This is a genomic window from Halomonas sp. 3F2F (genome assembly GCF_014897805.1).
In the GTDB taxonomy this organism is placed as follows: domain Bacteria; phylum Pseudomonadota; class Gammaproteobacteria; order Pseudomonadales; family Halomonadaceae; genus Vreelandella.
Genome location: NZ_JABUZE010000004.1, coordinates 1 through 57,671 on the forward strand (window position 1 = coordinate 1; position 57,671 = coordinate 57,671).

Sequence of the window (57,671 nt, forward strand, 5' to 3'; positions counted from 1 at the left end):
CGACGATATTGGCTGGATGAAATCTTTCATGCGTTTGCCCTGCACCTGACGGCGAAGCTCGCCTTCTACGCGGTTATAGGTAAGGCCAGCACCAACAGACCACTGTTCGTTGAAGCGATAAGAGACCGTTGGCTGAGCCGTCATCACTTTTACTTCGGTGTAATTGCCCTGGTTACGCCCCTGAAAGTCATTTTCGTATTCGGTTTGAGAACCAAATGGCGCGTAGACGCCAAAACCGAATGCCAGCTGCTCGTTAACAGGGTGTGCATAAAAGGCGAAGGGAACTAATGTGCCTGGCACCATATCGCCATCGTTAGAGCCTGCCACTGGCAACGTATCTGTCGCGCCTCCTGTCGCCTGCAGGAAAGCGGGGCTACTCTGCGAGGCACGGACATTAGAAATGTCGCTATTCACGTTTAGGAACGTGCCACCTACTGTAATTTGGGCACGGTCAAGAAACGACATACCCGCTGGGTTGCCGTACACAATAGTTGCATCATGCACATTTGAGCTACGTCCTGCATGGCCATACCCCTGTCCGCTGACGCTCTGCTCATTGATTTGATAACCACCTGCTTGCGCCTGACTGGCAAAAGCGACTGATGCTACTGCGGCCGCCAAGGTGAGCTTTTTAAATTTATTATGCATAGTGGGCCTCTCTTCCCAATGATCCGATGGATACTCCCATCCACCTTCTTTGTTCTGACACCCCCAGTTTTCGCCCAATGACCGCTTGGGATCAAGGGCAAACGAGCGTTTTATTTCGGTTTTGGCTTATACATTAGTCGAACGGTTGTTTTAAATCAGTGTTTTAGTCATTTTGACTCAAGGCACCAATATCGCTTGACCTATGTGTTACCCATAGGTTTTACACTAAAAAACATCACAACTTCCACGCAGAGGGCGTTATGCAGCCTGGAACGATGAAGGTCAGCGAACTTGCCAAACGCGGTAGCGTTACCGCAGAAACAGTTCGTCATTACACCCGTGAGGGGTTGCTGGTACCAACACGCCACCCTGAGAACGGCTACCAGTTATTTTCAACCACTGACTTAGAGCGACTGCACTTTATTCAACGAGCACGCAAGCTCGGCTTTAGCGTGGCTGAGATTCGCGACATCCTGACTCAGGCCGATCAAGGCGACTCCCCATGTCCATTGGTGCGCGATCTGCTCACCCACCGGCTACCGCAAATCCGCGCACGCATTGCCGAGCTTGAAGCGCTCGCCCAACGCATGGAACAGGCACTAGAGAGCTGGCAGCACATGCCCAATGGCATACCAGACGGTCATAGCCTATGTCGTTTAATTGAGAGTTTTCCCGAGGAGGCACCATGCAGTCACACACCCTGCAGCCACAAACACTGAGTCGCAGCGTGCCGGGCATGACCTGCCAGGGCTGCGTTAAGCGCATGCGCGAGGCGGTTCAAGCCGTTGATCCTAACGCCTACGTAGAAGGCTTTCCCGCAGAAAAACGCTTGGAAGTTACCAGTACGTTAGAAAACGATGCGCTGGATAGCACGTTAAGTGAAGCGGGTTATCCGCCGAGTGCCCCTAGCGGCGAGACTCAACCACCGACAGAAAGTGATCCTGCGCCAACGGTCGATAAAGGTAACGACAAACAGGCGGCTGAAAATGAGACGCTCACCAGCGCGCCTCAGCAGAGGCTGTTGATTAGTGGCATGACCTGCGCAGGCTGTGTGAATAGCGTCGAAAAAGCGTTGGCCAACACCCCGGGCGTTACCGATGCCTCGGTGAACTTTGGCACCCATACCGCCCAAGTAACCGGCAAGGTTGAGCGCGAGGCTCTGATTAACGCTGTGGCGGCAGCAGGCTATAGCGCCGAGCCCATTGTCGACATGCGCGAGGCCGAACGCATTCGTGAGTCTCAAGAAGCAGCAACCTATCGCCAACGCCTGCGCGGCAGCATGCTGTCATTAGCGCTGGCTATTCCGCTCATGCTGAGCATGTTTGTTTACCACCCGCACCCCATGGGGATGGGCCGTCTTTATTGGCTGGTCATTGGCCTGCTTACCCTGGCTATTTTGGCATTTCCAGGGCGGCACTTTTTTACCAACGCTTGGAAACAGTTCAAGCTCCACCAGGCCAATATGGATACGCTCGTGGCCATGGGCACAGGTACCGCCTGGCTGTATTCGATGATGGTCGTGGCGTTTGCTCCTTGGCTACCCGAGGTCGCTCAAGGCATCTACTTTGAAGCATCGGCCATGGTGGTGGGGCTCATCCTGCTCGGCAATGCCATGGAGTTACGTGCCCGTGGACGCACCAGCAGTGTATTAAAACGCTTGCTAGACCTGCAGGAGAAAACAGCCCGCGTGATCCGTAATGGCCAAGAACAGGAGTTGCCTGTTGACGACGTAGCGATAGACGATCATATCCGCGTACGACCCGGCGAACGACTGCCAGTGGATGGCATCGTACTCGATGGTCAAAGCTATATTGATGAATCCATGCTGACCGGTGAACCGCTACCCGTTCATAAAAACGCGGATGACGATGTCAGCGCAGGGACTGTTAACGGCAATGGCAGCTTGGTCTATCGCGCCACTCGTGTGGGCAGCGACACCCGTTTGGGTCGTATAACCGAACAGGTCGCCAGCGCACAAAACTCCCGTCCGCCAATTGGCGAATTGGCCGATAAGGTATCGGGAATTTTTGTTCCCAGCGTGATGATCATCGCCGTACTAACCGCGCTAATCTGGTTTAACATCGGCCCCGCTCCCGTGATGATCCATATGCTGGTGACTGCCACCACGGTGCTGATTATCGCCTGTCCCTGCGCATTAGGGCTGGCAACACCGATTTCCACCATGATTGGGGTGGGTAAAGCCGCCGAGCACGGTGTATTGGTAAGAAGTGGTGAAGCGCTACAGACCGCCAGCCAAATCACCACCTTAGTGGTGGACAAAACCGGTACATTGACTGAGGGCAAGCCTCAAGTGACCGATGCGACTGTGCTACATAGTGATGCCTCGCAAGTGCTCGCTTGGGTAGCCGCTTTGGAAAGCCGTTCGGAGCATCCGTTAGCTAATGCCTTAACAGCTTATGCAGAAGCGCATAATGCCCCTGCTGAAACACTGGATACGTTTGATAGCGTCACCGGTGGCGGTGTGAAAGGTAGCACCCAAGCAGGCGACTCACTGCTGCTGGGCAATGCTCGCCTACTTGAAGAGGCTGGCGTGGACCTAACCCCTGCCGAAGAGAGCGTACGCCAGCTAGAGGCGAAAGCACGCTCATTGGTATACCTGGCAGCCAATGGCAAGCTAGCCGCTCTATTCGGCATCAGTGACCCGCTGCGTGCTGACGCGGCTGCCGCAGTGAAACGCTTACAAGAAGATGGCTTAACCGTCGTCATGCTTACTGGAGATAATCAACACACCGCGGCCGCCGTGGCAAGGGAAGTGGGCATTAGCGAGTTTAGAGCAGGCATGACGCCAGATGATAAACACGCAGAAATTGAGCGTCGCCAGCAGGCAGGAGAGGTCGTAGGCATGGTGGGGGATGGCATCAACGATGCCCCAGCACTGGCTCGTGCCAACGTTGGCTTTGCCATCGGCCAGGGCACCGACATCGCTATGGAGAGCGCCGGGATTACCTTGATGCGCGGTTCGCTGCATGGTGTGGCTACTGCTATCGAGTTAAGCCGGGCGACGCTCACCAACATCAAACAAAACCTAGTCGGAGCCTTTGGCTATAACGTACTGTGCATCCCGATTGCTGCGGGCGTGCTTTACCCCTTCACCGGCATGCTGCTGTCACCCATCATTGCCGGTGCGGCCATGTCGCTATCGTCAATCACCGTGGTGAGCAACGCCAACCGCTTACGGCTTTGGAAACCCGCCCAACAGGAGGCCTCATGAGCCTATTGATCAACCTGGCAGGAATCGGTCTTATCGCCGCTATCGTATGGTGGTTTTGGCTTAGCGCCTGATAAGTAATTTCAACGTGGCTGTAGCATCATTGGTAGGCCGCCTTGTGGGCGTAATGTCAGTCGACATTCAATGCTCACTTGGTGGCCTTTCACTAGTTTAGGCGTGAAATGTTGTGCCAATGTTGCCAAGCAGAGAACACCTTCATAAAGCCCAAAGCGCTTGCCGAGACAAACACGTGGCCCCACGCTAAAGGGTAGATAAGCAAATTTGTCTGGACGTGGAGCCTCTGGAAGAAAACGCTCAGGTACAAAATGATCGGGCGCTTCCCACAATTTACGGTGCCGGTGCAGCAGCCAAGGGGATACGAGCAAAACGGTTCCCTCGCGCACATCGCGATTGCGCACCTTATCCTCCCCACGCGCTTGTCGGCTCAGCATGGGTACCGGTGGATATAGCCGCATGGCTTCCTCAAATACCGCCATTGTATAAGGCAGCTTAGCGACATCTGCATAGCAGGGTGTTCTACCACCGAGCACGTCATCAAGTTCATGCTGCAGGCGCGCCATAGCCTGAGGGTCATAATCAAGCAGATACCAACACCACGCCAATGCGTTAGCCGTCGTTTCATGCCCTGCCATAAACATGACAATCGCTTCATTACGCACCGCTTTTCGGCCCATCGGACAGCCATTATCTCCGCCATCTTTCATAGACGTCATAAAGCTCTCAATCAGGCTATGCTGTCCTTGCCCTGATCTGTGCGTATGACGATCAATAATACGGTCAATAATTTCATGCACTTGTTTTGCTGAATAGCGCGTACGCGATCGTCGCAGTGGATTACCTAGCAAGCTTAAAAATGGCAATCCCAGCATATTGGCCATATCTAAATGCTCAGAATGACGCTGATATTCGGTAAAGCCAGCCACCACCTGCTCTGCTTCTTCGTCGGTGGTGTCATCCCCAAAAATCGTTCGGCCAATGATACGCGCGGTTAAATGCGCCATCTCAGTCAGCATATCAATAGGCGTATCCGATGGATGCTGGGCCCATCGCTTGGCAGTCTCCTCCGCCGAGGCGGTCATGGTGGTACAGAAACCGGGTAACAGAGCGTTGGTTAGCGATGGCGCGCACTGGCGTCGGCGCTGGCGCCACAAATCGCCATCGCTGACAAACAATCCATCATCAAGAAGCGGTTCCAGCGCACGGCGCATTTGCGGACTTTTACGATCATAGTTGTCGTGCTGCTCAAGGAAAACGCGACGAACCGTATCGGGGCTATTACACAGAACATAGTCTTGCTTCATCAGCGCCATGCGCGAGGTACGTATTGAGTAATCTTCCTCCCGCCAGACCGAAAGCAAATTGTGCTGCGCTAAACGCAAGCGATGCACGATGCCTTTACTGGCTGAAACAGGCGTTACCTTGACCGGAGGTTCCAACCCCTTAGCCCGGTTCAATGCCTCAGAAAGCCCCAGATGATCATTCGCACTTTGTGTTGTTACCGCTTTGCATAAAACACTATCGTGGTGCATTGTCCCCTGCCCTACTATTTATATGTTTGGAAGCCGACTCTTATTCGCGGGACATACTTTTTAACTAAATTTAACGACGTCTACCTTAACAGGAACAGCCGGCTTGGCGCATCGACGGTTAGTTACCCTGCTTGATAAGAAATCTCTAGCGACCTGTCTCGTTAGTTCTATTTAACTAACACCGATATACCGCCCTGGTTTGTGATTCAAGGCAATAATCAAATTCAGCGTCAGTGCCCCCAACACGGAGTAACCCACGCGGTCTAGCGGTAGCTGGGTCAGTGCCACCAGCAAAATTAGCCCATCGATACCCAACTGCACATAGCCTGCCCGCAGGCCGTGCTTTTCTTGCAGATAGAGCGCGAGAATATTAATTCCCCCAAGGCTGGTTCGATGCCGGAACAACATCAACATACCTATGCCCATTAAAGCGCCCCCCATCAACGCAGCGTACAGCGACGGAACATTGGCGAACTGTACCCAACCTTGGGTGAGTTCAGAGAACAACGACACGAGACCGATAGCAGCAAACGTGCGCAGCGTAAAACTCCACCCCATGCGCTTAATGGCCAAATAGTAAAAGGGTACATTGATGGCAAAAAACCAGAAGCCAAATCCCCACCCAGTCACGTAATTCAGCAGTAATGCCAGCCCAGCGGTGCTGCCAGTGATTAATACCGAGTGGGTATAAAATGCCACCCCTAAAGCAACAAACAGCGTGCCGAGTACCATGGCCATCATATCTTCATAGTATTTATGCGGATCTGTAGGCAGATCGTCCCGCATGAGTCTATCCTTTTGTAAAAGTATTCAAGCACTTATTCCAAGAGATTCTGCAACGTCAGTGGCCTAACAGAGAATCACCGGGCAGGGAAAACGTCGTTCTGGCGCTCAATAGCTCTGATTTCATCAACGCCCCAGAGCCCTCTCTAATATATCGGCAGCATTGGCTGCCCCGTTTGCTTTTTGCACGGCGCTTGAAAAACGCTGGGCAGATTGACGAAATACTGGCTCATGCATTAGTCGCTCTAGCTGTCGCACCAATTTATTGGGATTAATTCTACGCACTGACATCTGCAAGCCGAATTTTTGGCGCACGCCAATTTGAGCATTGAGACGCTGCTCATAGTGGGCAGGCAGCGCCAGCATTGGCACACCCGCCGCTAAAGACTGATACATACTGCCATTGCCACCGTGATATAGCATTGCTCGAGCATGAGCCAAGAGCTGCGAGCCAGGCGCATAGCGCGTAAAACGGAAATTACTCGGGGCAGCGTTCATCACCTCTTCGCTTACCTGACCACCGGTGGTCACCATAAAACGGTAAGGCAGCGCTCCCAAGGTGGGATACGTGCTGCGCAGGAAGTGCTCTAACAACCCGGTTGAGCCCATGGTGATATAAATATTGGGCGTGCCATCTTGGAGTTCATCAAACCAGTCAGGTAATGGGGCCGTTAGATCTGGGGAGATCGGCCCTACCATATGATAATCGCGAAACCGTTTAGGCAAGCTGTAGAGCCCTGGCAAATCAGGCGAAATCATTGGCATGTGATAGAGCATGTCAAAGGCATTTCGGTCTGGCCGCTGATACTTCTGGTAAAGTCGCCGCCGAATACCAGACAGTAAATAGCGGTCTAAGCCTTTAGCAGCGTAGTAGGTCGGTGTTGGCGGCGTTAACAGTCTCGCGGCATAGCCATTCATTATGCCAGCACACGGGACGCCGGCAATGTACGCAGCAGTACTGGCACTTACCGTGGCATCCCCCACCACTAAATCAGGTTTGACCTGTTCGATAGCCTGCAATTGGGACTCGATAATCTTGGTCAGAGGCGCCCAATAGCGTAGGTGCACCATATCCCAAAAGGAGGCTTTCCAGCCAAGGCGTTGAAAGCGTATCCATATATCGGGAAGATTCGGCTCCCGAGCATAGATAAGAGGGAACCCTGCTTCCTGAACAAGGCTCAAGCGAGAGCTGGGATGGTTAGGATCATCACCCGCGAAAATCACCTCGTGCCCACGTTGGCGCAGCACGTTGGCTATCTCGATGCAACGCACTGTATGCGCAAGCACCCACCCCAGCGGGAAAAACAGGATACGTGACGGTCTGGCAGCCACATGGCTACCACTAAGCGAGTCTGACATACCAAGTTTCCTGTCTTATTCAACCATCAAACGATGTTGTCCACTGACTAAAATCCGCGAATAGCAAAGAGGATTAGACAGGGCTGGCGTGTTCTACCATCAACTGCAATGACTCTCGACCTCGCCAGCGGTTGCGATTGAGCTTATAGGCGCAGTGCAGCGTGTCGCCCACGCTAAATGAGGGGAGCTCCCCTGGCGTTAACGCCCGGAACCAAATCGCTTTGCTGGTCACCGCGCCCATGGAAAGTTCCATCATCAGGTGAGAACCTTCAGCACCGACTGGGCGTAGTGCTTCAACAATAAAGCGCCCTTCAAATAGTGGCGGGTCAAACTCACGCCCGTAAGGGCCAAGCGCTTCAACTTCGCTTAGCGTTAACAGAGATAGCTGCGACGTAGAGAGCTCGCCATCTGTCCATAGCCGCGGGTAAAGCGGTGTATCGCCCAACTGCTCACCAACGGCCTGTAGAAATGCGGCTTTAAAGGCCGCTAACTGCTCTCTTGGTACGCCGACACCCGCCGCCCCACTGTGGCCACCAAAGCGCGGTAGCGACTCAGGGGCTAGCTCAAAGGTGCGTTGCAGCGCATTCCGTAGGTGCAGGCCATCAATCGAGCGACCAGAACCGGTCAACATATTGGGCGCCGCCGCGTGGGTCAGCACCAACGCGGGGCGGCCATAGGCCTGCACTAACCGCGAAGCGACAATACCTTGCACACCAGGGTGGCCATCTTCCAGCAGTACCACCACTGCAGGCTCATTAGCCTCCAGCGACGAAACGGCAAGCGCCCGCGCTTCTTCGGCCATGTCCGCTTCAATCGCCTTGCGGGACTGATTGTCTTGATCAAGCACTTCTAGCTGACGATTGGCGACACTATCGCTTTCCGCGAGCATAAAGTGTAACGCCGCATAGGGGTCATCCAGCCGTGAGCGAGCGTTAATTCGTGGCCCCATTTGGAACGCCAGCGTTTCAGCGTTAAACGGCACACTATCTGCCCCAAGCCGCGCCGCCATGGCGCGCCAACAGGCAGCGTCCATACGGTTGATCAGCGTTAATCCGTAGTTAACCACTGCGCGGTTGGCCGGACTACCGCCCAGCGAAACACAGTCCGCTACGGTGCCCAGCGCGACGTAAGAAAGCCACGGTGAGAGCTTAGGCGTTGCATCAGGCAATGCCCCCCATTCAATCAATACGCCACGGGCAAGTGACATCAAAAGCCATGCCACCATGCAACCGGCGATCGTTTTATCGGGATAGTCACAATCACTGCGTGTCGGGTTAACACAGGCATAGGCAGAAGGCGGTGGGCCTTCCAACGGCAGCGCGTGGTGGTCGCTGACCACCACATCAATACCAACGGCTTTCAAGCGTGCAATTCGCGGCTCATCTGAGCTGCCGCAGTCGGCGGTAATCACCAGCGAGGGCAGCGGTTTTAAACCAAGTGTGCGTTCCACCAGCGGCAGGCTAATGCCATAGCCATCGTGGATACGGTGGCCAATCAAACTATGTAACTTGTGTTCAGATACGCCAAACAGCTCCACCAACGTACGCCGAATCACCACATGGGAGGTGATGCCGTCCACATCGTAGTCGGTGAGAATGCCGATGGATTCCCCTTCTGCCACTGCCTGGGCAATACGTTCAGCGGCACGGCGGCCATCGGCTAGCTTTTCTGGATGCACCAAGTAGCGCAAGCTCGGCGCCACCAGTGGTGCGAGCTCGCCCTTATAGCCCGGCAATCGTGAGGCCAATAGCCGTGCTTGTAGCTCGCTTAAGCCTTCCGCTTGGGCACGCACATAGATAGCCTCGTCCAGTTGACGAGGCTCTAAGCGTGGCTGATTGGCGTTCTGCTGGGTGAGTGCTGGTTCGTCGGCCATGACGCCTCAGCGCCGATTGTCAGCGACAAACTGCTGCACGGCACTCAGCTCAGCAGGCAGCACCGTGTAACGCTCTTCGCGCTCAAGCAAATCATCCATATGAGTGGGTAACGGCACACCCTGGAAGCCTGCCTTAACCACGGCTTCAGCGAATTTTGCCGGATGCGCGGTAGCCAGTGTAATCACCGGCGTCGTGGTATCCACGCGTGCGCGCTCTGCAGCGCGATAGCCAGTGGCCGTATGGGGGTCAAGGATCTCCCCAGTACGGTGATGAGCTTCACGAATGACTTCCAGAATGGTCGCATCATCAACGCTATGGCTAGCGAATTTTTCGCGCAGCTTGGCCAGAGGTGCATCGGCAAGCGCCGTAGGCTCTTGCTGGAAGCGTTCTAGTAGCGCTGCCACAGCGGCACCATCGCGGTCGTAAGCATCAAACAGCAAACGCTCAAAGTTTGACGAAACAACGATGTCCATTGACGGCGCAAGGGTCGCTGCCAACTCTTTCTTGGAGAAATCATTGGCGGCAAGCGTGCGATGCAGAATGTCGTTGGCATTAGTGGCAATAATGAACTGCTTCACCGGCAGCCCCATCTTAAACGCCATGTAGCCTGCGAAGACGTTACCGAAGTTAGCCGACGGAACGCAGAAGCTCACTTCTCGCTGAGGCGCGCCCAATGCAACACCAGCGGCGATGTAGTAAACGATCTGCGCCATGATGCGCGCCCAGTTGATCGAGTTCACCGCCACTAAGCGCGTGCCATTCAGGAAATCCTGATTAGCAAAGCTCGCCTTCACCATTGCCTGGGCATCATCAAAATTGCCTTCGATAGCAATATTGAAGACGTTGTTGGCTAGCACCGACGTCATCTGGCGGCGCTGTACTTCAGACACGCGGTTATGCGGGTGGAGAATAAAAATATCGAGGTTATCGCAGTGGCGACAGCCTTCAATGGCCGCGGAGCCGGTATCCCCAGAGGTCGCGCCCATAATGACGGCACGTTCACCACGCTTTTTCAGGAAATGATCCAGCAGCCGCCCTAGCAGCTGCAGCGCGACATCTTTAAACGCCAGCGTTGGGCCGTGGAACTGCTCTAGCAGAAAGTGATTGGCATCCAACTGCTTTAACGGCACAACAGCGTCATGATTGAACGTGGCGTAAGCTTCTGTCACCAAGCGACGGAAGGTCTCGTCGTCAATTTCACCATTTACAAACGGCTTCATGACCCGAAAAGCAATCTCGGCGTAGGAAAGGCCAGCCATGCTGGCCAGCTCTTGCTTAGAAAACTCGGGCAGCGTTTCCGGCACATAAAGTCCGCCGTCGCTGGCCATTCCAGTTAACACGACCTCTTCAAAGGAGAGCGCGGGCGCTTGGCCACGCGTGCTGATATAACGCATGAGTTATTCCCCTTCGCTCAGACTTTCAACGCGAATACGGGTAACCGGCCCAGCAATATCCGCCATGGACTCGATTTCACGGATAGCATCGTTCATCTGTTTCTCTTTTGTGCGATGCGTCAGCAAAATGATCGGCACCAACTCACCTTCAGTAGCCTCTTTCTGGATCAGCGCTTCAATAGAGATGCCCTGCTCGGCCAGAATGGTGGCAACACGCGCCAACACACCCGGGCGATCCACCGCCAACAGACGCAGATAATACGCGGTGGTAATATCTTCCATCGGCATAATCGGCAGTTGACTGGCATCATCGTCGATGCCGCTAAACGCTAGGTAAGGCACCCGGTAGTGGTGGTCCGTGGCGATATCACGGGCAACATCCAGAAGGTCGGCTACGACGGCAGACGCTGTCGGCTCAGCACCGGCGCCAGCGCCGTAGTAAAGTGTTGGACCAACCGCATCACCCATCACCGCAATCGCATTTTTAACGCCGTGCACATTCGCCAGCAGGCGCTCTTTAGGAATCAACGTCGGGTGAACTCGGAGCTCTAGCCCTTGATCAGTCCGTTTAGAGATGCCCAGATGCTTAATCACGTAACCCAGGTTATCGGCCTGCTCGACGTCTTCTGCAGTAATGCGAGAAATACCTTCGGTGAAGGCTTTATCAAACTGCAGCGGCACGCCATAGGCAATTGACGCCAGTATGGTCAATTTATGGGCAGCGTCGATACCTTCCACGTCGAAAGTGGGGTCAGACTCCGCGTAACCTAGCGCTTGAGCTTCGGCCAACACGTCTTCAAACGCGCGACCTTCATCACGCATATGGGTGAGAATGTAGTTGCCGGTGCCGTTTATGATGCCCGCCACCCACTCGATACGGTTAGCACCAAGGCCTTCGCGTAGCGATTTGATGACCGGAATACCGCCCGCCACAGCCGCCTCAAAGGCAACAATGACGCCTTTTTTGTGCGCGGCGCGGAAAATTTCATTACCGTGAACAGCAATCAAGGCCTTGTTGGCAGTCACAACGTGCTTGCCGTTTTCAATCGCCGTTAGCACCAGCTCGCGGGCGAGATCGTAGCCACCAATCAGCTCTACCAGCACATCCACGTTAGGGTTATTAGCCACCTCAAACACGTCAGAGGTCGCATTAATGCCGGTAATATCGCAGTCAGGGTGAATACTGCGGTGGGCAACCTGCTCAATCACAATCGGGCGGCCAGCACGACGGCTAATGTCATCAGCGTTACGTGTTAAGACGTTAAATGTACCGCCACCGACCGTACCTAACCCACAAATGCCTACTCTTACCGGTTTCAAAATACTTCCCCTTTCGTGATGGGCACCCATAGGTGCCGCCTCTTAAATCAGTGTCTCAGCGCTATCGTTCGTCACTACTCGTGACGTTATTCGTCTTCCAAGCCTAACATGCTAACGAGCCGGTCGGGGGGTACAAACCCTGGCACCATTTTCCCGTCGGGCAACACAATCGCAGGCGTCCCCTGCACGCCCACAGCTTTACCTAATTCGTACTGATCGGCAACGGGGTTATCGCAGTTTGCCGATGCCGCAAGCGTTTGGCCTTGTTTAGCTTGAGTCATGGACTCGCTACGGTTATCCGAACACCACACTTGCTCAAGCGTCGTCGCAGCACCACTTCCCATGCCTGCGCGTGGAAAGGCCATATAGTGCACTGCAATGCCGCGCTCGTTAAGCTCAGGCACCGTTTCATGTAGGCGCTCGCAGTATGGGCAGGTAGGGTCCGTAAACACAATTACCGTGGCTTTCGGCTCACCCACACCTTGAAAAACGACTCGCTCGCTCGCTGGAATGGCAGCCAGCACTGTAGCCCTTTCCTGGTTACGCGCCTGCTCGGTTAAGTTAACCAAACCATTATCCGCGTTTTGATAGAGGTCCCCTACCAAAAAGTGGCTGCCATCGGCATTGGAGTAAAAAGACTCCCCACTTTCCAGGATTACGTGATACACCCCATCCATTGGCGTTTCGTTTACCTGCTCCACCGGCATTGACTGGCCATTAACTTGTAAATTCTCCATCAGCTGCTCGGACACGGCATCAGCACTGGCAACAGCAGGCAGTAAGCACCCCGCCAGCGCCAGCCAAGAAGCACAGGATTTAGCAACTAAAGACATACGTTGATGCATTGTATCTTCAACCTCGCGGATGGTGTTCGGCATGCAGTTGCTCCAGGCGCGCCTGGGCAACATGGGTATAAATTTGCGTTGTAGATAGATCGCTATGACCTAACAACAGCTGTACGACCCGCAAATTAGCACCATGATTCAATAAATGGGTCGCAAATGCGTGGCGTAACGTGTGAGGCGACAAGGGTCGAGTAATACCTGCAGTGATAGCGTGGGCTTTTATACGGTGCCAAAACGTTTGCCGGGTCATGGCTTTATCTGCCCGCCCTGGAAACAGCGCGGGCCGTGTAGGATCTTGCATCAACGCGGGCCGCGCCGTTTTTAGGTAACGCTCTACCCACTCGGCCGCTTCTTCACCCATTGGCACCAGTCGATCTTTATCGCCCTTGCCTCTGACACGAACAACCCCTTGGCGAAGATTGACCGCATCGCCAGTCAATCCAACCAGCTCCGACACGCGTAGCCCGCAGGCATACAGCAGCTCAAGCATGGTGCGGTCGCGAACGCCAAGCGAGGTGTTGATATCAGGGGCGAGCAACAGACGCTCAACCTCTTCCTCTTCCAGGGTATTCGGCAAGCTAGGGCGTACCCGCGGCAGCGCCACATTGGCCAATGGGTCGCTAGCGATATGCCCATAAAGCCGTGCCCAACGGTAAAAACTGCGCAGCGACGAGAGTAGCCGTGCATTACTGCGTAGTTGATAGCCCTGTTCTCGACGTACTTCCAACCACTCGCTAAAACGCTCTGATGAGGGAGTTAACAGTGTTTCTCCCGCACTTTCGAGCTGCTGCTGCCAAGCAGTTAAGTCATGCCGGTAGGCCGCTAACGTATGGTCGCTTGCCCCTTGCTCTAACCATAAGGCATCTAGATAGGCATCTATCACGCTCATAGGCTAACGGTCTCTTGACGGTGGTACCACACAAACAAAAACCCCGCCCCGCAAAGCGGTGACGGGGTCTTGGTATCCGAGCGCGACGCATGTCAAAACAGCGTGCGCCCGTGAAAAAGTGGCAGTTAAGCCAGCTTTTCCTTGATACGCGCCGACTTGCCGCTGCGCTCGCGCAGGTAGTACAGCTTGGCTTGACGAACGTCACCGCGACGCTTGACTTCAATAGAGTCAACCAGCGGGCTGTAGGTCTGGAAAGTACGCTCAACACCAACACCGTGAGAAATTTTACGTACGGTGAAAGCGGAGTTCAGGCCACGGTTACGCTTACCGATGACCACACCTTCAAACGCCTGCAGACGCTCACGAGTACCTTCCTTTACTTTAACCTGAACGACGATGGTGTCGCCCGGTGCAAAGGCCGGAATCTCTTTGCCCATTTGCTCAGATTCGATCGCCTGGATCACCTTGTTCTTGCTGCTCATTTTCATACTCCTAAATAACGTAATGGCTTGCCACGCAGTTGTGGAAGGGGCAAACCGTGATCCCGGCGCTCGAAACGAGCTACGCGGGAGTCGTTATGGGTGACGCAGGTGCGTCGGCTAACTGTCTCATCGACTAGCTGTCTTATGGACTATCTGCCTAATTTGCCCTGCACCGCCGCTCTGTTCTATGCAATTGAAAAACAATCACTTAGTTGACAGAGCGTGTTCCTCGATAAACTCGTCTAGAAGCCGCTGTTGCTCGGCGTCCAGTGTGCGTCCTGCCAATAGATCAGGACGGCGCTGCCATGTACGGCCTAACGACTGCTTTAACCGCCAGCGCTTGATGGCCGCATGATTACCACTTAACAGCACATCAGGCACTTGTCGCCCGTCGATCGTCTCAGGACGGGTATAGTGCGGACAGTCTAACAAGCCATCATTGAACGAGTCTTCGATAGCGGAATCCTGGTGGCCCAACACACCGGGTACCAGCCGTGCCGCCGCGTCAATTAGCACCATTGCTGGCAACTCACCACCGCTCAGCACATAGTCACCAATTGACCATTCTTCATCAATGTCACTTTCCACCACGCGCTCATCAATGCCTTCATAGCGCCCAGCGACCACTACGAGAGGGCCTGCTGAGGCGAGCGCTTGAACACCCTGCTGATCCAACTTACGCCCTTGGGGCGAGAGATAGATCACGGTAGGCGATTGTCCCGTTGCTTGCTCTGCTCGTTGCCGAGCATCAAAGATAGCAGCCCGCAGGGTGTCTACCTTCATCAGCATACCGGGGCCGCCGCCGTAAGGGCGATCGTCCACGCTGCGGTGGCGGTCGGTGGCGTAATCGCGCGGATTCCAAAACTCCAGGGCAATACGCTGTTTCTCTACCGCTCGACCGACCACACCTTGTTGGGTAATCGCATCGAACATTTCTGGAAACAGCGATACCACGCCAATCCACATCGCGGGAGCATCCGTTAAGCTGCTTTCTTCACCGTTTGCTGCAGTAACAGTTGAATCAGTTACTGTGAGCTCGCTCGACAACTGCTTACTCAAACTAGCTTTCAAAACTCAGGATCCCAATTCACGACCATACGGCCATCTTCGAGGCTGATTTCAACAATTACATCATCGGGTAAGAAAGGTAGCAGTCGCTCACGCTTATCAATTGCGTCGTTATCACCGCGCACCACCATGACATCGTTTGCGCCGGTTTCAAACAGGTAACTGACCTGCCCTAACCGCTCGCCTGACTGAGTGAAGACGGTTAAGCCTTCAAGCTCATGCCAGTAATACTCATCATCGGAAAGCGTAGGCAGTGCCTCTTTCGGCATCAGAATGTCCGTTTGCGCCAGCGCTTCGGCTGCCGTTCGGTCATCAACACCTTTTAGCTGCACCACAAGACCCTTGCCTTGCCGACGTCCCTGAATCACGGTCATGCGCGTGAGGGATTCCCCTTGGCGCACCCACCATTCTGGGTATTCCATGATGCTGTCTATGGGATTGGTATAGGAGTAGACCTTAAGCCAACCTTTAATCCCGTGAGGGCTAGTTAGCTTACCAAGCACCACATGTGCGTCGTCTGTATGGCTAGTTTCAAAACGCGTCATCGACGACCGCTCCAACAAATTACAACGACAACATCACCTACTATCACTTACTGACAGTCACGCATTAACCGGCTTAAGCCTGTTTACGCGCTTCTTTAACCAGCTCAGCAACACGACCAGACAACTGGGCGCCCTGGCTCTGCCAGTGAGTAACACGCTCAAGATCAACGCGCAGACGCTCTTCTTGACCACGGGCAACCGGGTTGAAGAAGCCGATACGCTCGATGAAACGGCCATCACGGGCGTTGCGTGAATCAGTAACAGTCAGGTGATAAAAGGGACGCTTTTTGGCGCCACCACGTGCCAAACGAATGGTAACCATACGATAACTATCCTTCGGTTGAGGTTACGAGAGTGTGCAATAGCGCAGATCGCTAACAGAACACTCGTCATACTATTTTCTCGGCACTGCAGACTAAAATCAGTGATTTGCTGCGTACCATCAGGTTCTTCACTGGCAGATGGTAAGGCGATGCTCGCGCATTTTTGCCAACACCCACGCATGAAGAGGCCGCATTCTACGCAAATGCGCTCTGCTTGGAAAGCCTGACAGCCAGAAAACTCTTAAGCCGTCAACCTTGCCAAGCACGTTACAACGTTACTAACAATGGCTTAACGCCAGGGAAGACCGCCGGGGCCACCCATACCGCCCATGCCGCCCGCGCCGCCAGGACCACCCGGCCCGCCGCCGCCCATCATGCCCGACATGCCGCGCATCATTTTCTGCATCCCGCCTTTTTTGCCTGCTTTTTTCATCATTTTCTGCATCTGCTTATGCTGTTTTAGCAGGCGATTCAGGTCAGGTACTTGCAGGCCAGCACCCGCTGCAATACGGCGTTTGCGCGAACCATTGATGATATCGGGCTTGCGGCGCTCTTTGGGGGTCATTGAGTTAATCAATGCCTCCAGCTTGCCAAGCTCTTTTTCCGGACCAGGGCCTTGTGCCATATCAGCCATTTGCCCCATGCCAGGCAGCTTGCCAAGCAGGCCACCCATGCCGCCCATTTTTTTGAGCTGCTGTAACTGATCGCGGAAATCTTCCAGATCAAAACCGTCACCCTTCTTGACCTTGCTGGCCAGCTTGGCGGCTTTGTCCTTATCTACCGTGCGCTCGGCTTCTTCGATCAGCGACAGCATGTCGCCCATACCCAGAATCCGTGATGCCACACGATCCGGATGGAAAGGCTCTAGGGCGTCTACTTTCTCACCAACCCCCATGAACTTGATGGGCTTACCAGTGATATGGCGTACCGAAAGTGCTGCACCGCCACGGGCATCACCATCAGCCTTGGTGAGAATCACCCCGGTCAGCGGCAGTGCATCGTGAAATGCTTTCGCCGTATTCACCGCATCCTGGCCGGTCATGGCGTCGACCACAAACAGCGTTTCTTCCGGTGAAATTGCTTTATGCAGCGCCTGGATTTCGGCCATCATCGCTTCATCGATGGCCAGCCGCCCGGCGGTATCGACTAATACGACATCATGGAACTGAATTTTGGCGTGTTTGATCGCCGCCGTGGCAATATCCACTGGCTTCTGATCGGAACGAGACGCAAAGAAATCAACCTGAACTTCTTTTGCCAGCGTCTCTAGCTGATCAATCGCCGCTGGACGATAAACGTCGGCGGAGACCACCAGCACTTTTTTCTTTTCGCGTTCACGCAGGTAACGCGCCAGTTTAGCAACAGAGGTGGTTTTACCCGCCCCTTGCAAGCCTGCCATCAATACGACCGCAGGTGAGCCTTTTAGGGATAAGCCTTCATTGGCTTCGCCCATGATCGCTTCCAGCTCTTGCTGGACGATTTTAACGAATTGCTGGCCTGGCGAGAGGCTCTTTGAGACTTCCTGGCCAACAGCACGTTCACGAACACGCTCAATAAATGCCTTCACCACCGGCAAGGCGACATCTGCCTCTAACAGTGCTTTACGCACTTCGCGCAGGGTGTCTTTGATATTGTCGTCAGTTAGCCGCGCTTGGCCTTTGATCGACTTCAACGTCTGGGAAAGACGCTCACTCAGATTCTGAAACATGGGGCCTCTGCCTCCGTCGTTGTCGCCGGGCGGTCACACCGGACGAATGTAGGATCGATTATACGCGCTCGCCGCGCGAGTCTCCATGGTCGTCAACATTGGTTATCGATGGCTGTGCGACGCCGCTATGATTGGTTATAGTAGGCAGACTGTTCTAGCTTGAACGATTTAGCACCGCTGACTTTCACAGCGTTGATTCAATGACACTGGATTCAACAACGCGCTGCAAGGCGCACGGATAGCATCATGCAGGCGCTCCCTTTCGCCACGATCGCTTTTATACTCTATGTCGCCGCTGCCATTTGGCAGGGCATGACCTTATTTCGTCGCGTGCCACCACGCCAGGGCATGGTGCGTCTACTTGGTGCGCTTGGGCTTTTACTGCATATCCCAGTGGTCGTGGAGCTTGTTAGCTCAGCCCCAGGGCTACTGCCTGGTTTCACAACCAGCGCAACGCTTCTGATGGCCGTGGCCGTCAACGTTGTACTCGTCGCCAGCCTGTTTAAGCCGGTGCTCAACGCTGGCATCGTGCTATTCCCTCTCGCAGGTATCGCGCTTATTTTTGCCACTTGGTTACCGAGCCAGGGGAGCCAAAGCGGCTTAACGCCCGGCATTTTACTGCATGCCGTCAGCTCTGCGCTGGCGTTTGCCGTCTTGGCAATTGCGGCGATTCAAGCGGTGCTGGTCGGCCTGCAGAACCAAGCACTGCGCCATCACCATATTCGTGGCATTGTGCAATCGCTACCACCGCTCACCACCATGGAAAGAGTGCTGTTTGAACTGGTATGGTCAGGCATTATATTGCTGACACTTTCGATCATCAGCGGACTAATCTTTCTCGACAATATGTTCGCGCAGCATTTGGTGCATAAAACAGTACTTTCGCTGGGAGCGTGGATTATTTTCACCACACTTTTAGTGGGTCGCTATCGTTTTGGCTGGCGTGGCATGCGCGCTGTGCGCTGGACGCTTGGCGGGTGCATACTGCTACTGCTAGCTTACTTTGGCAGCAAGTTTGTCCTGGAAATCTTGCTCCATCGCTAAACATATACTCACCGCATTATCAGCACTGATTTAATTTGGCGTTGATAACAGTGGCCTTGACAGGCCACTTCCATACTTCTAAAAATCGAGCCTAATACGCCATAAAGGAACTTTCGACTTGAGCGACGACTTCCCCCTGGGGTTACTGTTCGGCCTGCTAGCCATTTTGATATTGCTGTCTGCCTTTTTCTCCAGCTCTGAAACAGGCATGATGTCGATAAACCGCTATCGACTAAGCCATCAAGCTAACAGCGGTGATCGCCGCGCAAAGCGTGTCATGCGGTTATTAACGCGTCCCGATCGACTAATTGGCGTTATTTTAATTGGCAATAACTTCGTCAATAACTTAGCCGCCTCAATTGCGACCATCATTGCCATTCACTTCTTTGGCGACGTCTCCGGCCCCGCTATTTCAACGGCGCTACTGACGATTACCATCCTGATTTTTGCCGAAGTCACACCGAAAACCTACGCGGCCATCAAGCCTGAGCGGATCGCTTACCCTACCTCCCTGGGCCTGGAGCCACTGCTCAAACTACTTTACCCACTGGTATGGCTAGTCAACGTCATCTCAAATGGCCTATTACGCCTAATGGGCGTTAAAAGTGTTGAGAACGGCGGCGACAGTTTAACCCGCGATGAACTGCGCACTGTCGTTCACGAAGCAGGCACGCTAATTCCCTACCGACACCGCGCTATGCTGCTGTCGATCCTTGATCTTGAGAATGTCACAGTTAACGACATCATGGTGCCCCGGCACGAAGTTCTTGGCATTGATCTTGACGACACGCTGGAAGATATTCTGACCCAGATCCGCACCAGCCAACATACCCGTTTACCGGTCTATAAAGGCGATATCAACAATATTATTGGCATGCTACATCTACGCAATGCAGCGCGCTTTTTATCGCGTAGCGAAGTCACCAAAGCAGCGATTGTTCAAGAAGCACGGGAGCCGTATTTCATTCCCGAATCCACACCGTTACATACACAGCTACTGAACTTCCAAAAGCAGAAGCGGCGTATTGGTATTGTGGTGGATGAGTATGGCGACGTGGAAGGCTTGGTAACCTTAGAAGATATTCTTGAGGAGATTGTCGGGGAGTTCACCACCGATGTCTCAGAAGATGATGAAATTCATCAGCAAGATGATGGTAGCCATGTCATTGAGGGCACTGCCAATATTCGTGAAATTAACAAAATGCTTGGCTGGCAACTGCCCACTGACGGCCCCAAAACCCTGAATGGCTTAATTCTTGAGCACCTGGAAGCGTTTCCGGAAGGGCCTGCCTGCTTGCAGATTGGTAATACGCGGATGGAAATTTTAGAAATCCGTGACAACCTGATCACTTCAGCACGCTGCTGGCAAAAGCTGCGCCTTGCACGCCGAACGTAGCGACTGACCGTCTAACCAATTTGGCGGTGGGTGATTTCGCTATCACCCGCTGCCTTCAGCGCCCTCACACGAGCCTCTAAATAGCGGCGCAAGGCAATATCCTCTACCTCATGAACCAATACCGGCGGCCCGAAGTGTAAACTGACCGGCGCACGAAAACGTGACGGCCATTTTTTAAGTGCCTTACCACCGTAGTGTGATGTCCAAGACCCCCACAACCCCGCCAAGCCAGCCGGAATGACGGGCACATTATCGCGTGCAAGAATGGTTTCGAGCCCGCGCCTAAAGGCGTGGATATCGCCATCTGGGGTGATACGCCCTTCAGGAAACACCATTACGACATCACCTTCGCGAAGCGCGTGGCTCACCTCATCCAGCGTTCGACGCAATGCACCAGGGCTATGCCGCTCTGATTCAATCGGAATCGCGCCCACAAGCTGGAACCACCACTTTAGCCAGCGAGATTCAAAGATGGGCTGATCCATCACAAACCGCAGCGGCCTGGGGCTACCGCCGCCTAACACCAACGCATCCATAAAGCTGACGTGGTTACAGACTACCAGGGCAGCGCCGCGCTTAGGTACGTTCTCTTGGCCATGTACAGAGAACCGATAACACACACGCATAACAACATAAATGGCGCGACGCAACGCGCAACGCACCATTTTCAACCACCACGTCACGTCGCCGCCTCCCGGTGGCGCAGGCCAGCCAGCACCGTGCTCATTAGCTGATCCAGCAGCTCATCCACCTTCAACTGCTGACCTTGCCAATAGCCTAAGCGCTCGTTTAATCCAAGCTGCACCAAGCCGTGCACGCTCCCCCAGAGGGTGCGCCCAAGGCGTCGCGCTTCAAGATCATCCAATGCTGGCTGATACCGTTTCAACGAGGTTTCCACCTGCGTGAACAGCGCTTCAATAAGATCGCTCTGGCGCTGATCCAGCTCGCCTTCTTGGGCCAGTGGATAATCAAATAGCAGTTGCCAGCGGTAGCAGCCTTGCTCAGCGAAGCGCCAATAAGCGAGCGCTAGCGAGCGCAGCCATGGCTCAGGATCATCTTCTGCCAGGCTAGTAATGGTATGCTGTAAGCGTGCCAACGTTTCAACGTTGACGTGCTGCAATAAGTTATTAAAGCTGCCATATAATTTAAGCAGCGTACTTGGCGCGCAGCCCACTTCTCTGGCCAGGGCACGCAGTGACAAACCATGGACTGGCTGCTTAGCCAACCACTCATCACAAGCGTGCATGACCTGCGCGTGGAGGGCATCGGGCGCATGCTGTCTAGGACGGGCCATGGCGATCTCTTAAGGTCAACGGCAAACAGGAAGAATGCCTCATCGCGCTTTAGCGTGAGCAAGGGATACGCTAGGATACCTTACATCGAACACTGTTTTCGACACTAAAACACGACATTTAACCTATTGTTGCGTTACCCCGCCATTTTGCACTCTCACGAGCCCCATTTCGCATAAGGAGACAGGCATGACGGGACGCCTTCACGTGCAGCGCCTCACGCTATCACGCCTTGTGCCCTCGCTGACTGATACTGAACCACTTATCGAATCGCCTAACTTAGCGCCCCGACAGCCTGTATCAGCAATACGACTTGAGCAGGGACGTTTGCGACTTCAGCCATTATTTTGGGGGCTAACGCCTCCTTGGCTGAAAGTACTCGACCACGCGCCCCATTGCGCTAGAGCAGAAACGCTTAACCAACGCGCCATGTTTAACGAGGCGTTTAGCGCCCGCCGCTGTGTCATTCCAGTCAGCGGATTTTATATCTGGAAGATACAAGCACACAGCAAGCAACCCTATTTAGTGACCCACGTTAACCGAGGGCCACTGTTACTGGGTGCTTTATGGTGCCGTTACCACACAACGCTCACCGCATTTACTGACTCGACGGCGCTAATCAGCGTACCTGCCAACGCCTGCCTTTCTTCACTGACTGACCGATTACCTGTCGTTATCCCTCCAGAAGCGTTAACGCGCTGGCTGGACCCGACGACCGACCTTGAAGCACTCAATGCGCTATTAATGCCTGCGCCATTGGAACTGTTGGGCGCTTTTCCGGTATCAAAACATGTTAATAATCCTGCCTATCAGTCATCATCCTGCGCCCACCCGGTAGGGCCGATGCTGCGCTGGGCTGTGCCATAGGAACCGTAATGTTACGATCTCATGAACCTCTGCCTAACCGTGACGCTGTACGGCAGGCCGTCATCGGCGTCGTGATTGGCGTCGCTTGGTGCACGCCTTTTTTCGCCTTCGCTCAAGACACCCCAGTGAAGGACGCCATCACGCCTATTGTCAGCCCATTTGACGAACGCGATTACCGCGTACTGACGCTGGAAAATGGCCTTCAAGCGCTGCTTGTTAGTGACCCAGAGGCCGATAAAGCCGCCGCCTCCATGAACGTTCGCGTAGGCAGCGCTCAAGACCCTGACGACCTGCAGGGGCTAGCCCACTTTTTAGAGCATATGCTGTTTTTAGGCACTGAACCGTACCCTCAGTCTGATGCCTATCAGCGCTACATTTCTGATAATGCGGGCTCCCACAATGCGTTTACTGCCCAACAAGACACCAACTATTTTTTTGATGTTGAGCCTTCGGCCTTGCCAGGCGCACTGGACCGCTTTAGCGAGTTTTTCCTTTCGCCGCTATTTAACGCCGACCATTTAGAAAGCGAGCGGAATATTGTCCACTCTGAGTACATGGCACGCATTCGTGATGAATCCCGCCGTGAAAACGATGTATTGAATCAGCTACTAAATCCTAGCAATCCCACGACGGGCTTTGCAGTAGGCAGCCGTGACACCCTTGCCAACCCAGCCGAGGGTGAAGCCACTCTCCGCGAGCGAGTGATTGATTTTTATCATCGCTACTACGATGCCAACGTCATGAATTTGGCCATTGTTGCCCCCCAGCCACTCGATACTCTTGAGGCATTAGTTGTCGAACGCTTTGCAAGTCTTCCCGACAATGACCTAAGCGTCCCCACCATTGACACGCCGCTGGTCGATTCAGACACGCTGCCCCGCTACATTGAGCGCCAGTCGCTACAGGATCGCCGCCAACTACGCTTCTATTTTCCGATTCCCGATCCTACCGATGAATACCGTACCAAGCCGACTCAGCTAATTTCTCACCTACTGGGCGATGAAGGCGACGGCAGCTTACTGGCAGCGCTACGCAAAGCGGGCCTTGCAGATGCACTTTCGGCGGGCGTGGGACGAGGTGACGGCAATGAGGCGCTCTTTGCGATCTCGATTAGCTTAACGCCAGCCGGGGCACAGCGACTGGACGATATTGAGGCCACACTATTTGCTGCCATTGAGCAGATACGCGAGGAAGGATTAGCCGAGTGGCGCTACGAGGAACAAAAAAACCTGAATGAACAAGCGTTCCGTTTTCAGCAGCATGGCGCACCACAGCAGGAAGCCACCCGCTTAGCCATGAGCCTTTCTCGTTATCCGGTGGATGATGTGCAGTATGCGCCTTACCGGATGGATGGCATGGATAGTGAGCGTCAGCAGCTGTATCTCGATGCACTGACCCCAGACAACATGCTGCGTTTCTACTCTGCGCCAGACGTAGAAAGCGATACCGTCTCGCCTTGGTTCAACACCCAATGGAAAGAGCAACCACCAACTCAGCCAGGGCAGGCGCTAGGAGGCCTAGCGTTACCGGAACCCAACCCCTTTATCGCCAATGACCTTACTCTCAAGACGGGACAAGATGAGCGCCCTGAAGTGTTGATTGATGCGCCTTCGTTTACCGCATGGCACATGCAAGATAGCCGCTTCAATACGCCAAGCGTTGAGTGGCGGGTAAGCCTCCAGCACCCCAGCGCCAGCTATTCAGCTGAAGAAGCGGTACTCACACGTCTCTTAGCGAGTTGGCTAAATGACAGCCTAAACGAGTCGTTATATCCAGCCTGGCTGGCTGGTCAATCGTTCAGCGCTTACGCTCACGGACGTGGTATGACGCTGTCATTTTCAGGCTGGCGCGATGGACAAACGCCACTGATAGAGCAGGCGATTAAGCAGCTTAAGCATGCCGACATTTCTCCCAGCGCTTTTGAGCGTGTGCGCTATCAACTCCAGCGCGAGTGGCGCAATGCTCCCCAAGCATCGCTCTATGGCCAGGCAGGCCGGGCACTGGGCGAAGCACTACTGACCCCCCAATGGTCAGCGACTGAATTACTTGATGCCAGTCAGCGGTTAGAGCGCCACCACTTAGAAAACTTCCGCAAACGGTTTTTAGACGCGCTTTACATCGATGCAATGGCCGTTGGCAATTTGGATAAAGAGCTGGCTCGTGAGCAGGCCAATGTAATACGCGGCGCGTTATCACCACGTCTCACTCGTGAGGATATCCCTGCGCTTGAAGCACTACAGGTGAGCAATCAGCCTGAGGTGCTTCATCCACACAGCACCCGCGAAGAGTCCCTTGTGCTGCGTTATTTACAGGGTCGCGACACGTCCACTGAAGAGCAGGCGCGCCTCAGCGTATTGGCGCAATGGCTGGATACGCCCTTTTATCAGCAACTACGTACCGAGGAGCAGCTTGGCTATATTGTTAATGCGGGCTATTCCCCGCTGTTAGAGGCGCCGGGGATTGCCTTGGTAGTTCAGTCGCCGGATGTTGAGAGCAGCATGATCGCCGAGCGCATGGACGCCTTTATGGCGGCAGCGGGCGAGCGCCTGAATACGTTAACCGAGGAAGCGTTAGCACCGCATCGTCAGGCCGTTCATTCTCGCTTGACCCAGCGAGACACGAGCCTACAGGGCATGGCAAACCGCTACTGGCAAGCCACAGCACTGGAGGACGTGCACTTTGACCGCCGTGAACAACTCGCCAAACTAGCGCTGGATGTTAGCGTACAAGAACTGCAGGCACTGTGGCCGACGCTTCAATCACACCAGTTAGATATTCGCTACAACCCTGGCGACTCACCCAGTGATATCGCCCCCTACCGAGCAGCACGCGTGCCGTTTACCGACGCACGCTGAATGCTAATTAGCGAAACGAATTAGCTTAACGTTTTAGCTAAACTCACCAGCTCAGGCATCAAACGCCTGAGCTGGCATCATTGACTCAACGTACATCACCAACTCCTCTAACACTTGGCGCTCGCGATCCGATAGGGTCTGCTGGTTATAAAGCTCTATCTCTCGCGCAAAGGCTTTCAGCGTAAAACCCGACAAGGCCGGATCATTGATACGCATCCAGCGAAACGCATCCCACTGCTCGCGCTCTTCGCCCTCCAGCGTGTCTGGATAACTACGCGCGCGGTAGCGAAACAACATTTCCTCCAGACGAGGATCTTGAAAGGCAAAGCGCTGACCGACTAAGTCCCAGGGATCCATTGCCAGTGCTCGCTCCATTTGCTGGCGATCAGCCGCAGAGAAAAAGCTGCCGGAATAGAGCATTAAGTCAGGGTCTTGAGGCACATCTTCGTAGGCTGCGTTAAATACCTCAGCTACTTTTTGCGCCACGCCGCTGGCCTCTCGCAGCGTTTTCCAATGGCCGCGACAGGCATCAATATCAATCGTTAACCGCTCAATGATCGCGCCATATTCGCCTTTGTGGGGGCCATCCACATCCTTTAACACCGTCGCTGGAAAGATGACTGGACAGCGATTAATGTGGATCACTTTCAGCGGTATACGCACTTCCCCCTCGGAAAGATCCTGCTGGCTGACGAACACACGCTCTCTGATTTGCTCGGCACTCATGGTCAGCAAATCACTAGGATCAACGCTTAAATCGTAAACAATAACGCCATTAGGGTTCGTCGGATGCTCGGCCAGTGGCATGACCAATGCACTACAGCCACGGCTGGCAGGATAACGACGAGAGATATGCAAAAGCGGTTTAGCGCTGGGCAAGTCTAACTGCTTGGCCACTGCACGCTTGCCACGCATGCCCAGTAAATAGTCGAATAATTTTGGGTTTTGGGCTTTTAACAACCGTGCCAGCGCAATGGTGGCACGTACATCAGCTACCGCGTCATGAGCACCTTCATGGGCAATGCCATTGGCCGCCGTTAAGTGTTCAAGTTTGAAGCTAGGCGCACCATCTTCTCGCTGCGGCCACTCAATGCCGTCGGGGCGCAAGGCGTAAAACGCGCGCACCACATCAATCAAGTCCCAACGGGAATTGCCGTTTTGCCATTCGCGGGAATAAGGGTCAAGCAGGTTGCGATAAAACAAGTGGCGGGAGATTTCATCATCAAAGCGAAGGCTGTTATAGCCCACCACGCAAGTGCCTGGCTCACTCATAAAGCCTTGGACTTGGCGGGCAAACTCCCCCTCAGGCAAGCCTTTCCGCTGCGCTTTTTGCGGTGTAATACCGGTAATTAGGCAAGCCGCAGGGTGAGGCAGGTAGTCATCAGCAGGTTTGCAGTAGAGCTCTATCGGCTCACCGATTTCATTAAGCTCGGCGTCAGTGCGTAATGCGGCAAACTGAGCTGGCCGATCGCGACGCGGATCAGCACCAAATGTCTCATAGTCATGCCAGAGAAAACTGGCAGGGGCAGCATTAGGTGGCGCCATTGATGAAATCTCCTTGAGCGTAGCTTCCCGCCCACAAGCCAACGAGCCACTTGCCGAAGCGGGTACAAAAGCCCAAGCCTAGCATAACCGCAACGCCTCTCGCCGCCCCTCTTAGCGAATAGCCATGCTTAACGACTGGCTATGCTGCTTCCATATGGAAACGTCAACCTTTCGGCAGCGTAACGTTGAGCTCCAACACTGAGCAATTGTCTTCGCTATCAAGCGAAATTTGAATGGCATCATCATCGACCTGTACATAACGACGAATGACTTCCAACAGCTCGCGCTCGAGCAGCGGCATATAATCTGGCTGACCGCGCTGGCCGCGCTGATGCGCCACGATAATTTGCAAACGCTCCTTAGCCACCGAGGCGGATTTCTTGCGCTCACGCTTCAAGAACTCCAGCAATTTCATCGCCGACCACCCCCGAACATACGGTTCAACAATCCCTTACGCTGTACTTCATGAAAGCGCAGAGGCATATCTTCACCTAATAGGCGCGATACAGTATCTGAATACGCCTGACCTGCATCGCTCGCCGCATCGTGAGTAACGGGAACACCCTGGTTCGATGCACGTAATACCGCTTCGGACTCAGGGATTAAGCCAAGCAGATCGATAGACAAAATTTCACGAATATCATCAAGGGTCAGCATGTCCCCAGACGTTACGCGAGAAGGGTTATAGCGCGTAATCAGCAGATGCTCTTTAACAGGGTCTAAGCTTTGTTCAGCGCGCCGCGTCTTGGAACCAAGCAATCCCAAAATGCGGTCAGAGTCACGCACTGAGGAAACTTCAGGATTCGTGACAACAATCGCTTCGTCAGCGAAGTACATAGCGAGTTGAGCCCCTCTCTCGATTCCTGCGGGGGAGTCACACAAGATAAAATCAAAATCTTGTTTGAGCTGCTCAAGGATTCGCTCTACGCCTTCCTGCGTTAGTGCATCTTTATCACGCGTTTGAGAGGCTGGAAGAATAAATAAGTTTTCAACGCGTTTATCGCGAATCAGCGCTTGGTTAAGCCCTGCTTCCCCTTGGATAACGTTTACCAAGTCATAAACAACGCGGCGCTCACAGCCCATGATCAGGTCGAGGTTACGTAGACCAACATCGAAATCAATGACGACTGTTTTTTTACCGCGCAGGGCAAGCCCTGTTGAAATAGCGGCAGCGCTAGTGGTCTTACCAACCCCCCCTTTACCGGAGGTCACTACAATAATTTTGGCCAAGAGTTACTTCCTTCTTGAAGTCGTTCATCGCGAGCGCGTTTAAAGGGTCGCACTGCGCATAACGGGAACATCAATGTCAACAACATGACATACTGTAACGTATAGCGCTTGCGACGTCGCTAGGCATTAAGCACCAACACACGCTCATGCGTTTGAATTAACCCAGCGGCTTAATTTCCAGCTGCTCTTTAGCGAAATGCACCTCTGTGGCACGGCCAAGCAACTGTGAATCAATATCTTCTAACCGTTTGTAATTGCCTGCCACAGAAAGAAGCTCTGCTTCTAATTCTCGACAGTAAATACCCGCCTGGGTATTGCCATGAATACCCGCCAAGGCACGTCCGCGAAGCGCTCCGTAGACGTGGATACTACCAGCCGCCAGGACTTCAGCGCCCGCATTTACTGCCCCAATCACCACTAGATCGCCTTCTGATGCGCTTACCTGCTGGCCAGAGCGCACCGTACCGCGAAATAAGCGCGTTGCTACCGCAACCACTTCCTGGTCGGCAGCTTCCACCTCGTCTATGGCGTCATCAGAGGTAGCAGTAGTATCAACGCTCTCTAATAGCCTAGACCGCCCTTCTTCAACAGGGGCAAACCAGCCTAGCCCTAATGCCCAGGCGGATTGACGTACTGGCTCAGCTCCGCCACGTACGGCTACCGGTAGTAATTTATGATCGCGACATACCGCGCAAATGCGCTCAAGCGCCAAGTGAGGTTCATCGAGTTTTTCCACGCTCAGCACAACCGGTGTATGCTGAAAGAACGCGGGGGATTGCGACAACTTGCCAGCTAGCTGACTTCGTATGTGTTCCGGGTCAGCACTGCTCAATTCCATGACGGTCATTGGCAGCATGCCACCTTTAAAGGTGAAGGCAATGTCGGCACTGTTGGCGTTGAGGCTCATGGCCGAACTCCATGTCATGTTCAGGTAAGATAAAGGTAGCGCAATCTCGCGCTGGGTGTTGTGAAGAAGTATTAATCATCACAGCGCCTACAGCAAAGCTAAGCGACAGCGCCGATGACTGCAACTATCTGTCATCGGTAGTTGATTTTTTTTTCACGCTACGCACCTCATCTGCAGGATGATCCATGCACGGACTGTTAAGACGCCTGTTCGCTCCTCGGTGGCAGCACCCTGATCCCGAGGTGCGTCTCAAGGCACTCGACCAGCTTGACCCTCAACAACCAGAACAGCAACAAGCGCTAAAGCAATTAGCACAGGATAACGAGAGTAACATCCAGCTTGCTGCTCTACTGGCCCTTGATGACTTAGCGGAGCTTGTCAATGCGCTTCCAGAGCATCGTCAAGACGAGGCTTGGTTTAACGCAGCTTGCCAGCGCTTATGTGGCTCACAGGGCCATACCGACCTGCAAAAGCGGCAGGCTATCGTGTCAGAGCTATCGGAGCCTCGGTTGCTCAACGCCATTGCACTTCAGGGAGATAATCTTAACCTGAGGCTCACTGCATTAGAGCAATTAACCGTTGAAAGCGACCTCGTCCACCAAGCCTGCCATAACGGCGTGGCAGCGGTGCGTCATCAAGCGGCTCAACGAATTGAAAGTGAAGAGAGCCTCAAAAAACTATTAAAAGAAGCGCGTCGTGACCGCCAGGTCATTCGTCTGGCGCGAGAAAAGCTCACCCAACTGCGCAATGATGCTGAGTGGCTAGCGGATCAGCAAGCCCAGCGTGAGCATCTGCTTAAACAGTTAGAACAGCACGCCGGGGCTCCCTGGGAGCCGCTGTATGGTGGTCGTTTCCGTCATTTGGAGCGTGAGTGGCAAAGCCTTTCCCACCCGCCCAGCGTGACGCAAGAGCAGCGTTTTCATCAGGCAGCGCTTAGCTGCCGAAAAACACTGCATCATCATGAAACGCAAGAACAAGCGCGTCAGCAGAGCATTGCTCATCGCGAAGAGATTGAACGAACTCGCGATCAACTGCTTGAAGGCCTTGAAGAAACGTTAGAGGGCCTGGCACATGCAGAGCAGCTAACAGTTCAGGATATCGATAGCCTACGGGCCCAACGCCAACTACTCGGCCAGCGCTGGCAATCTCTGTCAGATCAGCACCCGCCTGGTGAGAACGTTCAACAACGCTATAGCCAAGCACTGAAACGCTATGAAGTATGCATGGAAGCATGGCAGCGCTGGCAAGCCATCAGCGCAGATATAGAAACGGCCATTGCCAACCAAGATAACGTGGCCATTGCCAAGTACGTTAAGCAGTGCGCTTGGCCTAAGCACATAACGCCTCCCGAGCTACTCAAGCATGCACAAGCGTTAAAAGATGCTGACGTTTCTACCAAACCCACCCCTACCGCGTCACTTAACGCGCTTAGCGCCGACGTGGATAACTTTGAACACTTGTTAGAGCGTGGTGCCTTTAAAAGTGCCAGCCGCCTCTATCAACGCCTCAAGCCCTCCATCGACGAACTGATAGGGGAAGAAGCCAAGCCGCTAAAAGCACGCGTGAAACAGTTAGGCGCACGGTTAGCAGAACTACGCGATTGGCGCGGTTTTGTGGCCGGCCCTAAACGCGAGCAACTCTGCGCTAGCATCGAAGCGCTGGCTGACGATCAACACATGGCAGACGTTGCTCTAGATCGCCATCATCGCCAGTTGGTAAAAGAGTGGAAATCGCTCGGCGATGCCGCTGCCAACCGCGAACAGTCGGCACGCTTTCGCGCGGCTTCTGATCGCATCCACGAGCGTTTGGCTCCCTGGCGAGAACAGCTTAATCAAGAGCGTGACGCCAACCTTAAAGGCCGTGAAGCACTCTGCGAACAACTTGAAACGTTACTTGATCAGCCAGCAGAGGATGCCGATCCCGATGTATTGCGCGAGATCCGTGATAAAGCCCGCCACCAGTGGCGTCACTACTCTCCGGTTCCTCGAGATCAATCAGAAACCGTTGGCCGTCGTTTTGGGGCTATCCGTCATCGCCTTCAGGCGCTTATTGACCAGCGAGCGGAGCAGATCGCTAGTCAAAAGCGCCTGCTTATCGAACAAGCGAAAAGCTTACAGGATGACCACGAGTCACCCTTAGCCGCCCGCATAGCGAGCACAAAGCAGCTACAGCAGCAGTGGCGCGCGCTGGGTCGTGCTCCAAAAGGTGAAGAACAAGCCCTATGGAAAGCCTTTCGTCATACCTGCGATCAGCTCTTTGCTCAGCGTGACGCTCACAAGCATGAGCAGGCAACTCGCCAACAACAGAAGCTCGATCAGCTGCAAATATTAATTGACGAAATGGATAGCTGGCAGCCGACGCAAGCCAAAGAGTCCACCACCCTTGAGTCCTACCTCGAAAGCATTAGCCAGCTTGAGCCGTTGCCGCGTAATCGGCGTAGTGACGGCATGCAGAAACGCCTTAGCGGCATTGTAAGAGCTAAGCGTGAGCGCTTAAGCCGCCTGGAAATTGCGCATACAGTGCAGCAGTGGCACAGCGCCTTACCGCTGGTAAATGCGCATATCGCCGCAGACCAACAAGCGCTAGCAGGCGAAGAGCCACAAGCAATTGATGCGAAAGAGGTATTGAGTGGGGAGCTGCCTGCTATTTTTATGGAGGCTCATCAGCAGCGCAACCATGCGCGACTAACCACTTCCACTCCCCTCTCTGCCGAAAAGCTTGCTGAGCTAGAAGATGGGCTGGCTCGCCTGAGAGTGCATTTGTCTTTGCTAGCGTTGGGTAGCGTCAAGCAGCGTGATGAACCTCTCCGCCTGGCGATTCAAGTAGAACGGCTAAATGAAGGGATCAATAACGAGCGTAGTCGACCAGATGAGATCAGCGGCATATTAGCAGCACTCATGGCACTTGGCCCCATGCCTAACCAATTGTGGCGCAAGGAAGCAGAAGAGTTTGACAATCTTTTTAGTCGCCTAGCGCGAGTACCTCACCCTTAAGCCCTTTATATAAGTACGTTACACAAGTACTTCTCACACCCCAGCAATGGCAACGGGAGGCGAATAGCCTCCCGTTTACACTTTACCGTTATTGAATAAATCAGCTAATCGCGTTGGGCGATTAGCCCATAAACTGACCGCCGTTAATATCAATATTGGCGCCAGTAATAAAGCCTGACTCTTTATCTGCCAAGAACGTTACCAAGCGACCGATCTCCTCCGGGGTACCGTACCGCTTCACTGGAATGGTTTCACGAATGGCTTCACGCACCGGCTCGGGAATTTTCATGATCATATCGGTGGCAATGTAGCCGGGCGACACGGTATTCACCGTAATACCTTTGGTTGCCGTTTCTTGCGCCAGCGACATGGTCAACCCATGCATACCTGCTTTGGCAGCCGCATAGTTCACTTGCCCAAATTGGCCTTTACGGCCATTGATAGAAGAAATATTGATGATGCGACCGTAGCCCTGCTCCAGCATCATTTCAATAACGCTGCGGCACGTGTTGAAGACGCTATTAAGGTTGGTATCGATCACTTGATACCACTGCTCATAGGACATCTTCTTCATGGTGCCATCGCGAGTGATGCCAGCACAGTTAACTAACACGCTGATAGGCCCATATTTTTCTTGGATTTCGCGAGCACCTTCTAGGCAGGCATTGTGGTCGGAAAGATCGACACCCGATAACGCGATGTTGTCGTAACCAGCGGCTTGCTGGGTTTCCAGCCAGGTTTTGGCTTTCTCAGGATTGTGATATCCCGCGACTACGAAATAACCCGCATCCGCCAATGAATGGCAAATTGACGTTCCGATTCCACCAGTTCCACCTGTTACCCAGGCGACGGGGGCTTGATTGGTCATTGACTACCTCCCTGATATGACAAACGGCTTGGACGCTAAGCATTATGGTGATGTCGCAAGCCATTCTTAATAAGCGCCGTAGCGCCTCAGCATTCACAGCACGTCGTATTGTTAGTTGGACGACATACCGACAGTAAGCTTTTTGTTATCCCTATTGGAAGCATAGCTTTACTCTTCCAATGTTGCAGCACGATGAAGGTCGTGCCTAACAATATAAGCGTTTTATGCAGGGGGTTGACTTCACGCTAAAAATGCGTAGAATACGCCACACGTTGATGCGGGGTGGAGCAGTCTGGTAGCTCGTCGGGCTCATAACCCGAAGGTCATCGGTTCAAATCCGGTCCCCGCTACCAATATTTTGAAAGGCAGATCAGTTACTTACTGATCTGCCTTTTTTGTGTTTGTTTGTTAGCTAACTTCCTGTGACACATCTGTGACGTATATGTGACACATTGGCTTTTTTCTCTTCCTCAGCAATTTTTTCCTACGACCTTCAGGCAACACGCTGCCTCATCTCTTTGCGCTTCTTATCTCTCCCTGTCGTCATCAAATTCGAGCAAATCCCCTACCCCGCAGTTGAATAACTTGCATAGCTTATCCAACGCGTCTAACTCAATGCGCTGAGCTGTTTCTTTGTAAAGCAGCGTGATGGTATTGCGGTTCAAACCCGTTTCACGCGCCACATCAACGATCTTCATTTTGTGCTCACCCATCAAGCGCGCAAGATGACAACGAACCATCAAAAACCTCCTTAAAACATTTTTTGTCATCCAGAATGGCAAAAAAATCTTGCAAATGGCTTTTTGCTGTCTAAAATGTCACTCAGGATGACATTCTGATATTTGGAATGCCTTTTAGTCACGCAGAATACCACCCCTCATGGAGGTTTTCGATGGAAGCATCATATACCTACCTAACGACCGAAGAGCTTGCTCAGCGCATTAAGTACGACTGCCGCACCATCCGCCAGCAATTAAAAGATAGCGTTCTTATTGAGGGCACCCACTACATCAAACCATTTGGCCGCCGCAAAATTTTGTTCCTTTGGGAAGCCGTTGAAAAAGAAATGCTGAAGGCGACCCATAAAAACCTATCCATTCCGATGGCCAACGGAGGCTTTAGTCATGGGTAAAGTCCGCCAACGTAAAGAGACGGGTAAGCTCTACCTAGACTTTTTTTATCAAGGCTTGCGGCTGCGTGAACAAACCGCGCTGAAAGACACACCTGCCAACCGAAAAAAAGTAGAGCAACTGCTTGCAAAGATAGAAGCCAAAATCCTGCTAGATGACTTCGATTATGCCGAGTTTTTTCCTGGCAGCAAAAACTTAAAAAAACTAGCGCCTACGCAGGCTACTCTCAACTCTACAGTGGCTACGCAAACCACTGAGAGCATATCGCAGCAGGTAGAAACACCCCTTTTCAATGACTTTGCTGAGCAGTGGTTTGAGGAGAGCAAGATCCAGTGGCGTGCTTCCCACGTGCGCAATGTGCGCTCGATCTTGGATAGCTCGCTGAAGCCCGCATTCGGTAAAAAGCCCATTGGTGATATCACCAAGGCCGACATCATGGGGTTTCGCGCCAAGCTGGCCAAGCGCAAAGGGCGTGGCAGCACGGGGCTCGTATCGCCAAAGACTATCAACAGCCATATGACCATTCTTCGCATGGTGCTGGATGAAGCTGCCGAGCGATTCGATTTCGAGACGCCTTACAAAAACATCAAACCGTTAAAGCTACAGAAGACGCACATCGAGCCCTTCTCGCTCCATGAAGTCCACCGCATCATCGATAACGTGCGCCCCGACTATCGCAACTACTACACGGTGCGCTTTTTTACCGGTATGCGTACCGGTGAGATAGATGGATTGAAGTGGAAAAATGTCGATTTCGCTAAACGAGAAATCTTGGTGCGCGAGACATTGATAAATGGCGAAACGGAATACACCAAGACTGATGGCTCCCAGCGTGAAATCCCCATGTTTGGACAGGTGTATGACGCCTTAAAAACGCAGTACGCCGCGACTGGGCGTATGAGCCAGTACGTGTTCTGCAATCAACTGGGGCAGCCGCTTGATCACAATAACGTGACGAAACGCGTGTGGTATCCCCTACTACGGTCACTGGGGCTTACCAAACGCCGCCCGTACCAAACGCGCCATACGGCCGCAACGCTGTTTCTAGCCTCGGGTGAGAACCCAGAGTGGGTAGCGCGCATGTTAGGCCACAGTTCAACCGAGATGCTGTTTAAGGTCTATTCGCGCTATGTGCCTAATGCCACGCGTATGGACGGCTCAGCCTTCGAGCGTTTATTAGGCAATACCACATCCACCAAGCCCGAGAAGGAGCACCGCCATGAAACGGCCTAATCAACAAGCTCCAGCACACCTGTCTCGCACTTTTACGGGCACTTATCGCCTTACGGGGCGCGTGGTGGAGTTCGACAATGCAAAAACGCCTTTTCTAAAACTTCGGCTAAGCGACTGCGAAGGTGATCGTATCGCAATGCTGAATTTGGCCAAGACACACGTACCTGAGCGCATTGGCCATTTGGATTTTGTTACTGCATCAGGAGTAAAGTGCTTATCAGGCCAATTCCTACTTGATGAGTTCCGCAAGGCGACCCGTGAGGAAGTCCACTTACTGGACACGCTACAATCGCTACCACGTGTGTACGCTCCCGCACCAGCGGTGTTCGATCAATTAGTGAAGACCGTACAGTCTCTGCAATCGGAGCACTTACGCAGTTTTTTAACACGGGTATTGGAACGTAAGGACCGTATCGAGACGTTTCTGAATGCACCCGCCAGCGTGACCTACCACCACGCCTATGCAGGTGGGTTGCTAGAGCATTCGCTGAACGTCGCGAATAATGCTGTTGCCATGCTGCGCTTAAATGAGCCAGCTATGCCGCGCCTGATGCAGGAAACGTGCTTTGTAGCGGGGCTGTTGCACGATATTGGTAAGACGTATACCTACGACTCGAAAGGCAAGCCTAACGCGGCGTGGAAGCTCTGTAGCCACGATGCGTTTACCCTTGAAGCCTGTGCATACGGTCTTGCCTACTTAGATCAACATGAGCTCGATATCGCGATGACCTTACGTCATATTTGGACATGTGCCTCACCGGGTGCACGCTACGGCCAGCCAGCTGCCATGACACTGGCCCGTTATATCCGTGATGCGGATGGGCAAAGCGCCATGACAGATAACCAACAGCGAGCGTTTCGTAGCAAAAGCCAGTGGGGCTTTAGCCGGATTGGGCAAAACGTTTTCTGGCGGCCAGAGACGCCTATGTTGCAGGCACAATAGCGCTAGAGAGTAGAAGCATTAGCCTGCCGCCGACGCTAACGCGTGGCGGCTTTTTTTATGCTTACTTCGTCTGTCTTACAAACCTTAGGCGTGTCTACTGCTCATGCGGTGGTTCTCTTTTGACGGGTTTTCTTCGCTGGCTTCATCGCCGCCCGCTCTACCTTGATCCGCTCCATCAACGCCTGCGCACTGTTTTCCCCACTGATCAGCTCTGGGTTGTCCTTGCGCCACTGCTCGGTGAGTTCGCCCCGGAAGGCTTTAGCCAGGATGGACTGGGCGAGGTTATTGACGCGGGCCAGGGCGTTCTTGACCTGTTGTTCGATGCAGTCGGCGTGGGCGAAGAGTTGGTCTACTCGGTGGACGATTTCATTGAGCTCATTTTCTGGAGGCAGTCCGATTGGTAAAGAGTTCAAAGCCGCTTGTGTGAGCTTTGCGCGCCCTGTTGTTCCAGAAAGCCAAGGAATGACGTTGTAATGCATCAAGCTATAGCATAGATAGTCGTTGGCCAACCTTGTAGGGGCTTGCAGGATGTGCGCGTGGTTATTGACCCAGCATTTTCCAGAGTAACGATAAGCAATGGGCTTTTCTCTACCATAAAAGGTTTCGTCCTCCGTGACGAGGACAAAATCTCCGTCAAAAATGTATTCATCGACTTTATCGACTTCCCCGTTAGCACCGAAGTATGGGTACAGGCCTTTAGCTGTTGCCCGATCATCTTTTTTTACTGGAATCCTCATGTGATCCAAGCATTCAGCAAGCTGTGAAACACTCACTAGCTTCCAGCTGTCGGGAATATCTGGTGGTGGCGCTGTATCAAGGTCAGGATTGGATGGCTTTTTGAATTTCCTGAATTTTTTGATTTTTCCACTTTGCAGTAGTTTGTCTTGTGCTTCCTCAAACCTCTCGTAACGAGTCTTTTCCCAACGAGAAAGCAGCTGACCTGTATTCTCCAATGGCGAATGGATGCGACGCCACTCCTCCGTCAACCGCCCACTCACCGCCGCAGCCAGCGCGGACTGACGGAAGCGTTTGAGAATTTGCGGGATGCGTTCGAGGCGGGCTTTGGTGTTTTCCACCTGGGCCAGCAGGGTGTCGAGTTTGTCAGCGATGACTTTTTGTTCGGTGAGGGGGGGTAACGGGAACTCAAAGTTCTGAACATCCGATGACTTCGCCGCAGGGTAAAGTGCACCCTGAACGACACCGCTGATTTGATCGACAAACTCTTTTGAGCGGACTAGCGTGAAGATATAGCGACTATCAACCAGCACGGGCTTTATGACTTCAAACCCAGTCGACGCGATTTGATTGTGATATTTCTGGTCGACCAAGGCTACAGCATTGAGGTTTGGCCTAGTAAGAGAAACCAGAACATTGCCGCTTTCAATAACTTTCCTCGCCCTGCTGGGTGCGTTGCCACCAGCAATCACTTGAGGGTCGGAAATCTTTTTTAGGCTCCTATCGATACTGCCTATGTCCACATAGGTGAAGCGTTCATCGACGGCTGGTTTCCGCTGCAGGCCCTTGATTGAGATATCTGAGATTTTGGCTCGTATCCAGCCATTGGGGATATTGTGCTCTGACATTACTCTTCCCCGCCCATCACTTCCCGCAAAAGCACTTTCGCTCCATCAGCCTCTTCCTCAGCCCCCAACTCCCGCATCAACGCATCCAGCTCACCCAAATTCCCCCATCGCCTCACCCGCCAACACACTCGGCTCCGGCAGATTGGCGGCATCCACACTGTCACTGTCCTTTAGCCAGGAAATATCCAGCGAGTCGCCCTTGTGCTCGGCAATCCACTGGCGGCTGAAGCTGCGCCAGCGGCTGTGAATCATGCGCTCATCAACTCCTTGGTTTTCGTCGGTGGCTTTAGTGGCTTCCGGCAGTTCGATCTTGTCGGAATGAAAGCTCCATTCTCCCTCTTGTCGATCGCTTTGGTCGTTGGCGCTATCACCAAAGACTGCCTCGAAGGGCTTCAAGTGCTGCTCGCCAAACGGCGTGCGTTTACCGAAGCTGGGCATGTTGGTGCGCAGGTCGTAGACCCAGACATTCTCGGTGCAGTTCTCTTCCTGGTACTTGTCCGCCGCGCTGCCTTTGGTAAAGAACAGCACGTTGGTTTTCACGCCCTGGGCGTAGAAGATGCCCGTGGGCAGGCGCAGGATGGTGTGCAGGTTGCACTTGTTCATCAGGTCCCGGCGCACGTCGGTGCCGACGCCGGCTTCGAACAGTACGTTGTCCGGCAGTACCACGGCGGCACGGCCACCGGGTTTGAGGTTGCGGTAGATGTGCTGCAAAAAAGCCAGCTGTTTGTTGCTGGTCTTAAACGTGAGGTCGTCCCGGGTGATGCTGGCGTCGCCGCCTTTGCTAGTGCCAAAGGGTGGGTTGGCGAGGATGATGTCGGCCTTTTCAAGCCCGGCGCCGGTTTGGCCCAGGGCGTTGCCCAGGTGCACCACGCCTTCGGCATCCCCTTCCATGCCGTGCAGCAGGCAGTTCATCAGCGCTAGGCGGCGGGTACCGGGCACCAGTTCGATACCCACACAAGCCTGGGTGGTCTGGAAGGCTTTCTGCTCGGCGGTCAGGTCGTACAGGTCGTCGGTCTGGCTTTTGATGTATTCATGGGCGGCTATCAGAAAGCCCGCCGTGCCCGCTGAGGGGTCCTGGATGCGTTCGCCGGGCTGCGGCTTCAGGCAGTTCACCATGGTGTTGATCAGGGCGCGGGGCGTGAAGTACTGGCCAGCGCCGGATTTGGTTTCGTTGGCGTTCTTTTCCAGCAGGCCTTCATACAGGTCGCCCAGGCCATCCTGCTGGGCGCTGAACCAGTCGATCTGATCCAACGTTTTGATCATCTGCTCCAGATGGCGCGGCTCCCGCAGGCGGGTCTGGGCATCGGCGTAGATGGCGCTAATCAGCGGGTCGTCGTGCACCAGGGTGCCGTCGCCGTCTTTACCAGTGGACAGGCTGAGCAGGATGCGTTTGTAGTCGTTCAGCAGGTTGATGCCGGATTTGCCGTTCAGGTCGGTCCAGCGGCAACCTTCCGGCAGCGGATGCTTTTTCAGGGTGCCCGCTTCGGTGTTCTCATGCACCATTTTGATAAACAGCAGCAGCACCAGCTCGGTGACGTAGTCCGAGTAGTTGATGCCGTCGTCTCGCAGCACGTCGCAGAGGTTCCAGAGTTTCTGGACGATGTCGTTGTTGGTCATGTGTGTTCTCAAGGTTGCTGAATTCAGTGGTAAGGCTGAAGCTCGTTGCTATCGCTGGTCATCAGGCGTAGCAGGCGCGGATTGAGGAACAGCTTTTCGTTGCCTGCTGTTTTCTCCTGCAGTACGCCAATCTCGACCAGCTGTTTCAGGTAACTGGATGCTGTCTGCCGTTTGGCGATGTCTTTTTCTACCAGGTTGCTGATGCGGCAATAGGGCTGCTCAAAAATGGTCTGGACCAGTTCGTGGCTGTAGATCTTGGGCAGCGCTTGTCTGACATGGTCTTCAGTTTCAGTAATGAGCTTTCTCATGGCGGCGATCTTGGCGCAGGTCCAGGACGATACCTGCTCCACGCCGTTAAGCATAAAGATAATCCACTCCTGCCACTCACCGGTGCGGGTAACCTGGGTCAGTAGGCGGTAGTAATCGTTTTTGTGCTGAACTATGTAGCGGCTCAGGTAGAGTATGGGCAGGGTGAGTAGCCGCTGTTCGATCAGGTAAAGCACATTGACGATACGGCCTGTTCGTCCATTGCCGTCGTGGAACGGATGAATGGCTTCGAACTGGTAATGGCTGATGGCCATTTTGATCAGTGGGTCCGTGTCGTCGTCTGCATGCAGATAGTTTTCCCAGTTGGTGAGCAGGTTGCGAATAACCGCTTCACCAACCGGTGGGGTGTAGATGGTTTCACCGGTTGCCTGATTGCCAATGATGGTCCCGGGCACCTTACGTACATCCATATCCACGCCTTTCAGCGTGCTGCACACCTCTATAGCGGTGCTCGCGCACAGTGGTTTGCGCTGAAGATGGACGAAGCCCTCATAAAGGGCTGTGCGATATCGGAGCGCTTCTTTGGTGGCCGGATCGGCCCCCTGATCTTCCTGCGAAAACTGAAACAGTTTGTCGGTGGTGGTGACGATGTTCTCGATCTCGGAACTGTCTTTGGCTTCCAGCAGTGGCAGAAGGTTTATCAGCAGTGATTGATTCGGAATCAGTTCACCTGCCTGTTTAAGCTCAGCCAGAGCGGCCCGGGCGGGAATGCAGGCTTTGAGGATGCCCAGAGTCTCGGTCACTTCTTTGGCAGGCGGAAGCGGCGGTAACTGGTTGTAAGGCTGATCCGGTCGCCAGGCCATGTTTAAATTCCTTAAAAATTTCGACAAAGGTGTGTGTTTTGCGCAGTCTATGTTTATGCGGTAAACATCGCAATGATCTGTGTCGAAAAAATACTGAAAAATCGACACAGGTTAAACCTATGTCGATTCCATAAACATGGCATTCTCAAGCACTCCGCTCCGGCCACATCGCCTCATTCAATTCCTCAAGCACGGTATCCAGCTGCTCTCCCAGCACCTTATTCATCTGCCTGGCCCCGCCATCGTCGGCAAACCGGTGGTTCACAAACTCCCGGTCGATGATCACTTCGTGCACTAGTTGCTTGGCCAGCCGTTCCAGCCATTTGCGCTGGTTCGGGGTCCAGTTGTGCTCGGTGTAGATGCGGTCCATGGCTTCCGCTACCCGCTGTTCGAACGGAATCAGCGGCTCGCCCAGGGCGGCGCGGCGGATGTAGCCGATGATGCTGGCGGCGATGTCATTGTTGGTCTGGTTGCGCACGGCGCTTTGCAGGCGGGCTTCGGAGTAACCGTGGTTGTCCAGCAGCAGTTTTACTTCCCTTAGCTGTTCCCGGGTAAGGTCCCGGGGTTTGTTGACCACTACGGCCAGGGCGGCAGACTGGTTGAGCTGCTGTTTGATGAACTCATTGAAGCTGTCCAGGTAGTCTTCTGGTCTATCATGCACTCCATAGCTCTGAAATCGCTCGCGGATTTCGTCTTCGTGGTCGGAAATCAGCGGCATGGTGTCACTACCCACCAGGGATTTCACCTCGGCTAGCTGGTTCAGCAGTCCGCTATGCTGTTTGATAAATGCCGAGGCCTGCCGGGGGCCAAGCTCGCGCAGGTGGGCGTGCAGAGATTTGGGTTCCACGCCCCAGCTTTGGTGCAGTTCGTCCAGCTTCTGTTTCAGTTCCGGGCGGTTTTCGGCTTTGTTGTCAGCTTTGCGCAGTACCCGCATGAGTTTCTGGCTGAGCTGGCTCAGCACCACGTCGGCCTGGCTTTCGTCCGGTAACTCGCCAGGGCTGTTGAGGGCCTTTTCCAGCTGCTCGTCGTCGGTGAGTTCGCTTACCAGTTGTTCCAGGGTGATGTTGGGGTCTTTCACCAGGGGCTTCATGGTGTTCACATCTTGCAGCGCGGCATAGATGTCTACCGGGTCGTAGATGCGGAACACGGTTTTGCCGATCTCGTCGCAGCGGCGGGTGGCGCGGCCGATCATCTGTTCGTAAAGAATGCGTGAGCGTATCCGGCGCATGAATACCAGGTTGCATATGCGCGGCACGTCGATGCCGGTGGTCAGCAGGTCTACGGTGATGGCGATGTTGGGGTAGCGCTCGTTCTTGTAGCGGCGGATGAGCTGGTCCACCTTGTCGCTCTGGCCGGTGATCTTGGCCACGGCGGCTTCGTTGTAGCGGCCGTTGTAGAGATCCTTGAAGGCATCATCCAGCAGTCGCTTGACCATATCCGCGTGCAGGTCAGTGGCACAGAAGATCATGGTTTTCTCGTCACCGAACGGGTCCAGCTCCTGTACCAGCTGTTCGCAGATCACCCGGTTGAAGTTCTCGTTGATCACGCGGCGATTGAAGGCATCCACCTCGAAACTGAGTTCGTCTTCCAGCTCGGTGGTGTCCACTTCGCCGGTCTGGGTGTTGATGACTTCGACCGGTTTGCCCTTCTCGAAGGTAATGCCGTTTTGGGTGAGCAGGGTCTCAAAGCGGATTGGCGGTTCGTGGTCGATCAGCCAGTCATCGGCCACGGCTTCCCGATAGGAGTAGGTATAGACGGGCTTACCGAAAATCTCGCTGGTGTGTTTTGCCGGAGTAGCGGTCAGGCCGATTTTCACCGCATCGAAGTAATCCAATACCCTGCGGTAGCTGGACAAGTACTGGCTGGTGTCCCGCAGGGCCAATTCGCCTTCGGTCATTTCCTGGTCCAGGGTGTAACCCCGGTGGGCTTCGTCGATGATGATGCAGTCGAACTGGTCGATGGGCGGTGGGTTGTCGCTCATAAAGATGCGTTTCACCATGGCCTGCACCGTGGCCACCTGAATGCGGGTTTCCGCTTCGGCCGCCATGTCGCCCAGTTCAGCGACGTTGTAGATCTTGCTGAGGGTGTGGTTCTGTTCTAACGGCGCTTCGTTGAAGGCATCGGTGGCTTGCTGGCCTAGCGCGGTGCGGTCCACCAGGAATAGGATGCGGTTGAAGCGTTCGACTTTCAGAAAGCGGTACATCAACCCGATGATGGTGCGGGTTTTACCGGTGCCGGTGGCCATGGCCAGCAGCGCGGTGCGCACGCCACGTGCCAGGGCGTTTTCGGTGGCGATGATGGCGTTCTGTTGGTATTCCCGCAGTTTCAGGTAGCCGAAGGGTTCTTCCTTTAACAGTTTTTCGGCGCTTTCCTTGTCCCGTTCCAGCAAATCCAGCAGGCCGCCGGGGGTGTGGAACTGCGGCAGTGCCCGGCGCAGGTTGCTGGGCTCGCGCACATCCCGAAACCAAGTGCCAGACTGTTCCGCCAGCTGCGGTACATAAGGGCGACCGTTGCAGGAATACACAAAAGGCACGTGGTAGTGGCCGCTCTCGTCAGCGGGCCAGGCGATGGTGCGGCCTATCTGCTCCCAGGCGCCGACTAACGGTGCCTCTACCTTAAAGCCCTGGCTGTAACGTTCGGCCTGGCTGATTTTACCAGCGACGTTAGTGTTCTCTTTCTTGGCTTCCACCACCGCAACCGGGGTTAACCCTACGAACAGTACGTAATCCGCCCAGCCCTTCTCTCCGTTATGGTGGGTGGGCCATTCGGCGATGGCGCGGCAGTGACCCTTTTCAGGGCGTGCGCCTTTCCGGAAGGTAATCTCCTGGCTATCTGCTTCCCAGCCAGCTTCCTGCAATTGCTGGTCGATCAGGATACGGGTGAGTTCTTCGCTCAGCACCAGCGTATCGGTGGCCGCCTTGGTCTTTTTGGCAACTTGCTGGCGCTGCTGGTTGACGGTTTGTTCGCCCTGCTGAGTAAGCTGTTGTTGCAGTGCTTTGATCTTTTGCTCGTAGGCCTGTTGCTGTTGGCTTAAGGCCTGCTCGTGCTGGCGGGCTTGTTCAGCTAAAGCGCGGGACTCTTCATCCATGGCCACGGCCAGCGCTTCATATTCGGCTTTCTCCTGCTCGACCAGCTGGCTGAGTTGCTGGCTGCTATCCAGCGCCATGTTGGCGTGTTGTAGGTCGTGGCGGAGTTTTTCGATGTCACCCTGAAGCTGGCGCAATTGCGCGCTGGGGTCGGCGAGCGGCACAAAGGGGCCGGGGCTGAAACTGGCACCGGCTTTACCAAAGGAGCGGTGAAACCAGATGGCCAAAGCCCGCGCCACTTTCAGGCCGTCCATCGCTTCTTTATGTTGGGTGCGGAACTGGTGAGTGGCTTTGTTGCCCTCGATACGCAGAATATGGAACAGCTCTTTTATCTGCGGCTCCAGACGCAATTCACGGTTCAGGCGGTAAAGAAGCTCCGACTGGCTGGTTTGTTCGTCACATTCGATACCGGAGAGCGCAGCCAGATGCTGAGCAAGCGCTTCGCCCAACTGGCGGAGTTTGATAAGGGTAGTGTTAGGGTCGCTGGAGAAAGCCCCTTCAGCAGCGGATGCCAACTGCACAAAAAGCGCGTCATGCTCGGCTAAGAAACGAAAATTTGTTGATATTTGGTCGCTGACTCGCACAAACGGCTCCATGTCATCTGCATTTAGCACTTACTAAGGAAGATTCAGCCTTCAGCATTATGTTGTTAATCAATGGACTTTATCAGGGTGGCGCGAAATGACCACCCATAACGCAGCTAAATATACAGAATACTTAATTCATCAGCAGTGCTGCAGGGACAAACCAACCCATAGTTAATGGCGTCACCAAAACATCGTTAGCAACCTGAAAGAGTCGCCCTGCCCGATACGCTATTCCAGCGTTGTACAAGTTGACATGCAGTTCTATGCTTCTTTTGGGGTTACTACATAGGGCAGGGGCAGGCCATGAACAAAAAGAAAATTATGGGCGCACTTTTATTGACGCTGGGTATGACAGGCGATGCCCTCGCAGAGAGTGGCTTCTATGGTGGGGCGAGCATCGGTCAGTCAACCATCGATGCCTGTGGCGGTGTCACCAATTGCGACGACACAGATACCAGCTGGAAAATCTTCGGCGGCTGGGAGTTGAATTCGAACATCGTCTTCGAGGCTGCCTGGGTAGATTTTGGTGAGGTCAGTGGGTCTGTAGACGGTTCGGCAGTTAGCGCCGAAGCGGACGGCTGGACGATTGCTGCGAAAGGCATTTTGCCGCTCAACGAGCAGTTCGGCGTGTTCGGCAAACTTGGTGTGATCATGTGGGATATTAAAGGGGGCGGTGCTGCTGCCGGTATTAACGACGATGGTACCGACCTGATGTATGGCCTCGGGGCTCACTACATGTTCACTGACCAGCTCGGCATTGTGGGTGAGTGGGAGTGGTATGATATTGACAATGATAATGACATTGATCTGTTTTCCATCGGGGCAATGTACAAGTTCTAGTCTGCTCGATCACGTACCCAGCAAGAGGGGGAGTTACCTCCCCTTTCTTTGCTCACCTTAGCTGATGTGCTGCCTATCAACGGATAAAGTGTTACCTGATTGTTTTGACCCGCGAGCGGTATTAGAGAGTGAATCGGCAACTTTATATTTGCTAATGCGGGCGGACATTTCTTCGGCCTGCTCATCAAGCGAGCGACTGGCAGCCGCCACTTCTTCGACAAGCGCGGCATTTTGCTGAGTCACCTCTTCTAGTTGACTCATGGCGCGATTAATCTGCTCAACACCGGCTGATTGCTCGTGGGTCGCTGATGCCATTTCTTCCATCAGGCGGGCCACCTTTTGCACACGCTCCGAAATAGTCGTTAAGGAGTTGTTGGTGGATGTCACTAGCTCCTCACCCTCATTAATAGTGGCGATATTATTTTCAATCAGCTGGCGTATTTGGCTGGCCTCCTCAGCACTGCGACTAGCAAGCTTACGCACTTCGCTAGCGACGACAGCAAAGCCTCGACCATGCTCCCCCGCACGCGCGGCCTCTACCGAAGCATTCAAGGCTAATAAATTGGTTTGGAAAGCAATGTTATCAATCGCTGCAATAATTGTCGTGATCTGGTCACTAGATGAATGGATGTTTTGCATGGCTTGTTGTGCTTGCTGGGCAATGGCGGCGGCACCTTCCGCTTCCGTAGCCACATCATGCGTCATGCGTTGTGCTTCATGGGCATTGTCAGCCGTTTGGCGCACAGTAGCAGTGATCTCCTCAAGGCTCGATGCTGTTTGTACTAATGACGCCGATTGCTCTTCGGTACGTTGTGCCAAATCCTGATTACCTTGGGCAATTTCACCACTGGCCAGTTCTACTGACTGTGCGTTGCGCTTGATCTCTCCAATTAATGCTTCTGTATCTTGTGATGCATCATTGAACGCATGATAAAGCTTAGACAGTTCGTCTGTTCCAGGCACGGTAAGCCGTTGGGTTAAGTCATTGCCTCGTGTAGAGATATTCTTTAACGCTGCGGTTAAAGGACGCGTCAGCGTAAGGACAATCATAGCGGCGGCCGCCACAGCAAACAGTGTGGCTAAGACCGCAATAATCATGAAGCGCCAGAGGGCAAGCTGTGCATCACGTTGCAACGCAGCCGTTGTGGTAATGACTTGTTGCGACACGTTGTCTTCGAGGTTTTTTAGACGGCTGATTTTGACCGTTTGCCACTCAAACCACTCGTTAGGGTCTACGTTATACCCCCCTACATCATATTGCTGAATAGCAAGCTCTCGTCTCTCAATTAAGCGTTCAATTTCCTGGCCACTCAAAGCGTCCGTAAGCTGGCGTCGTTGATCTGCGCCAGCAAAGGCGCGAAAGCCTGTTAAAAAGGCCGCTTCTTCCCCTATCAGTGTTAAATAGCGATTGAGCATCTCAAACGACATACCATCTGCACCAAACGCTGCAGAGAGGATAGCGCGTTCAATGCCGGCCAAATCCTTGGCTTGTAATAGGTTGAAATAAGCAGCCAGCTGTCGGCTGATCTCCCCTTCGCGGGTTTGCTGAGCAAGCGATCCAATTAAGCCCATGAGCTGCTGGTTGATGCCTGTATAGTGACTCAGTGCGGCATTGACCTCGATAGAAAGTTGATCTACGTCTCGGCGTAAGCTGGCTGTTCGTTGCCACTGCCGCTCCAGTTGGTCAAGCTGTTCGTTGGCAGCTGCACTTAGAACGCCAACCGGCAGGCTTCGGCGCTTTTCAACAAATGCCTCAGCCGCAGTATCCGTTTGTGGCCGCTGCTGGCTTAATCGTTGGCCGAAGGCCTCGCCGTCACTCGCTAAATAACCTGACGACATACCACGTTCAATTTGTATTTGATGTATCAAGTCTCCAGCACTTTGGGCCAGCGTTGTCATGGTTTGGAGCTGTTTTAATTCCCGGACGGTGGCTTGTCGATCAAGCACACCGTTGATAGCAAACCATGCTAAGGCAAGTAGGGGGAGAGTTAGCACCAAAGAAAATTTGGCATACATGGGCAGTCGGTTTAATAACGTGTTCATTGCTCAGTTTCCAATCAGTACGCAGCAAAATTAACGATACTTGGCATGCTAGACTTTTAACTAATTGCTTTCCAGGGATGATGGTTAAATACCATTTGCTCTGTAAATAATCGCACCTAAATGCGGAGACGTATGCGAAAGCCTTCTGGTCAGCTCGTCGAGGGTGCCTGCTGCTGTTTTACTCCCCAATAGATACCGGCAATTGCTCTTGAAGGGACATGATAACCGTTAGCGGCATCGGTCTAGCGAAATAGAACCCCTGCAGCAGATCGCAATTGCGCTGAACCAGATCCTGCTGCTGCGCCCACTCTTCAATACCCTCAGCCACAACCACCAAACCAAGGTGGTGAGCCATGGTGATAATGCCCAGCACGATGGCAGCATTGCTGCGGTTGGTGCTGATATCGTGAATAAAGGCACGGTCCAGCTTGAGCTTGTGGATAGGCAAATCGCGTAGGTAGCTGAGGCTAGAATAGCCGGTGCCGAAATCATCCAGCGCGACCCGGATGCCCATCGCTTTGAGCGCATTGATCAGCGCTATGGCAGGTTCAACGCCGTCGAGCAGCACACTTTCGGTGACTTCAAGCTCCAACCACTCGGGCGGTAAGCCAGTTTCATCCAGCGTCTCCTGGAGGTCTGCCAAAAAGCCATCACGCCGAAACTGCAGCGAGGAGATATTCACGGCGACTGGTACCACCCGCCCACCATCGGCACGCATCGCCGCAGCGTCCTGACAGGCGCGTCGCAGAATCCAGCGCCCCAGGGGGATAATCTGACCAGTCTGCTCAGCCAGCGGAATAAAAACACCGGGAGAAATCATCCCGCGCTCGGGGTGATGCCAGCGGATCAGCGCCTCAAGCCCACGGATGCGCCCGCTCACCGCTTCTACAATCGGCTGGTAGTAGAGTTCGAACTGCTCCTCTTCCAGTGCTGTATGCAAGTCGTGCCGCAACAGCACGGCCTTTTCCGTGAGGCGATGCTGATCACCCTGGTACCAGTACCAGGTATTGCGGCCCTGCCGTTTAGCGTCAGCCATCGCTAAATCGGCCCGCTGCATCAGCTGGTAGGCATAATCCACTCCCTCACAGTTGCAGGCTAGCCCGATGCTGGCACTGATATGCAGTGGCTTTTCTTCAATGAAGAAAGAGCTGGAAAACGCTCCCAGCAAGCGCTCGGCCATGTCGATGCAGGCTTGGCGATCATGGAACCCAGGGAACAGTAGGGAGAATTCATCACCGGTATTCCGTGACAGGAAAGCCTCGGCGCCGACCACCTCACACAGCCGATCGCCGATCGCCACCAGCAGCTGGTTACCAATGTGGTATCCCAAGCCATCGTTGACGGCCTTGAAACCGTCCAGGTCAATGTGCATCACGACTAGATGCCCATGGCGCTTCTTAGCGTCCTCAAACGCATCTTGCAGGCACTCATCAAAGGCGGAGCGGTTAGGTAAGCCGGTCAGCAGGTCGTGGGTCATCTGGTAGGCCAGCTGATCCTGCTGCTCGCGTTGCTGGGTGATGTCCTGTTGTATCCCTATGTAGTGAGTGCACTCGCCTTTAGGATCGAGCACGGGACTCAACGAGAGATGGTTCCAAAAAGGTGTGCCGTCCTTTCGATAGTTGAGCAGGATGACATCCAGTGGCTGGCGCTCACGGATCGCCCTACGAATGGCGATGAGCGACTCTGGGTCAGTGTCAGGCCCCTGCAAGAAGCGGCAGTTGCTGCCTAAGACGTCGTCCGGCCCGTAACCCGTGAGCGCATAGAAGGCGTCGTTAGCATAGACAAGCGGCATGTTTGGCTGAGTGGCATCGGCCATCACCACACCGTTAGGCGTTGCCTGGATGCCGCGCTCCAGCAGGGCGAGCTCGGCGATGGCTTGGCTGTTCTCAATGGCTACGGAGGCACTGGCAGACAGAGCCTCAATAAAACCTACCCGAGTATCCTCGCGCGAAGTAGGCTGCTCATGCTTCAGCGGTAACCATGCGACCATGGCGCCGATAGGCTGGCCATGACGATTGAGTAGCGGCGTGGCGACGCGAAGGGTGTCCTCGACCACTTCCATCTCGGTGCGACGGTGGCCCACTGATCCTGCAATCAGACCTTCCTCTTTGACCCGCACTCTTACAGGGGGGCTTTCCTCATCTTGCGTGGGGTTGTCTCGCAAACAGGCACGCACCAGCTCCCCCTGCTGTGTTAGCTGATAGATAGCACCACCGCTAGCACGGGTGGCGTCAAGCACGGTGGTCAATATCCTGTCGAGCACAGTCTCGATATCGCGCTCACGGCTCAGTGCAACGCTGGTATCAAGGAAGTTGGCCAAGGTTTGCTGCAGTTGGGCAGTGGCATTGGCGAGCTGATCAATTTCAATGATGTTCGAGTGCACGGCCGGGCGTTCGGTGAAGTCGAACACCTCGATCGCGCGGGTATGACGGGCGATACGCTGAAGGGACACCACGGGATGACGGGCAAGCCGTAGGGTAACCAGCACGGAGAGCACGAAGATCAGCAGCGCTACCCACAGCTGCTTGGTTAGCAAGCGCCCAGCGTCAAGGAAAAGCTCCTCCTCAGGTATCGCCAGCACAGCAACAAGCGCCAGGGAACCGATCGGAGCCAAAGGAATACGCACCTGATACCAGCCATTTTCACCCTGTTCAATGGCAGGGCCTCCAGCCCTGTTGGGTTCGAGCGCAAAGGCGTCTTTGAGTGCCTGCGATTCCAACTCTTCTAGCGCCGCTAAGCGAAAACGCTCTTCCCCCTTCGGCACCAGCAGCTGCATCTCTTCATGGTGGGCTACCACATTGCCATTACTATCGACGATGGCAATCTGGCCGGATTCAGTGACACGCAGGCTATTGAGATGTTCAGTGAGCTGCTGAAACGCGATGTCGAGGCCGATGACCGTATCACCATCGGCACTGCGTCGGGCCATGGTGACGCCCGGCACCTGGGTGGTAAAGAAAAGGTAGGGGTCGGTAAGAATGGTTTGCTGCGTATCAGCACCAGCGCGATACCAGATTCGCTCACGCGCGCTGAACACATAGTCTGGTAGATCACGGGTCTCGATCAGCTCATCGTCGGCACCGAAGAAGTGATAGCGCCCGCGGACGTCCTGGGGCGTCGGCTGCTCTATCGTCTGTACCATGATCTCGGCCCCAGGGGGTGCTGAAAAGCGCTCCATCATCTCGGCACTTAGCAACGGGCGAAATAGGACAAAACTGCCGTTGGCATATCCAGCATAGACCGCCTGCGCCATGGAATTACCGGCCAGCACTTCTCGTGCCAGAGGCACCAGATCGAGCTGATCCTCATAAGAAAAAGCGGTTACAAAATCACTATAGGTCAGCAGGCGGAGCTGGTTGTCAGCTGGTTCGAAGACGCGGCCGATATGCTCGTCCAGTAGAGAGGCGATCTGCGTGACACTGTTGTCGGTCGCTGTCGCCAACGACTGCTGTGTGTCCCGATAGCTACTGTAACCCAAAGCAGCGACCACAACGCCCGCTATCAGAGTGACCACGATGGCCACGGCAGCGCGTAAAGAGATGCGGAAGGTTGCACGCGTCGCAGATCGGTATCGGTATCGGTTCGGCATGAGTCAGCTCAATATGGGCAATAAAGGCAGATGGCTCTCCCTGAATGCTAGCACCATTTACCAACCGCTAAGTATTTATTATTGGATGCAATTCAGTATTTATTATGGTTATACGGATTGATTGGTTGAGGATGTACTCTCCCCACCAACCTGATACCACCCTTAGATGGTTAATAGATCGCCCCCCTAGTTGAGCTCTTCTGCGAACTACAGCAATTCGTAACCGATAGTTTTCTTGTAGAACGTAGAGACCTTCGTAATAGAAGCTTTCTTCTTATGCTTCGTGGTGTAGAGCATTCGTGCCCGCATCACCTCGCAGGAGTAACCACGGCCTTCACGGTTCTTGTCCCCGGCTAGCCGGTTGATGGGCTCCGTGTAAGCGTTGGTGACAGGCATGTCTGTCTCGAAATAGGTCATGATCTCTTCACGCCAGCTGCCTACTGCCCTGACCAGATCGCTCCATAATCCCTTCTGGCCTTTCAGGTTAGTGTCTATCCCCTCGTCCAAGGCGGATTTTGCCTGGTGACGCGTGGTGACATCCCAGATTCCGTAGAAGCGCTCCTTGTTCGTAGGCGGCCAGCAGATCGAGCAGGGTTCGCTCCTCGATATTCGTCAGGATACAGTGGTAGCGATTATTCAGGTACAGCTCGATGCCCAGAACGCGTGAGTTGGAAGCGGTGCCAGCGTCCCAGGAACTTAGCGTGGGCATTGAAAATGTCGCGTACCGTCTTCTCGTCCAGGCCGGACTGTGCCGTCAAGAAGATGTCGTGGTGGTTGAGGGATTCCTTCTCTACGTACTCATGCAGTCGCAGCGTCATGCGAAAGCCGTCCACCATTGCCGGTAGTTGGGGCCTGAAGATGGCCTTGCAGGCCCCAACTACCGGCGACGAAACACCCATCGGGTGACCCGCTTGCCGTGGATGGGCAGGTTACGATAGAGAACATCACGCTTGCCGAACCGCACGAACCCACTTTGCACGTCGTATTCTTTGCAGGCGATGGAATCGGGCACGTCCACCTGGCAGTGCATTTCGTCATCGGTGGATTTGCAGCCCAGCACCTGGTACTCCGGTATGTGCAGGATGTTGTCGGGCATTTCAGTCACGCAGCGTTCTCCTTAGAGGTTGGCTCCAAGGTGGTAAGTTGGGTTGTAGAGGAACGGCTATAGTTGAGTTTTCAGTTATTAAAAATGCCCATATTGGGCATTTTTATTGAGATTACTTAACCTCCCATTTTACCAATAACGCGGATAGCGGCGGTGGCGGGCAAGGTTGTTAATCATAATCGCCACTGAGAGCATTATGATACAACCAGCTCCAATAGGGAAAAGGGGGAATAACCAGCCCAGTTGCTGTACGTTTTCGCCTCCAGCAACGGCAGTCAATGCCGCGGCGGCTCCTGGTGGGTGAACCGTATGGGTAAGCTGCATAACGAGAATCGATAATGATACTGCTAGTGCCATGGCAAGAGGGGACGCTCCAAGCCATTGGTAGCAAGCTACCCCTACTAATGCAGACAGCATACTACCAAAGAGTACATGGCTTGGCTGCGCGAAAGGGCTTTCAGGGGCCGCATAGATAAGGACTGAGGTGGCACCAAAAGAGCCTACAATAAGCAATTCTTTGGAGAGCCAGTCTGCACTTAACCAGCAAATTAATACCATCCCACTGAAAGCACCGAGCCACGACCAGAATGCATCTTTCCAGCCTACAAAAGATCGCTGAATACGCTCACCGCGCATCTTGTTTAAATACGCCTTCATTTTACGCCCACATGCACCAAATGAGCGCGAATAATTGCAAAATGCACCGCATGAATGCAAATGAATAGTATTAATGATTTCATGCAAGCGGTTCAAGGTTTCCACAATCTCATCGAATAAGGGGTCTTGAGGGGTATCCAGAATGTGGTATTCCACCAAGGCCGCTAGACGAGATGCTTCGTGATCTTGCACTTTCTGTTCATCGTTCATGGGCAATCGCTACTGAATTGAAACTCTATAAAAATAGTTCTCACTGGGCTGTCCTTGTCGTTATTCAACGGCGTTGATATGCCTAGCACTGCGACACATGCTAACGTAATAGTATTAACTATAATAAAAATACGGGCACTTGAATGACGTCACTTATCGACTTTCTCAATGTTAATGAACACGGCCTTGGCACCACGCCCTTACTACTTATCCATGGGTTTGGCTGTGACCAAACAGTTTGGCATCGCCTTATTCCCTCACTTGAGAACGACTATAGACTGATTCTTGTCGACCTAGCAGGCTTCGGCGGCGCGGCACCGGAATTCTACGACTGCCAGCGGCACACTACGCCTACTGGTCATGCAGAGGATATTGCCTCACTGTGCGATGAACTGCAGCTAGAAAACGCCATGATGCTGGGCCACTCAATTGGGGGAACTATAGGGATGCTAGCATCTATTTTGCGTCCTCAGGCATTTAGCCGCCTGGGGTTGGTCTGTAGCTCAGCGCGCTACCTGGATGACCCACCCGACTATCACGGCGGCTACTCCCAGAAGCAGCTTGATGGCTTAATGCGACTAATGGAGCAAAACTACCTCGAATGGGTGAGTACGATGTCCCGAGTGGCGCTAGGTGATGCCATTACTTACGAACATCAACACAGCTTAAAGCAGCTCTTTCTTAGGATATCACCCAACATATTACGCCCATTGGCCAGAAGTATTTTTCTAGGCGATACCCGGCATCACCTGCCTCACGTTACAGTACCCAGTGTCATCTTTCAGACTGCTCGCGATGCTATTGTGCCGGTTGAAGCCGCCCAGTATCTACAAGCGAATCTTCTTAAAAGTCAGCTAGTCATGCTGGATGCAGGCGGTCATTACCCTCAGATGACTGCTCCTGATACCTTGGCTAATGCGCTACGGTCACGGCTTGCATTAACAGGGAAGCAACTATAGATGACGCCAAAGGCCGTGAACATTGCGCACTGGTGGCAGCTTGCACCCTCAGGCCTAATCATCGTAGACGGACAAGGCTGTATACTGCAGGTTAACCAAACGCTATGCCATTGGCTTGGCTACGCGGAAAATCAGCTTGTCCACCAGCCAGTCAGCACGTTGTTTACCACTGAGGCGCGTCTACTCTACCAAGGGGTGCTTTCTTTCAGGCTAAGCGATGTGGGGGCAGTCGATGAAATTCACCTTAACCTGCGCACGGAAAGTGGCGAGCCATTTCCAGTCCTGTCCAGCGCGCGCCGTTTAACCGCGCCTGACCCGCCCTTAACGCTTCTGGCCATGCTGCCGATTGCGCGTATGGATAAACTAGAACGCGAACGGTTAGAGTCTCGCCAATCAGATCGGGGCACATTAGAGGAAAATAGGCAGACTATTGCCGCTTTGGAGTCAATGCGTATCAAGCTAGAATCTCACAACCAAGAACTCCACCGTCTCACTTTACGACTGGCTCAGGAAGCTCGCAGCGATCCCCTTACCGGTTTGCCTAACCGTCGCCATTTTGATCTCGTCCTTCAAGAACGGCTAGCAAGTGCGTTTGTCAACCAGGCTCCAAAAGTGTTTAGCGTAGCGATACTGGATATAGACCTTTTCAAGCCTATCAACGACAACTATGGCCATGCAGTGGGAGACCAGGTATTGCAACAGCTAGCTCGACTACTCACTTCTCTCATACAGGGAAGTGACCTTGTTGCACGAATTGGTGGCGAAGAGTTTGCCTTTCTCATGTCTGAAACGTCACTTGAAGAAGCAGGCAAAGCCTTAGAGGGATTACGACACGCGATAGAGGTACACCCCTGGCTGCCTAAGCCGATTACCGCCAGCATCGGCGTGACAAGCTATCTGTTAGAGGATACTAGTGAAAGCTTAATGGCCCGTGCCGACCGCGCACTATATATGGCGAAGCACCTAGGACGTAATAACGTTGCCAAAGGCTAAATGGGGAGCAGCCATGCAAGCGAAAAGGGCTAAATCAAGCGCGAATGATACTGCTACAGCGCCCTATCGAATACGTGATATTGCGATAGATGTTGGCCTGCTTATGGTCGCTGCCACATTTATACTCCTGGGAAGCACAGGCCTTATAGGGCGTTGGGCAGGCATTGATTACCCACTAAGCGGTTTAATGGTGACCGATGCAGCGCTAACCGGCCTATTAGCAGGCTGCTGCCTTCTGGGGTGGTTAATCCATTACCGTGGGCTAATCGCTGTCGCGGCCGTTCCGTTAGCAGCCATCACGCTCTATACGCTAGTCCATAACGTCTGGGTCGGCGGGCCGTGGGTATCAGTCTCATGGGTGTCAGGCGGGCCAAGAATCCTCTCAGCGGCTGCACTTCTACTGCTGCTGGTGGCCGCATGTACCCTACTGGGCATGAAAAAGCCATGGCACAGGGTAGCGTGGGCGGGCTGTGGGTTACTAGCCGTTGGCATGGGCGGCTTCTCCCTTCTCCTTCTGTTGTTACCATCAAGCCGCTTTAGCTGGTCAGAAGGCTTTGTATCTGGGCCAATACTCGCCACATTGTATTCACTATTAGGTGGTAGTGCATTTATTGGGGCAGCTTGGCGCGGTAACCGCCGTCTGCTTCCACTTGGGAGTCTTACCATCACGGCTGTCGTAGCAGGGGTAATGGCCAGCTGTCTTGCGTGGTACACACTAAGCTGGAGCGCCCAAAATACTCTACAAAACCAAGTGACATCCCTAATGGATAATGCGACGCTGAACGCACGCCACGCCATGAGAACGCGACTGGAGTGGATTCAGCGTCTCGCTTGGCGGCACGACCTCCCTTTGCTTTCGCAACCCGACGATGGCTGGCTCCCCGACGTTCACGCCTACTTTCAGCATGCACCCTATTTAAAAAGCGTGGCTTTGTTTGATAGCCATGGCGAGCTTATCGATCTGCGAACATCAACAGAATTGCACACCTCCCCTATTTGGCAAAATGAGCCGCTAGATCAATTTCAGGACATGCTATTACTGGCGTGGCCAGAAGCGTGGACACTCCAACCCAAAGAGCATCCAAACACTCTGCTGCTTGTCGCGCCAACCGGAAACAATCAGCGCCATTATGTGGCCGCTGAAGTAGATCTTATCGATTTGTTAACACGCGAACTTAGCGTGCTACTTACGCAATTCCATCTCTCAGTAGGTGGTGACACGCCATTTTTAGTGTTACGGCATAACGATACGATCCCCCAATCTACCGCCTCACGCCCTTTGCCGCACCTAGAACGGCGCCATATTGGCTTGCCCGGCGGCGCACACCTCACGTTAGATGCCCACTTGGGCTCTCGCTCGACACTATTAAACGCAAGTATCATGCCCGCCAGCTTTGCTATTGCGGGGTTAACGCTTAGTTACTTGTTAGCACTTAGCCTTGGGCTGATTAAATTAGTGCGACAACATTCTGGCCAGCTACTCATAGCTAGACAGCAAATTAAAGCGCAGTACGACCTTGAGCAGCGCTTTCGCTCACTTTACCTCTATCATCCTGATGGAGTGTTTTCCCTTAATCACCAGGGGTGCATCACCAATGCAAATAAAGCCTGCAGCACGATTACTGGTCGCAACAATAGCGAGATTCTAGGCAACCATTTTTCTAAACTATTGGAGCCACAAGATATAGCACCACTACAGAAGCTCTTTACCGCTACGCTAGCAGGCCAGACAAAACAAGTAACCTTTCAGCTCAAGCATCGCGATGGGCATATAAAAGTTCTTGACCTAACCACCATGCCTATGATTGTAGAAGGAGTGACCCAGGGAGTCTTCGGCATTGTAAAAGATACAACGGTGCAGCATGAACAAAAGGCACAGCTGGCCTATCAAGCCACCCACGACCTGCTTACACATCTGCCGAACTACTCTGAATTTGAAAAGCGTTTAAAATATACATTTAGCAATGCACAAAAAACCGGCCATAAACTCATAGTGTTGCACCTGGATCTGGATGGCTTTAAAGCGATTAACGATGGGCTTGGGCATCCGACGGGCAATCAATTGTTGATTGAGGTAGCCAATCGACTGCAACGACTTATCACACCGGGTGACACTCTCGCGCGCCTCACCGGTGATGAATTTGCTCTACTGCTCTCCCAAATGCCAACTGAGCAAGCGGCTATTGATCTAGCAGAGCAGATACTCGGCACTCTCTCTTTACCGTTTAAAATCGACGACACGTCAATTCACATCAGCGGCAGTATTGGCATTGCATGTAATACCACCGCAGTCGCGCATGCCCATGAACTTATGCAACGCGCTGACCTAGCCATGGGTGAAGCAAAGCAGCAAGGCCGCAATACATGGCAATGGTACCAAGGCGATGAGCAGCAAGTGACTGAAGCCTCGGTTATGCTACGCCACGATCTCCAGGCAGCACTGAAGCAGCAGCAGTTTGAGCTCTATTATCAGCCTATTGTGGACGCCACTAGTGGGAGCATTCGTGGGGTGGAAGCCCTTATACGATGGCATCATCCACAAAAAGGTATAATTTCACCCGGTATTTTCATTCCACTAGCCGAACAAACTGGCCAGATCATCCCTTTAGGGCGCTGGGTATTACAGCAAGCTTGCCAAGACGCTGCGAAACTACATGCCGCAGGCAAAGCTATACCAGTGGCCGTTAATATTTCATCACTACAGTTCAGGCGTGCTGGCTTTTTGGGGGATGTTCAACGTGCTGTGTGGGCGGCTGGTCTGCCTGCTAACGCCCTGGAGCTAGAAGTCACCGAGAGCGTACTACTCGATGGGGCGGATAAAGCAACCGACTTGATTAATCAGCTCAAGCTAATGGGCATCAAAGTCGCACTTGATGACTTTGGTACAGGATTTTCTAGCCTCAGCTACTTGCGCGATTTGCCTATTCATAAAGTCAAACTTGACCGCGCCTT

At 53.6% G+C, this 57,671-nt stretch carries 43 protein-coding genes, 1 tRNA gene and 1 pseudogene (1 of these 45 running past the window's edge); 15 read left to right on the forward strand and 30 right to left on the reverse strand.

Features of this window, described 5'->3' with window-relative positions; translation table 11 throughout:
• On the reverse strand, positions 1-648 hold a 648-nt coding region (locus INT21_RS00125; protein WP_193084714.1), incomplete at its 3' end, for an OmpP1/FadL family transporter.
• 275 nt (positions 649-923) lie between these two features.
• Here INT21_RS00125 and INT21_RS00130 point away from each other — a divergent pair.
• Together INT21_RS00130 and INT21_RS00135 are read left to right on the forward strand one after the other, a co-directional pair.
• Positions 924-1,367 carry a MerR family transcriptional regulator gene (locus INT21_RS00130; protein WP_193059883.1) on the forward strand — a complete coding sequence of 148 codons (444 nt, stop codon included), beginning with the start codon at positions 924-926 and terminating at the stop codon, positions 1,365-1,367.
• The gene (locus INT21_RS00135; protein ID WP_193059870.1) at positions 1,334-3,880 is read left to right on the forward strand and encodes a heavy metal translocating P-type ATPase; all 2,547 of its coding nucleotides are present in this window, start codon (positions 1,334-1,336) and stop codon (positions 3,878-3,880) included. Before INT21_RS00130 ends, INT21_RS00135 begins: the two co-directional genes overlap by 34 nt.
• Positions 3,881-3,960: 80 nt before the next feature.
• Here INT21_RS00135 and INT21_RS00140 read toward each other — a convergent pair whose 3' ends face one another.
• The 13 genes from INT21_RS00140 to ffh form a co-directional block, all read right to left on the reverse strand.
• The gene (locus INT21_RS00140) at positions 3,961-5,427 is read right to left on the reverse strand and encodes a cytochrome P450 (protein ID WP_193059869.1); all 1,467 of its coding nucleotides are present in this window, start codon (positions 5,425-5,427) and stop codon (positions 3,961-3,963) included.
• 171 nt (positions 5,428-5,598) lie between these two features.
• Complete coding sequence (locus INT21_RS00145) at positions 5,599-6,213, reverse strand: YitT family protein (RefSeq protein ID WP_193059868.1); 615 nt, start codon at positions 6,211-6,213, stop codon at positions 5,599-5,601.
• Positions 6,214-6,336: 123 nt separating this feature from the next.
• Positions 6,337-7,569, reverse strand: coding sequence for a glycosyltransferase (locus INT21_RS00150; protein ID WP_193059867.1), 1,233 nt, complete (start codon positions 7,567-7,569; stop codon positions 6,337-6,339).
• 73 nt (positions 7,570-7,642) lie between these two features.
• Entirely contained in the window at positions 7,643-9,442 is a 1,800-nt protein-coding gene (locus tag INT21_RS00155) for a single-stranded-DNA-specific exonuclease RecJ (RefSeq protein ID WP_193059866.1), read from the reverse strand.
• 6 nt (positions 9,443-9,448) lie between these two features.
• Positions 9,449-10,837, reverse strand: a complete 1,389-nt coding sequence (gene thrC, locus INT21_RS00160; RefSeq protein WP_193059865.1) for a threonine synthase — start codon at positions 10,835-10,837, stop codon at positions 9,449-9,451.
• A gap of 3 nt (positions 10,838-10,840) precedes the next feature.
• On the reverse strand, positions 10,841-12,157 hold the full coding sequence (locus INT21_RS00165; RefSeq protein ID WP_089040914.1) for a homoserine dehydrogenase: 1,317 nt from the start codon (positions 12,155-12,157) through the stop codon (positions 10,841-10,843).
• Between the two features lie 86 nt (positions 12,158-12,243).
• The gene (locus tag INT21_RS00170; protein ID WP_193059864.1) at positions 12,244-13,035 is read right to left on the reverse strand and encodes a DsbC family protein; all 792 of its coding nucleotides are present in this window, start codon (positions 13,033-13,035) and stop codon (positions 12,244-12,246) included.
• Positions 13,010-13,891: a site-specific tyrosine recombinase XerD gene (gene xerD, locus INT21_RS00175; RefSeq protein WP_089039267.1), complete on the reverse strand. Its 882-nt coding sequence runs from the start codon at positions 13,889-13,891 to the stop codon at positions 13,010-13,012. Before xerD ends, INT21_RS00170 begins: the two co-directional genes overlap by 26 nt.
• 125 nt (positions 13,892-14,016) lie before the next feature.
• The gene (gene rplS, locus INT21_RS00180) at positions 14,017-14,373 is read right to left on the reverse strand and encodes a 50S ribosomal protein L19 (protein WP_009724084.1); all 357 of its coding nucleotides are present in this window, start codon (positions 14,371-14,373) and stop codon (positions 14,017-14,019) included.
• A 204-nt stretch (positions 14,374-14,577) separates the two neighbouring features.
• Entirely contained in the window at positions 14,578-15,339 is a 762-nt protein-coding gene (gene trmD / locus INT21_RS00185; RefSeq protein WP_038486491.1) for a tRNA (guanosine(37)-N1)-methyltransferase TrmD, read from the reverse strand.
• A 101-nt stretch (positions 15,340-15,440) separates the two neighbouring features.
• Positions 15,441-15,986 (reverse strand): ribosome maturation factor RimM, encoded by a 546-nt coding sequence (gene rimM / locus INT21_RS00190; RefSeq protein ID WP_038480970.1) that lies wholly within the window; start codon positions 15,984-15,986, stop codon positions 15,441-15,443.
• Positions 15,987-16,059: 73 nt separating this feature from the next.
• Positions 16,060-16,308 (reverse strand): 30S ribosomal protein S16, encoded by a 249-nt coding sequence (gene rpsP, locus INT21_RS00195; RefSeq protein WP_009724081.1) that lies wholly within the window; start codon positions 16,306-16,308, stop codon positions 16,060-16,062.
• Between the two features lie 290 nt (positions 16,309-16,598).
• Complete coding sequence (ffh, locus tag INT21_RS00200; RefSeq protein ID WP_089039268.1) at positions 16,599-18,017, reverse strand: signal recognition particle protein; 1,419 nt, start codon at positions 18,015-18,017, stop codon at positions 16,599-16,601.
• 246 nt (positions 18,018-18,263) lie between these two features.
• On the opposite strand from ffh, the gene INT21_RS00205 reads away from it, so the two are divergent.
• Together INT21_RS00205 and INT21_RS00210 are read left to right on the forward strand one after the other, a co-directional pair.
• Positions 18,264-19,061 carry a cytochrome C assembly family protein gene (locus tag INT21_RS00205; protein ID WP_089039269.1) on the forward strand — a complete coding sequence of 266 codons (798 nt, stop codon included), beginning with the start codon at positions 18,264-18,266 and terminating at the stop codon, positions 19,059-19,061.
• 118 nt (positions 19,062-19,179) lie between these two features.
• Positions 19,180-20,457, forward strand: coding sequence for an HlyC/CorC family transporter (locus INT21_RS00210; RefSeq protein WP_038480964.1), 1,278 nt, complete (start codon positions 19,180-19,182; stop codon positions 20,455-20,457).
• Positions 20,458-20,468: 11 nt separating this feature from the next.
• Here the strand turns inward: INT21_RS00210 and INT21_RS00215 are convergent, their stop codons facing one another.
• Positions 20,469-21,122 carry a 1-acyl-sn-glycerol-3-phosphate acyltransferase gene (locus tag INT21_RS00215; protein ID WP_226912948.1) on the reverse strand — a complete coding sequence of 218 codons (654 nt, stop codon included), beginning with the start codon at positions 21,120-21,122 and terminating at the stop codon, positions 20,469-20,471.
• A 14-nt stretch (positions 21,123-21,136) separates the two neighbouring features.
• On the reverse strand, positions 21,137-21,751 hold the full coding sequence (locus tag INT21_RS00220; protein ID WP_038480958.1) for a TetR/AcrR family transcriptional regulator: 615 nt from the start codon (positions 21,749-21,751) through the stop codon (positions 21,137-21,139).
• Positions 21,752-21,938: 187 nt separating this feature from the next.
• Here INT21_RS00220 and INT21_RS00225 point away from each other — a divergent pair, with 187 nt between their 5' ends.
• Positions 21,939-22,616, forward strand: a complete 678-nt coding sequence (locus INT21_RS00225; protein ID WP_089039271.1) for an SOS response-associated peptidase — start codon at positions 21,939-21,941, stop codon at positions 22,614-22,616.
• An 8-nt stretch (positions 22,617-22,624) separates the two neighbouring features.
• Positions 22,625-25,471: an insulinase family protein gene (locus INT21_RS00230; protein WP_193084715.1), complete on the forward strand. Its 2,847-nt coding sequence runs from the start codon at positions 22,625-22,627 to the stop codon at positions 25,469-25,471.
• A gap of 51 nt (positions 25,472-25,522) precedes the next feature.
• Here INT21_RS00230 and sbcB read toward each other — a convergent pair whose 3' ends face one another.
• From sbcB to minC, 4 genes are all read right to left on the reverse strand, one after another.
• Complete coding sequence (sbcB, locus tag INT21_RS00235) at positions 25,523-27,016, reverse strand: exodeoxyribonuclease I (RefSeq protein ID WP_193084716.1); 1,494 nt, start codon at positions 27,014-27,016, stop codon at positions 25,523-25,525.
• Between the two features lie 163 nt (positions 27,017-27,179).
• Positions 27,180-27,431 carry a cell division topological specificity factor MinE gene (gene minE, locus INT21_RS00240; protein ID WP_038480946.1) on the reverse strand — a complete coding sequence of 84 codons (252 nt, stop codon included), beginning with the start codon at positions 27,429-27,431 and terminating at the stop codon, positions 27,180-27,182.
• On the reverse strand, positions 27,428-28,246 hold the full coding sequence (gene minD / locus INT21_RS00245) for a septum site-determining protein MinD (RefSeq protein ID WP_009724070.1): 819 nt from the start codon (positions 28,244-28,246) through the stop codon (positions 27,428-27,430). Before minD ends, minE begins: the two co-directional genes overlap by 4 nt.
• Positions 28,247-28,403: 157 nt before the next feature.
• Positions 28,404-29,153, reverse strand: coding sequence for a septum site-determining protein MinC (gene minC, locus INT21_RS00250; RefSeq protein ID WP_089039275.1), 750 nt, complete (start codon positions 29,151-29,153; stop codon positions 28,404-28,406).
• Between the two features lie 185 nt (positions 29,154-29,338).
• Here minC and INT21_RS00255 point away from each other — a divergent pair, with 185 nt between their 5' ends.
• Entirely contained in the window at positions 29,339-32,146 is a 2,808-nt protein-coding gene (locus tag INT21_RS00255) for a DUF349 domain-containing protein (RefSeq protein WP_193084717.1), read from the forward strand.
• Between the two features lie 121 nt (positions 32,147-32,267).
• Here the strand turns inward: INT21_RS00255 and phbB are convergent, their stop codons facing one another.
• On the reverse strand, positions 32,268-33,014 hold the full coding sequence (gene phbB, locus INT21_RS00260; protein WP_193084718.1) for an acetoacetyl-CoA reductase: 747 nt from the start codon (positions 33,012-33,014) through the stop codon (positions 32,268-32,270).
• Positions 33,015-33,290: 276 nt separating this feature from the next.
• Here phbB and INT21_RS00265 point away from each other — a divergent pair.
• A tRNA-Met gene (locus INT21_RS00265) sits at positions 33,291-33,367 on the forward strand.
• A gap of 174 nt (positions 33,368-33,541) precedes the next feature.
• Here INT21_RS00265 and INT21_RS00270 read toward each other — a convergent pair.
• On the reverse strand, positions 33,542-33,754 hold the full coding sequence (locus INT21_RS00270) for a helix-turn-helix domain-containing protein (RefSeq protein WP_022520327.1): 213 nt from the start codon (positions 33,752-33,754) through the stop codon (positions 33,542-33,544).
• A 152-nt stretch (positions 33,755-33,906) separates the two neighbouring features.
• Here INT21_RS00270 and INT21_RS00275 point away from each other — a divergent pair, with 152 nt between their 5' ends.
• Genes INT21_RS00275 through INT21_RS00285 form a run of 3 tightly spaced genes read left to right on the forward strand, consistent with a single transcriptional unit; the run spans position 33,907 to position 36,320 of the window.
• A complete protein-coding gene (locus INT21_RS00275) occupies positions 33,907-34,146 on the forward strand; it encodes a hypothetical protein (RefSeq protein WP_009098524.1) in 240 nt (79 codons plus the stop codon).
• Entirely contained in the window at positions 34,139-35,377 is a 1,239-nt protein-coding gene (locus tag INT21_RS00280; protein WP_193084719.1) for a site-specific integrase, read from the forward strand. Before INT21_RS00275 ends, INT21_RS00280 begins: the two co-directional genes overlap by 8 nt.
• Positions 35,364-36,320 (forward strand): HD domain-containing protein, encoded by a 957-nt coding sequence (locus INT21_RS00285; RefSeq protein WP_193084720.1) that lies wholly within the window; start codon positions 35,364-35,366, stop codon positions 36,318-36,320. Before INT21_RS00280 ends, INT21_RS00285 begins: the two co-directional genes overlap by 14 nt.
• A 101-nt stretch (positions 36,321-36,421) precedes the next feature.
• Here INT21_RS00285 and INT21_RS00290 read toward each other — a convergent pair whose 3' ends face one another.
• The 4 genes from INT21_RS00290 to hsdR all read right to left on the reverse strand — a co-directional run bounded on the left by INT21_RS00290 (position 36,422) and on the right by hsdR (position 44,332).
• Positions 36,422-37,903: a restriction endonuclease subunit S gene (locus tag INT21_RS00290; protein ID WP_193084721.1), complete on the reverse strand. Its 1,482-nt coding sequence runs from the start codon at positions 37,901-37,903 to the stop codon at positions 36,422-36,424.
• A gap of 90 nt (positions 37,904-37,993) precedes the next feature.
• On the reverse strand, positions 37,994-39,520 hold the full coding sequence (locus tag INT21_RS00295) for a class I SAM-dependent DNA methyltransferase (protein WP_193084722.1): 1,527 nt from the start codon (positions 39,518-39,520) through the stop codon (positions 37,994-37,996).
• 23 nt (positions 39,521-39,543) lie between these two features.
• Entirely contained in the window at positions 39,544-40,650 is a 1,107-nt protein-coding gene (fic, locus tag INT21_RS00300) for a protein adenylyltransferase Fic (protein ID WP_016915979.1), read from the reverse strand.
• A 145-nt stretch (positions 40,651-40,795) separates the two neighbouring features.
• Positions 40,796-44,332 (reverse strand): type I restriction-modification system endonuclease, encoded by a 3,537-nt coding sequence (hsdR, locus tag INT21_RS00305; RefSeq protein ID WP_193084723.1) that lies wholly within the window; start codon positions 44,330-44,332, stop codon positions 40,796-40,798.
• 294 nt (positions 44,333-44,626) lie between these two features.
• Here hsdR and INT21_RS00310 point away from each other — a divergent pair, with 294 nt between their 5' ends.
• On the forward strand, positions 44,627-45,163 hold the full coding sequence (locus INT21_RS00310) for an outer membrane beta-barrel protein (RefSeq protein WP_193084724.1): 537 nt from the start codon (positions 44,627-44,629) through the stop codon (positions 45,161-45,163).
• A 57-nt stretch (positions 45,164-45,220) separates the two neighbouring features.
• Here INT21_RS00310 and INT21_RS00315 read toward each other — a convergent pair whose 3' ends face one another.
• From INT21_RS00315 to INT21_RS00330, 4 genes and pseudogenes are all read right to left on the reverse strand, one after another.
• Complete coding sequence (locus INT21_RS00315; RefSeq protein WP_193084725.1) at positions 45,221-47,206, reverse strand: methyl-accepting chemotaxis protein; 1,986 nt, start codon at positions 47,204-47,206, stop codon at positions 45,221-45,223.
• 178 nt (positions 47,207-47,384) lie between these two features.
• Positions 47,385-50,795: an EAL domain-containing protein gene (locus INT21_RS00320; RefSeq protein WP_193084726.1), complete on the reverse strand. Its 3,411-nt coding sequence runs from the start codon at positions 50,793-50,795 to the stop codon at positions 47,385-47,387.
• A 207-nt stretch (positions 50,796-51,002) separates the two neighbouring features.
• A pseudogene (locus INT21_RS00325) lies at positions 51,003-51,900 on the reverse strand (transposase).
• Positions 51,901-52,029: 129 nt separating this feature from the next.
• The gene (locus tag INT21_RS00330) at positions 52,030-52,767 is read right to left on the reverse strand and encodes an HPP family protein (protein ID WP_226930553.1); all 738 of its coding nucleotides are present in this window, start codon (positions 52,765-52,767) and stop codon (positions 52,030-52,032) included.
• A gap of 143 nt (positions 52,768-52,910) precedes the next feature.
• Between INT21_RS00330 and INT21_RS00335 the strand changes: the two genes are divergently transcribed.
• The 3 genes in view from INT21_RS00335 to INT21_RS00345 are tightly spaced (at most 13 nt apart) and all read left to right on the forward strand, a layout consistent with a single transcriptional unit that may run on beyond the window.
• Positions 52,911-53,726 carry an alpha/beta fold hydrolase gene (locus INT21_RS00335; RefSeq protein ID WP_193061692.1) on the forward strand — a complete coding sequence of 272 codons (816 nt, stop codon included), beginning with the start codon at positions 52,911-52,913 and terminating at the stop codon, positions 53,724-53,726.
• The gene (locus INT21_RS00340) at positions 53,727-54,719 is read left to right on the forward strand and encodes a sensor domain-containing diguanylate cyclase (protein ID WP_193061693.1); all 993 of its coding nucleotides are present in this window, start codon (positions 53,727-53,729) and stop codon (positions 54,717-54,719) included.
• A gap of 13 nt (positions 54,720-54,732) precedes the next feature.
• Positions 54,733-57,671 carry the 5' portion of a putative bifunctional diguanylate cyclase/phosphodiesterase gene (locus INT21_RS00345; protein WP_226912912.1) on the forward strand. It continues 211 nt past the right edge of the window, so 2,939 of the gene's 3,150 nt are visible here — the first part of the coding sequence; it begins with the start codon at positions 54,733-54,735; its stop codon lies beyond the right edge, outside the window.

What these genes read in the sequence shown, in the direction of transcription:
- INT21_RS00270 (WP_022520327.1), bottom strand. Translation starts at nt 33,754, where the DNA reads ATGGTTCGTTGTCATCTTGCGCGCTTGATGGGTGAGCACAAAATGAAG.
- INT21_RS00255 (WP_193084717.1), top strand. Translation starts at nt 29,339, where the DNA reads ATGCACGGACTGTTAAGACGCCTGTTCGCTCCTCGGTGGCAGCACCCT.
- INT21_RS00130 (WP_193059883.1), top strand. Translation starts at nt 924, where the DNA reads ATGAAGGTCAGCGAACTTGCCAAACGCGGTAGCGTTACCGCAGAAACA.
- thrC (WP_193059865.1), bottom strand. Translation starts at nt 10,837, where the DNA reads ATGCGTTATATCAGCACGCGTGGCCAAGCGCCCGCGCTCTCCTTTGAA.
- INT21_RS00230 (WP_193084715.1), top strand. Translation starts at nt 22,625, where the DNA reads ATGTTACGATCTCATGAACCTCTGCCTAACCGTGACGCTGTACGGCAG.
- INT21_RS00140 (WP_193059869.1), bottom strand. Translation starts at nt 5,427, where the DNA reads ATGCACCACGATAGTGTTTTATGCAAAGCGGTAACAACACAAAGTGCG.
- INT21_RS00155 (WP_193059866.1), bottom strand. Translation starts at nt 9,442, where the DNA reads ATGGCCGACGAACCAGCACTCACCCAGCAGAACGCCAATCAGCCACGC.
- xerD (WP_089039267.1), bottom strand. Translation starts at nt 13,891, where the DNA reads ATGAGCGTGATAGATGCCTATCTAGATGCCTTATGGTTAGAGCAAGGG.
- INT21_RS00170 (WP_193059864.1), bottom strand. Translation starts at nt 13,035, where the DNA reads ATGCCGAACACCATCCGCGAGGTTGAAGATACAATGCATCAACGTATG.
- INT21_RS00135 (WP_193059870.1), top strand. Translation starts at nt 1,334, where the DNA reads ATGCAGTCACACACCCTGCAGCCACAAACACTGAGTCGCAGCGTGCCG.
- INT21_RS00225 (WP_089039271.1), top strand. Translation starts at nt 21,939, where the DNA reads ATGACGGGACGCCTTCACGTGCAGCGCCTCACGCTATCACGCCTTGTG.
- fic (WP_016915979.1), bottom strand. Translation starts at nt 40,650, where the DNA reads ATGGCCTGGCGACCGGATCAGCCTTACAACCAGTTACCGCCGCTTCCG.
- INT21_RS00315 (WP_193084725.1), bottom strand. Translation starts at nt 47,206, where the DNA reads ATGAACACGTTATTAAACCGACTGCCCATGTATGCCAAATTTTCTTTG.
- rplS (WP_009724084.1), bottom strand. Translation starts at nt 14,373, where the DNA reads ATGAGCAGCAAGAACAAGGTGATCCAGGCGATCGAATCTGAGCAAATG.
- INT21_RS00335 (WP_193061692.1), top strand. Translation starts at nt 52,911, where the DNA reads ATGACGTCACTTATCGACTTTCTCAATGTTAATGAACACGGCCTTGGC.
- trmD (WP_038486491.1), bottom strand. Translation starts at nt 15,339, where the DNA reads ATGTGGATTGGCGTGGTATCGCTGTTTCCAGAAATGTTCGATGCGATT.
- ffh (WP_089039268.1), bottom strand. Translation starts at nt 18,017, where the DNA reads ATGTTTCAGAATCTGAGTGAGCGTCTTTCCCAGACGTTGAAGTCGATC.
- rpsP (WP_009724081.1), bottom strand. Translation starts at nt 16,308, where the DNA reads ATGGTTACCATTCGTTTGGCACGTGGTGGCGCCAAAAAGCGTCCCTTT.
- INT21_RS00280 (WP_193084719.1), top strand. Translation starts at nt 34,139, where the DNA reads ATGGGTAAAGTCCGCCAACGTAAAGAGACGGGTAAGCTCTACCTAGAC.
- phbB (WP_193084718.1), bottom strand. Translation starts at nt 33,014, where the DNA reads ATGACCAATCAAGCCCCCGTCGCCTGGGTAACAGGTGGAACTGGTGGA.
- INT21_RS00285 (WP_193084720.1), top strand. Translation starts at nt 35,364, where the DNA reads ATGAAACGGCCTAATCAACAAGCTCCAGCACACCTGTCTCGCACTTTT.
- INT21_RS00295 (WP_193084722.1), bottom strand. Translation starts at nt 39,520, where the DNA reads ATGACCAACAACGACATCGTCCAGAAACTCTGGAACCTCTGCGACGTG.
- INT21_RS00220 (WP_038480958.1), bottom strand. Translation starts at nt 21,751, where the DNA reads ATGGCCCGTCCTAGACAGCATGCGCCCGATGCCCTCCACGCGCAGGTC.
- INT21_RS00150 (WP_193059867.1), bottom strand. Translation starts at nt 7,569, where the DNA reads ATGTCAGACTCGCTTAGTGGTAGCCATGTGGCTGCCAGACCGTCACGT.
- INT21_RS00290 (WP_193084721.1), bottom strand. Translation starts at nt 37,903, where the DNA reads ATGTCAGAGCACAATATCCCCAATGGCTGGATACGAGCCAAAATCTCA.
- INT21_RS00275 (WP_009098524.1), top strand. Translation starts at nt 33,907, where the DNA reads ATGGAAGCATCATATACCTACCTAACGACCGAAGAGCTTGCTCAGCGC.
- minE (WP_038480946.1), bottom strand. Translation starts at nt 27,431, where the DNA reads ATGAAATTGCTGGAGTTCTTGAAGCGTGAGCGCAAGAAATCCGCCTCG.
- minC (WP_089039275.1), bottom strand. Translation starts at nt 29,153, where the DNA reads ATGAGCCTCAACGCCAACAGTGCCGACATTGCCTTCACCTTTAAAGGT.
- sbcB (WP_193084716.1), bottom strand. Translation starts at nt 27,016, where the DNA reads ATGGCGCCACCTAATGCTGCCCCTGCCAGTTTTCTCTGGCATGACTAT.
- INT21_RS00330 (WP_226930553.1), bottom strand. Translation starts at nt 52,767, where the DNA reads ATGAACGATGAACAGAAAGTGCAAGATCACGAAGCATCTCGTCTAGCG.
- INT21_RS00205 (WP_089039269.1), top strand. Translation starts at nt 18,264, where the DNA reads ATGCAGGCGCTCCCTTTCGCCACGATCGCTTTTATACTCTATGTCGCC.
- rimM (WP_038480970.1), bottom strand. Translation starts at nt 15,986, where the DNA reads ATGACGCGTTTTGAAACTAGCCATACAGACGACGCACATGTGGTGCTT.
- INT21_RS00215 (WP_226912948.1), bottom strand. Translation starts at nt 21,122, where the DNA reads ATGGTGCGTTGCGCGTTGCGTCGCGCCATTTATGTTGTTATGCGTGTG.
- hsdR (WP_193084723.1), bottom strand. Translation starts at nt 44,332, where the DNA reads ATGGAGCCGTTTGTGCGAGTCAGCGACCAAATATCAACAAATTTTCGT.
- INT21_RS00145 (WP_193059868.1), bottom strand. Translation starts at nt 6,213, where the DNA reads ATGCGGGACGATCTGCCTACAGATCCGCATAAATACTATGAAGATATG.
- INT21_RS00340 (WP_193061693.1), top strand. Translation starts at nt 53,727, where the DNA reads ATGACGCCAAAGGCCGTGAACATTGCGCACTGGTGGCAGCTTGCACCC.
- INT21_RS00310 (WP_193084724.1), top strand. Translation starts at nt 44,627, where the DNA reads ATGAACAAAAAGAAAATTATGGGCGCACTTTTATTGACGCTGGGTATG.
- INT21_RS00320 (WP_193084726.1), bottom strand. Translation starts at nt 50,795, where the DNA reads ATGCCGAACCGATACCGATACCGATCTGCGACGCGTGCAACCTTCCGC.